Annotated in this window: 54 protein-coding genes and 6 pseudogenes (1 of these 60 running past the window's edge); 33 read left to right on the plus strand and 27 right to left on the minus strand. The window is 57.2% G+C overall.

From position 1 onward, the window contains the following. Together FB593_RS23565 and FB593_RS23570 are read left to right on the plus strand one after the other, a co-directional pair. Nucleotides 1-94: pseudogene (locus tag FB593_RS23565) on the plus strand (transposase); the annotation flags it as partial. Between the two features lie 455 nt (nucleotides 95-549). Continuing rightward, nucleotides 550-2448, plus strand: a complete 1899-nt coding sequence (locus FB593_RS23570; RefSeq protein WP_414896266.1) for a potassium transporter Kup — start codon at nucleotides 550-552, stop codon at nucleotides 2446-2448. 22 nt (nucleotides 2449-2470) lie between these two features. On the opposite strand, the gene FB593_RS23575 is transcribed toward FB593_RS23570, so the two are convergent. The 6 genes from FB593_RS23575 to FB593_RS23600 all read right to left on the minus strand — a co-directional run bounded on the left by FB593_RS23575 (nucleotide 2471) and on the right by FB593_RS23600 (nucleotide 9042). After that, nucleotides 2471-3445: a YihY/virulence factor BrkB family protein gene (locus FB593_RS23575; protein ID WP_321186306.1), complete on the minus strand. Its 975-nt coding sequence runs from the start codon at nucleotides 3443-3445 to the stop codon at nucleotides 2471-2473. A 45-nt stretch (nucleotides 3446-3490) separates the two neighbouring features. Next, entirely contained in the window at nucleotides 3491-5551 is a 2061-nt protein-coding gene (locus FB593_RS23580) for a mechanosensitive ion channel domain-containing protein (RefSeq protein ID WP_186447959.1), read from the minus strand. Nucleotides 5552-5972: 421 nt separating this feature from the next. Continuing rightward, on the minus strand, nucleotides 5973-6164 hold the full coding sequence (locus FB593_RS23585) for a hypothetical protein (RefSeq protein WP_145167041.1): 192 nt from the start codon (nucleotides 6162-6164) through the stop codon (nucleotides 5973-5975). A gap of 167 nt (nucleotides 6165-6331) precedes the next feature. Then, entirely contained in the window at nucleotides 6332-6568 is a 237-nt protein-coding gene (locus FB593_RS23590; protein ID WP_145167042.1) for a hypothetical protein, read from the minus strand. Between the two features lie 139 nt (nucleotides 6569-6707). Next, the gene (locus tag FB593_RS23595; RefSeq protein WP_186447960.1) at nucleotides 6708-7451 is read right to left on the minus strand and encodes a PRC-barrel domain-containing protein; all 744 of its coding nucleotides are present in this window, start codon (nucleotides 7449-7451) and stop codon (nucleotides 6708-6710) included. Between the two features lie 304 nt (nucleotides 7452-7755). After that, the gene (locus FB593_RS23600; RefSeq protein WP_321186307.1) at nucleotides 7756-9042 is read right to left on the minus strand and encodes a DUF2254 domain-containing protein; all 1287 of its coding nucleotides are present in this window, start codon (nucleotides 9040-9042) and stop codon (nucleotides 7756-7758) included. 572 nt (nucleotides 9043-9614) lie between these two features. Between FB593_RS23600 and FB593_RS23605 the strand changes: the two genes are divergently transcribed. Beyond that, complete coding sequence (locus FB593_RS23605; RefSeq protein WP_145167045.1) at nucleotides 9615-10025, plus strand: hypothetical protein; 411 nt, start codon at nucleotides 9615-9617, stop codon at nucleotides 10023-10025. Between the two features lie 330 nt (nucleotides 10026-10355). On the opposite strand, the gene FB593_RS23610 is transcribed toward FB593_RS23605, so the two are convergent. Beyond that, nucleotides 10356-11615: a cation:proton antiporter gene (locus tag FB593_RS23610; RefSeq protein ID WP_145167090.1), complete on the minus strand. Its 1260-nt coding sequence runs from the start codon at nucleotides 11613-11615 to the stop codon at nucleotides 10356-10358. A 155-nt stretch (nucleotides 11616-11770) separates the two neighbouring features. Here FB593_RS23610 and FB593_RS23615 point away from each other — a divergent pair, with 155 nt between their 5' ends. After that, nucleotides 11771-12250 (plus strand): DUF421 domain-containing protein, encoded by a 480-nt coding sequence (locus tag FB593_RS23615; RefSeq protein WP_145167046.1) that lies wholly within the window; start codon nucleotides 11771-11773, stop codon nucleotides 12248-12250. Between the two features lie 464 nt (nucleotides 12251-12714). On the opposite strand, the pseudogene FB593_RS23620 reads toward FB593_RS23615, so the two are convergent. Together FB593_RS23620 and FB593_RS23625 are read right to left on the minus strand one after the other, a co-directional pair. Beyond that, a pseudogene (locus FB593_RS23620) lies at nucleotides 12715-13751 on the minus strand (IS110 family transposase). Between the two features lie 212 nt (nucleotides 13752-13963). Beyond that, nucleotides 13964-14299, minus strand: a complete 336-nt coding sequence (locus FB593_RS23625) for a hypothetical protein (RefSeq protein WP_210246041.1) — start codon at nucleotides 14297-14299, stop codon at nucleotides 13964-13966. A gap of 41 nt (nucleotides 14300-14340) precedes the next feature. Here FB593_RS23625 and FB593_RS23630 point away from each other — a divergent pair, with 41 nt between their 5' ends. Next, on the plus strand, nucleotides 14341-15084 hold the full coding sequence (locus FB593_RS23630) for a Crp/Fnr family transcriptional regulator (RefSeq protein WP_145167047.1): 744 nt from the start codon (nucleotides 14341-14343) through the stop codon (nucleotides 15082-15084). Here FB593_RS23630 and FB593_RS23635 read toward each other — a convergent pair. From FB593_RS23635 to atpD, 4 genes and pseudogenes are all read right to left on the minus strand, one after another. Then, nucleotides 15060-16007: pseudogene (locus tag FB593_RS23635) on the minus strand (carbamate kinase). The gene FB593_RS23630 and the pseudogene FB593_RS23635 overlap by 25 nt on opposite strands. A 1-nt stretch (nucleotide 16008) precedes the next feature. Further along, nucleotides 16009-16923, minus strand: a complete 915-nt coding sequence (argF, locus tag FB593_RS23640; protein WP_321186315.1) for an ornithine carbamoyltransferase — start codon at nucleotides 16921-16923, stop codon at nucleotides 16009-16011. Then, a complete protein-coding gene (locus FB593_RS23645) occupies nucleotides 16842-17033 on the minus strand; it encodes a hypothetical protein (protein WP_210246042.1) in 192 nt (63 codons plus the stop codon). The genes argF and FB593_RS23645 overlap by 82 nt, the downstream gene beginning before the upstream one ends. Next, a pseudogene (atpD, locus tag FB593_RS23650) lies at nucleotides 17030-18486 on the minus strand (F0F1 ATP synthase subunit beta). Before atpD ends, FB593_RS23645 begins: the two are co-directional and overlap by 4 nt. A 235-nt stretch (nucleotides 18487-18721) precedes the next feature. On the opposite strand from atpD, the gene FB593_RS23655 reads away from it, so the two are divergent. The 6 genes from FB593_RS23655 to FB593_RS23680 all read left to right on the plus strand — a co-directional run bounded on the left by FB593_RS23655 (nucleotide 18722) and on the right by FB593_RS23680 (nucleotide 24812). Next, entirely contained in the window at nucleotides 18722-19141 is a 420-nt protein-coding gene (locus tag FB593_RS23655) for a cupin domain-containing protein (protein ID WP_145167049.1), read from the plus strand. 73 nt (nucleotides 19142-19214) lie between these two features. Then, on the plus strand, nucleotides 19215-19562 hold the full coding sequence (locus FB593_RS23660; RefSeq protein WP_145167050.1) for an HPF/RaiA family ribosome-associated protein: 348 nt from the start codon (nucleotides 19215-19217) through the stop codon (nucleotides 19560-19562). Between the two features lie 373 nt (nucleotides 19563-19935). After that, nucleotides 19936-20856 (plus strand): DnaJ C-terminal domain-containing protein, encoded by a 921-nt coding sequence (locus FB593_RS23665; protein ID WP_145167051.1) that lies wholly within the window; start codon nucleotides 19936-19938, stop codon nucleotides 20854-20856. Next, entirely contained in the window at nucleotides 20853-21194 is a 342-nt protein-coding gene (locus FB593_RS23670; RefSeq protein ID WP_145167052.1) for a chaperone modulator CbpM, read from the plus strand. The genes FB593_RS23665 and FB593_RS23670 overlap by 4 nt, the downstream gene beginning before the upstream one ends. Nucleotides 21195-21603: 409 nt before the next feature. Next, nucleotides 21604-22383, plus strand: coding sequence for an acetoin reductase (locus FB593_RS23675; protein WP_145167053.1), 780 nt, complete (start codon nucleotides 21604-21606; stop codon nucleotides 22381-22383). Between the two features lie 92 nt (nucleotides 22384-22475). Beyond that, complete coding sequence (locus FB593_RS23680) at nucleotides 22476-24812, plus strand: heavy metal translocating P-type ATPase (protein ID WP_145167054.1); 2337 nt, start codon at nucleotides 22476-22478, stop codon at nucleotides 24810-24812. 354 nt (nucleotides 24813-25166) lie between these two features. Here the strand turns inward: FB593_RS23680 and FB593_RS23685 are convergent, their stop codons facing one another. The 5 genes from FB593_RS23685 to FB593_RS23705 all read right to left on the minus strand — a co-directional run bounded on the left by FB593_RS23685 (nucleotide 25167) and on the right by FB593_RS23705 (nucleotide 29595). Then, nucleotides 25167-26084 carry a nucleotidyl transferase AbiEii/AbiGii toxin family protein gene (locus FB593_RS23685; protein WP_145167055.1) on the minus strand — a complete coding sequence of 306 codons (918 nt, stop codon included), beginning with the start codon at nucleotides 26082-26084 and terminating at the stop codon, nucleotides 25167-25169. Further along, nucleotides 26074-26919 carry a type IV toxin-antitoxin system AbiEi family antitoxin domain-containing protein gene (locus tag FB593_RS23690; protein WP_145167056.1) on the minus strand — a complete coding sequence of 282 codons (846 nt, stop codon included), beginning with the start codon at nucleotides 26917-26919 and terminating at the stop codon, nucleotides 26074-26076. Before FB593_RS23690 ends, FB593_RS23685 begins: the two co-directional genes overlap by 11 nt. 232 nt (nucleotides 26920-27151) lie before the next feature. Next, nucleotides 27152-28015 (minus strand): TniQ family protein, encoded by an 864-nt coding sequence (locus tag FB593_RS23695; RefSeq protein WP_145167057.1) that lies wholly within the window; start codon nucleotides 28013-28015, stop codon nucleotides 27152-27154. Next, nucleotides 28012-28893, minus strand: coding sequence for a TniB family NTP-binding protein (locus tag FB593_RS23700; protein ID WP_145167058.1), 882 nt, complete (start codon nucleotides 28891-28893; stop codon nucleotides 28012-28014). Before FB593_RS23700 ends, FB593_RS23695 begins: the two co-directional genes overlap by 4 nt. 6 nt (nucleotides 28894-28899) lie before the next feature. Beyond that, the gene (locus tag FB593_RS23705) at nucleotides 28900-29595 is read right to left on the minus strand and encodes a Mu transposase C-terminal domain-containing protein (RefSeq protein ID WP_321186308.1); all 696 of its coding nucleotides are present in this window, start codon (nucleotides 29593-29595) and stop codon (nucleotides 28900-28902) included. Between the two features lie 272 nt (nucleotides 29596-29867). On the opposite strand from FB593_RS23705, the gene FB593_RS23710 reads away from it, so the two are divergent. Further along, nucleotides 29868-31127, plus strand: a complete 1260-nt coding sequence (locus FB593_RS23710) for an IS110 family transposase (protein WP_145167060.1) — start codon at nucleotides 29868-29870, stop codon at nucleotides 31125-31127. Nucleotides 31128-31287: 160 nt separating this feature from the next. Here the strand turns inward: FB593_RS23710 and FB593_RS23715 are convergent, their stop codons facing one another. Next, complete coding sequence (locus FB593_RS23715) at nucleotides 31288-32151, minus strand: hypothetical protein (protein WP_321186309.1); 864 nt, start codon at nucleotides 32149-32151, stop codon at nucleotides 31288-31290. A gap of 160 nt (nucleotides 32152-32311) precedes the next feature. Here FB593_RS23715 and FB593_RS23720 point away from each other — a divergent pair. From FB593_RS23720 to FB593_RS23740, 4 genes and pseudogenes are all read left to right on the plus strand, one after another. Beyond that, nucleotides 32312-32635, plus strand: a pseudogene (locus tag FB593_RS23720) (helix-turn-helix domain-containing protein); the annotation flags it as partial. A gap of 405 nt (nucleotides 32636-33040) precedes the next feature. After that, nucleotides 33041-33661 (plus strand): type IV toxin-antitoxin system AbiEi family antitoxin domain-containing protein, encoded by a 621-nt coding sequence (locus FB593_RS23730; RefSeq protein ID WP_145167062.1) that lies wholly within the window; start codon nucleotides 33041-33043, stop codon nucleotides 33659-33661. Then, nucleotides 33654-34436: a nucleotidyl transferase AbiEii/AbiGii toxin family protein gene (locus FB593_RS23735; protein ID WP_321186310.1), complete on the plus strand. Its 783-nt coding sequence runs from the start codon at nucleotides 33654-33656 to the stop codon at nucleotides 34434-34436. The genes FB593_RS23730 and FB593_RS23735 overlap by 8 nt, the downstream gene beginning before the upstream one ends. Before the next feature lie 91 nt (nucleotides 34437-34527). After that, nucleotides 34528-35349, plus strand: coding sequence for a hypothetical protein (locus FB593_RS23740; protein ID WP_145167063.1), 822 nt, complete (start codon nucleotides 34528-34530; stop codon nucleotides 35347-35349). Between the two features lie 244 nt (nucleotides 35350-35593). On the opposite strand, the gene FB593_RS23745 is transcribed toward FB593_RS23740, so the two are convergent. Both FB593_RS23745 and FB593_RS23750 read right to left on the minus strand, forming a co-directional pair. Beyond that, nucleotides 35594-36163 (minus strand): hypothetical protein, encoded by a 570-nt coding sequence (locus FB593_RS23745; RefSeq protein ID WP_145167064.1) that lies wholly within the window; start codon nucleotides 36161-36163, stop codon nucleotides 35594-35596. A gap of 706 nt (nucleotides 36164-36869) precedes the next feature. Continuing rightward, entirely contained in the window at nucleotides 36870-37901 is a 1032-nt protein-coding gene (locus tag FB593_RS23750; protein ID WP_145167065.1) for an IS110 family transposase, read from the minus strand. Nucleotides 37902-37976: 75 nt separating this feature from the next. Between FB593_RS23750 and FB593_RS27900 the strand changes: the two genes are divergently transcribed. The 4 genes and pseudogenes from FB593_RS27900 to FB593_RS23760 form a co-directional block, all read left to right on the plus strand. After that, nucleotides 37977-38915, plus strand: a complete 939-nt coding sequence (locus FB593_RS27900) for a GGDEF domain-containing protein (RefSeq protein ID WP_321186311.1) — start codon at nucleotides 37977-37979, stop codon at nucleotides 38913-38915. Between the two features lie 8 nt (nucleotides 38916-38923). Next, nucleotides 38924-39307, plus strand: a complete 384-nt coding sequence (locus FB593_RS27905; protein WP_321186316.1) for an EAL domain-containing protein — start codon at nucleotides 38924-38926, stop codon at nucleotides 39305-39307. Beyond that, nucleotides 39244-39408: an EAL domain-containing protein gene (locus FB593_RS27910; RefSeq protein ID WP_321186317.1), complete on the plus strand. Its 165-nt coding sequence runs from the start codon at nucleotides 39244-39246 to the stop codon at nucleotides 39406-39408. The genes FB593_RS27905 and FB593_RS27910 overlap by 64 nt, the downstream gene beginning before the upstream one ends. Beyond that, nucleotides 39369-39735: pseudogene (locus FB593_RS23760) on the plus strand (EAL domain-containing protein); the annotation flags it as partial. The gene FB593_RS27910 and the pseudogene FB593_RS23760, both read left to right, overlap by 40 nt. Nucleotides 39736-39929: 194 nt before the next feature. Here FB593_RS23760 and FB593_RS23765 read toward each other — a convergent pair. Further along, the gene (locus FB593_RS23765) at nucleotides 39930-40172 is read right to left on the minus strand and encodes a hypothetical protein (RefSeq protein WP_145167066.1); all 243 of its coding nucleotides are present in this window, start codon (nucleotides 40170-40172) and stop codon (nucleotides 39930-39932) included. Between the two features lie 284 nt (nucleotides 40173-40456). Between FB593_RS23765 and FB593_RS23770 the strand changes: the two genes are divergently transcribed. The 5 genes from FB593_RS23770 (at nucleotide 40457) to FB593_RS23790 (ending at nucleotide 45784) form a co-directional block, all read left to right on the plus strand. Next, a complete protein-coding gene (locus FB593_RS23770; RefSeq protein ID WP_321186312.1) occupies nucleotides 40457-41647 on the plus strand; it encodes a PAS domain S-box protein in 1191 nt (396 codons plus the stop codon). A gap of 147 nt (nucleotides 41648-41794) precedes the next feature. Then, the gene (locus FB593_RS23775; protein WP_145167067.1) at nucleotides 41795-42106 is read left to right on the plus strand and encodes a hypothetical protein; all 312 of its coding nucleotides are present in this window, start codon (nucleotides 41795-41797) and stop codon (nucleotides 42104-42106) included. A 145-nt stretch (nucleotides 42107-42251) separates the two neighbouring features. Then, a complete protein-coding gene (locus tag FB593_RS23780; RefSeq protein WP_145167068.1) occupies nucleotides 42252-43652 on the plus strand; it encodes a sensor histidine kinase in 1401 nt (466 codons plus the stop codon). Nucleotides 43653-43724: 72 nt separating this feature from the next. After that, nucleotides 43725-44105 carry a response regulator gene (locus FB593_RS23785; RefSeq protein ID WP_145167069.1) on the plus strand — a complete coding sequence of 127 codons (381 nt, stop codon included), beginning with the start codon at nucleotides 43725-43727 and terminating at the stop codon, nucleotides 44103-44105. Between the two features lie 713 nt (nucleotides 44106-44818). Then, nucleotides 44819-45784, plus strand: a complete 966-nt coding sequence (locus FB593_RS23790; protein ID WP_145167070.1) for an HD-GYP domain-containing protein — start codon at nucleotides 44819-44821, stop codon at nucleotides 45782-45784. Between the two features lie 98 nt (nucleotides 45785-45882). Here the strand turns inward: FB593_RS23790 and FB593_RS23795 are convergent, their stop codons facing one another. From FB593_RS23795 to FB593_RS23805, 3 genes are all read right to left on the minus strand, one after another. Further along, nucleotides 45883-46131, minus strand: a complete 249-nt coding sequence (locus tag FB593_RS23795; protein ID WP_145167071.1) for a hypothetical protein — start codon at nucleotides 46129-46131, stop codon at nucleotides 45883-45885. A gap of 82 nt (nucleotides 46132-46213) precedes the next feature. After that, on the minus strand, nucleotides 46214-46990 hold the full coding sequence (xth, locus tag FB593_RS23800; RefSeq protein WP_145167072.1) for an exodeoxyribonuclease III: 777 nt from the start codon (nucleotides 46988-46990) through the stop codon (nucleotides 46214-46216). An 11-nt stretch (nucleotides 46991-47001) separates the two neighbouring features. Further along, nucleotides 47002-47178, minus strand: a complete 177-nt coding sequence (locus tag FB593_RS23805; RefSeq protein ID WP_145167073.1) for a hypothetical protein — start codon at nucleotides 47176-47178, stop codon at nucleotides 47002-47004. 198 nt (nucleotides 47179-47376) lie between these two features. Between FB593_RS23805 and FB593_RS23810 the strand changes: the two genes are divergently transcribed. The 6 genes from FB593_RS23810 to FB593_RS23835 all read left to right on the plus strand — a co-directional run bounded on the left by FB593_RS23810 (nucleotide 47377) and on the right by FB593_RS23835 (nucleotide 51437). Then, nucleotides 47377-48276: a Ku protein gene (locus tag FB593_RS23810; protein WP_145167093.1), complete on the plus strand. Its 900-nt coding sequence runs from the start codon at nucleotides 47377-47379 to the stop codon at nucleotides 48274-48276. Nucleotides 48277-48288: 12 nt separating this feature from the next. Further along, nucleotides 48289-49101 (plus strand): Ku protein, encoded by an 813-nt coding sequence (locus FB593_RS23815; protein ID WP_145167074.1) that lies wholly within the window; start codon nucleotides 48289-48291, stop codon nucleotides 49099-49101. Next, nucleotides 49098-50129 (plus strand): non-homologous end-joining DNA ligase, encoded by a 1032-nt coding sequence (gene ligD, locus FB593_RS23820; protein WP_145167075.1) that lies wholly within the window; start codon nucleotides 49098-49100, stop codon nucleotides 50127-50129. Before FB593_RS23815 ends, ligD (FB593_RS23820) begins: the two co-directional genes overlap by 4 nt. 173 nt (nucleotides 50130-50302) lie before the next feature. Further along, nucleotides 50303-50779 carry an Hsp20 family protein gene (locus tag FB593_RS23825; protein ID WP_145167076.1) on the plus strand — a complete coding sequence of 159 codons (477 nt, stop codon included), beginning with the start codon at nucleotides 50303-50305 and terminating at the stop codon, nucleotides 50777-50779. Between the two features lie 72 nt (nucleotides 50780-50851). Further along, entirely contained in the window at nucleotides 50852-51151 is a 300-nt protein-coding gene (locus FB593_RS23830; protein WP_145167077.1) for a DUF982 domain-containing protein, read from the plus strand. 10 nt (nucleotides 51152-51161) lie between these two features. Beyond that, on the plus strand, nucleotides 51162-51437 hold the full coding sequence (locus tag FB593_RS23835) for a hypothetical protein (protein ID WP_145167078.1): 276 nt from the start codon (nucleotides 51162-51164) through the stop codon (nucleotides 51435-51437). Nucleotides 51438-51463: 26 nt separating this feature from the next. Here FB593_RS23835 and FB593_RS23840 read toward each other — a convergent pair whose 3' ends face one another. After that, complete coding sequence (locus FB593_RS23840; protein WP_112497034.1) at nucleotides 51464-51883, minus strand: DUF4112 domain-containing protein; 420 nt, start codon at nucleotides 51881-51883, stop codon at nucleotides 51464-51466. Further along, nucleotides 51880-54534 carry a DNA ligase D gene (gene ligD / locus FB593_RS23845; protein WP_145167079.1) on the minus strand — a complete coding sequence of 885 codons (2655 nt, stop codon included), beginning with the start codon at nucleotides 54532-54534 and terminating at the stop codon, nucleotides 51880-51882. Before ligD (FB593_RS23845) ends, FB593_RS23840 begins: the two co-directional genes overlap by 4 nt. A 731-nt stretch (nucleotides 54535-55265) precedes the next feature. Here ligD (FB593_RS23845) and FB593_RS23850 point away from each other — a divergent pair. Continuing rightward, nucleotides 55266-56024 carry an ImuA family protein gene (locus FB593_RS23850; protein ID WP_145167080.1) on the plus strand — a complete coding sequence of 253 codons (759 nt, stop codon included), beginning with the start codon at nucleotides 55266-55268 and terminating at the stop codon, nucleotides 56022-56024. Then, a protein-coding gene (locus FB593_RS23855; protein ID WP_186447961.1) for a DNA polymerase Y family protein crosses the window boundary here: on the plus strand, nucleotides 55942-57068 show its 5' portion. The gene runs 388 nt beyond the window's last position; 1127 of the gene's 1515 nt are visible here — the first part of the coding sequence; its start codon is at nucleotides 55942-55944; its stop codon lies off the right edge, out of view. The genes FB593_RS23850 and FB593_RS23855 overlap by 83 nt, the downstream gene beginning before the upstream one ends.

A 57068-nucleotide genomic window follows, 5' to 3' on the forward strand; every position in this document is an offset into this window, starting at 1 on the left:
CGACATCAACCGCTTCGACAATCCACGGCAGCTCATGGCCTGGTTGGGGCTGGTGCCAAGTGAGCATTCCAGCGGCAGCACAGTCAGACGGGGTCTGGGTATGACTTATGACCCGGGTACCAAACCTGGGCTTGGATCGGGCATCGTAGAGGGACTGGCAAAGCAGCTTCATGCCCAGGTGACTATCGAGGAAGCCAAGCCCGGAACGCGCGTTAAGGTAGCATCCAGGCAAAAAGCTGTCTCTTGACAGGCGGCCACGGTTCGGAACTGTCTGCATCTTTTCTGCACGGGCCAGGAGTATTGGCCTGCGGGACGATCGATCGTGATGCGCTGCCCGAGGCGCAATTTCGTTGCAAGAATGATGTTCTCAGGCGAATTCGTTCGCACAGGGGTTTTCAACCGGTGATTCCCACACGCCAGCCTCTTCTTGCGCAGTTCGATATCGACCGCTTATATTTTCGACGTTGGAATAGCTTTTATGCTACAAACGCGGTCTTGGCACATAGCCGACACCTCTGATTTCGGGAATTATTTTTGACCTCCACGCAGATGCGAGTTGACGATCCTGAGATCCAGGGATCTCACGCCGAGACCGGCTCTTTTCCACTTCTGGTGCTGGGTGCATTGGGTGTCGTCTATGGCGATATAGGAACAAGCCCTCTTTACGCCTTTCGCGAAGCGTTACATGCGTCGGGGCAGGTTCCAGATGCCGTTGTCGGCAGTGAAGTGATGGGACTGCTATCTCTGATCGTCTGGGCGCTGACCATCGTGGTCACGATTAAATATGTCGGGTTTGTTCTTCGAGCCGATAATAAAGGCGAAGGCGGAACTCTTTCCCTCATGACGTTGGCCAGGGAAAGCCTGAAAGGTCGGCCAATCTGGGTACTGGTTCTCGGCATCGCCGGCGCCTCATTGTTCCTGGGAGATGCGATCATCACGCCTGCGATTTCAGTATTATCTGCGGTCGAAGGATTGAAGGTTGTAGCGCCGGCTCTTTCGCAATGGGTCGTGCCGATCACGCTCGCAATTATCGTGGCGCTGTTTCTCGTGCAAAGGTTCGGGACTGGAAGTGTCGCAATCGTCTTCGGCCCGATCACGGCCTTCTGGTTTCTGGTGTTGGGGGTTTCGGGGCTCGCCCACATTATCGAAGCTCCGGGAATTCTCGCCGCGCTCAACCCCTACTACGGCGCTGCCTTTCTCGTATCTCACATTGATATTGCGATTGTTATCCTGGGTAGCGTGTTTCTGGCAGTCACAGGCGCCGAGGCTCTGTATGTCGATCTTGGCCATTTTGGCCGTCGCCCGATCGTTGTCGCCTGGTTCTTACTCGTCTTTCCCTGCCTTCTCCTGAACTATTTCGGCCAGGGCGCCTTCATCTTCACGCACCCGGAAAGTGTGGAGCATCCGTTTTTCGAGATGCAGCCAGAATGGGCGAGACTGCCCATGGTGATCCTGGCGACGGCGGCTACGGTCATCGCCAGTCAGGCCGTGATTTCCGGAGCTTATTCGCTCATTCGGCAAGCGATGCACCTCAATCTTTTGCCCCGGTTTCATGTGCGCCACACATCGGAAACGCAAGCCGGACAGATCTACCTTCCGCAGATCAACATGATGCTGATGATCGCAGTGATCATTCTCGTCATCAATTTCAGGAGCTCGAGCGCCCTTTCCGCAGCCTACGGAATTGCGGTCACCGGAGAGATGCTGATCACGGCAATCCTCCTCTTCGTCGTGATGAGACGCATCTGGGGTTGGAAGCTGTGGACCACGTTGTTCATCCTGACGCCGCTCATCATCATCGACGTCGGGTTTTTCGTATCTAATGTCGCAAAATTCGGGCAAGGCGGATGGGTGCCGGTGGTCGTGGCTATCCTGATTGCGTTTCTCATGCAAACCTGGATGTCAGGGCGACGCCTGTTGGCAAAGCGCACCAAAGCCGATGAAATTTCGTTGGATACTCTCATGGCAAGCCTCGCAAAGAAAGATCTCCCGACCGTTCCTGGCACCGCGATCTTCATGACCAGCGAGGTTGAAGGCGCTCCGACTGCGTTGCTCCATAGCCTCAAACATTACAAGGTTCTGCACGAAAACAACGTCATCCTCAGTGTCGTCACGTCCTCGTCGCCATTTGTGCCGGATGATGAAAAGATTTTCTTTGAAAGCTTCAACCCGCAATTCAGCCGGGCCATCATCACCTTTGGCTACATGGAAACGCCCAATATTCCGAAGGCTCTCGTTCTCGCTCGCAAGCTTGGCTGGAAATTCGACATCATGTCGACATCCTTTTTCCTTTCCCGCCGGTCGCTTATTCCCTCCGCTACGGGTGGCATGCCCTTCTGGCAGGACCGGGTCTTTATCGCGTTGGCTGACAACGCCAGCAACGCTACTGAGTATTTCAAGCTGCCGACCGGTCGTGTAGTTGAGCTCGGGATACAGAATACGATTTAAGCAGACGAACCGTGCGGTCAGGTTATTTCACAGCATCGCCCATGTTATCAGCCACATACGCACCGCGTTTTCCCATGGGTCGGGGCGCGCCGATCGTCGAATCGATCGTGGTCTGATGCTCGAGTTCCGAATTGATCTCGGCGCCAAGGATCAGGATGATCACTGAGATCCAGGTCCAGACCATAAAGCCGATCAGTGCGCCAAGTGTGCCATAGGTCGCGTTGTAATTGGCAAAATTTTCAATGTAGAACGAAAATCCGATCGACGCGACCAGCCAGAGAATTGTACTGAAGGCGGTACCCCAGGTTAACCACCTCAACTTCGCAAGGTGACGGTTTGGCCCGTATCGGTAGATCATTGTTGTGCCGGTGCCAACAAGAAGAAGTAAGACAGGCCAGCGTACAAGCTTCGCTAAAAGCTCGGCCCATTGGTCCAGCCAGATAAAACTCAGAACCACTGGCACGATTGCGACGGCAGTGATCAGCGCGATGGCGATGACGAGTGCACCGAGGGTGAACCCTAGCGAGACCAGGTTGAGCCAGATGAAGCTACGTTTTTCCTTTTCGCCATAGGCAATATTCATGGCGTCGAAGAGCGCCTTGATGCCGTTGTTCGCGCTCCACAGAGCAATGAGGAAACCGGCAATGACGCCGAAGCTCAGCGTCGAGTTCTTCTGTTGCGAGAGTGAATCGAGTTGTCCAAGAATGAGGTCGAAAGCGCCAGGCGGAAACACCGTCGATAGGAAAGCAATGTGCTTCGAAATCGTGGCGGGATCGGAAATCACACCATAAAGCGAGACAAGGGCGCCTAGTGCCGGGAACATCGCCAACAGCAGATAATAGGTCACGCCCGCGGCGATCAATGTGACTCGGTCGTCGGAAAATTCGGACACCACGCGCCAGAAGACGTCGCGCAAACCTCGTGCTGAAATTTGGCCAGGTGTTTCCGCAAGCCGGCCCCGGGCGATATCGTCTTCATCAAGGCTTTTCGGGTCCACAATAATTCCTTCGCAAAAGGTCTCTGTTGGGTGAGGCCGTGCTCGTCAATTCTCGAGATCCTCAGCATCTGATGGCATCGATGAGATGCTCGACGAGGAGGTGGCACCTCTGTCTTCGGCACTGGATGTCTCATTCCGCACTGAGATGAACGCGGGCGGAGCCTCGCCGTTTTTGTCCACCCCAAAATAAACCGTTTGGTGCGGAAAGGGGATCTCGATGCCATGCGCATCGAACACGCGCTTGACGGCCCCATTGAAAGCACGTCCAACTCCCCATTGTTTGCCCGGCTGTGTCTTGATGCGGACACGGACGATCACGGCGCTATCTGCGAGCTCCTGGACACCAAACCACTCCATGTCGCCGATCATCAGACCATTTGTGGCCGGATCGCTACGCATTTGCTCGAAGGCCTCAAAGAGCGCCATGCGGGCATCTTCGACATCTTCTCGGTAGGCGATGCCGATATCACCGACATGATAAGAATAGTCGCGCATGAGGTTTGTGACCATCTCTACGGATGAGAACGAGATGATGTGGTAGGCGCCGCGGACGTCGCGAAGACTGACAGAGCGGATGGTCAGGCGCTCCACTGTCCCAGTCGTGCTTCCCACCGTGATGACGTCGCCGACGTTTATGGCGTTCTCAAGCTGAATGAACACGCCGTTGATGACATCCTGTACCAGTTTCTGCGCACCAAAGCCTATCGCGAGACCAAGGACACCTGCAGAAGCCAGGAGGGGCGCAATATCGAGCCCCATCTGCGATAGCGAGAACATCAGAGCAATCACGACGATGGCGATCGTGGCGGCGTTACGCAGAAGGGATAGCAGGGTGGTTTCACGCGATGTGGCGATTGCGCCGAACGCCGGATTAAGCCGGTAATCGACCCATGACGTTAAAGCGAGCCAGAGAACGTATGCCGCCGCCAGGATGAAGAAGACGGATGCGACAGCGCCGGTAAACGCAAGGCCAAGACGTGACTGAAAAACGGCAGCAAGATCAAATACGCCGATTATTGTGAGCACGGCCCCGACGACCAGCGCAAGAATGGCCAGGCGCAGGCTCGTCAAAAAGCGGGGAACGAGCCCGTTAACGCGCCGTTCAAGAAGAGGAAGCCGTTGGTTGACGTTTTCGGGAAGCGTGACGCCTCTGGTCACGGCCCGCGAAAGCCAGTCAGCGATGACGAAGCCGATGATGATGGCTCCGAAAGCCTGAGCACTAGCAACAAGCACCGTGAAGAGGCGTTCTGCTGGCCCGATCAACACCACGAAAAACAGGAAGGCCAGATAGGCTAGGACCGGCCAGTACCACCGTCTCGCCAGGAAGCGGACGCGTGCGTGACGAGGCGTTTGGTCAGGGGTTTCAAGGAGCCACCCCGATACTGCCTGGCGATTGGAAAGGGTTGCGGCAATCGCGATAATCAGGGCGGCGAGCGCAATCAGTGCCGAGACGGCCTGTCCGGACGCAAGAGAGATTGCTTCCGCAAGAATTGGCTGCAGCACAAGCTGGCCATATCCGAGAATGCTGATGATGAGGGACAACAGACGGCTTGTCCTACGGGCCGCTTCATCTGAAACGCGCACGAGACGAAGCTCAGCAGTCGCAGGGGAGAGAACCGTCCGCATAGTGACCTTGGCCAGTTGGACGATGATAAAGGCGTTGAGGTACAGCGTTTGCTGAAGGTCCATTCGGCCCAGTTCACCGAAGACAGTCAGAGCTGCCACATAACCGGCGGCCCATGCCAGCATGACAATCGCAATGTCGATGGCTGCCGACGCGACTATCAAAAACACTTTTTCGAAGAAGCCAGCGGCGGCTGCGCGCCTGCCGAACGAACGGTCGACGCGACGGGTGACGAGCCGAGATCCTGCAAACGCGCCGTAGGTCACGACAATGACCAATGCCAGGTCTCGCAACGTTTTGAACAGAAGCTCGCCTTCCGCAACGTTCAGGTTTGCGAACGTAGACGGTGCCGCCGCAAGCTGCTGCGCGAATATGACGGCTGACGATACCGCCGTCTCGGCAAAGGACCGGGTAATGGTGGCGATCCGACTGCCGATCGAAACATCCGGCGCAATGGGAGAAGCTCCTGAATCTGCACTCACACCGCCCCGTCCAGACGCAGCTCTTTCGAGTTCATCCAGCAAAGTTTTGCGGGAAGCATCGTCTCGCAAGACCTCGATGAGCTTTATGAGTTTTTCGTCTTGAGCCGGCTGTTCGACAGAAGTGGCACTGTCTACAGGGGCCTGAGCATCCGCTGAGCCCCCTGTTGTCAGAAGCGTAAAGAAGATCAAAAAAAGGAAGCGGTTCGACTGAAATGCCATGGTTTCTCTCGGCATCCATCAATCACGAACGCGTTTGGGTTGAAGGAGTTTGCCCAGTTAATTAGATATAACTTGCATCTAGTCAACCCAGAGAGCCAAGTCAGAGGATGTGGACGCCTGTGGAGGTATCCAGACACGACCCTGCTCTGTGTTCGCGTCTGATATGGTGGCACAATACGCTTGCCATCGAGTGGTGACCGAATCAATCAAACGGAACCTGGTTGGGAAAAGGATTAGTGGTATCGGACAGGTCGAGCCTGATCCGCTGTCCCGCCGCCCAGGCCGCAGCTTGATTACGAAACTGGAAATCCCGCTCGATCATCTCCCCCCGCTCGACAACGCGAACCGTCCATCCTCCCTTGTCTTCAAACAACTCTACAAAAGTTTGCGGCATTGGCGACGTCCAGTCATCATGACGGTGGATTAAAGGGAATGGCGACATCAAAGCAAGCAGGTGACCAGGTACAAGTCGCAACACGTATTCAATTAAACGGGAGCAGTGCCGATCCACTGGTGGCGCCAGGTGATAAGCGCTTGCAACGCCAGGATCGAGTGTAGTTTTCAGTTGCCGGGCTGGTCAAGCAAGAACACCTCGCCACTTACTGGCTCCCGATATTCCCCGACCCCCACCAACTTCAGATGCCGCCCGTCAGACAATTCCATTGTCGCTGCTGCCGATGGGTGTACGTCAGTTGCCAACGCTTCATCCGCATCGGCAAAATGCTGCTTCCGATACGGTGTAACACGCTCGCCAAGAGGCGTTCTAGCCTCATGCATTGCAATGATTTTGTCCGTCATTTCACCTTTGATCTCCGCTTCCGAGATGGCTATATCGAAACCGTGCCGGCAATCGCTGGGACACGATCACGGCCGCCTGTAGATTGACGATGTAAACTAGGTAACAGGGCCTCAAGCCACGCCCGAGGCCCCTTCGATTTTAGTCGTTTTTATATTCAGGCTGCGCCTTGAGGGTTGCAGCTGTGGAGTCCACATAGACCCGCACATCGTCACCCTTCTCATTGCGCATAATGTTCACAGCTTTGAGATCGACGGCGATGTGGTGTTCTCCCATTCCCAGGAAGCCGCCGATATCCAGGACCAACTGCTTGACTGTACCATCATTGTCGAGCACCAGCTTGTCTACTTCGCCGATGTCCTCATCCTTGGCACCGTAGACATGTGCGCCGGTGAGAGTATCCGAGGTCAGCTCCTTCATTTCAAAAGCACGATAACCATCACGCTTCACATCTGGACGAACCATCGCTGTTTGATTTGCAGGTACGCCATTTGCCGTCTTGTCTGCCGCCGCCGTAGTCTTTGCGGCGGTGGTAGTCGGGGCCTTGTAGGCAGGCGCATCTGTCAGCATTTGTTTGTTCGAGTTGACGACCAGGAAGTAGTCGTCAGCTGCGTCGCCATCTTTGACAAACTTGATGTCCTTCATTGGGATTGCGACGTCCTTTTCGCCCATTCCAAGAAAGCCACCGACACCCAGAACGACGGCCTTGACTTCACCCTGACGGCTCAGGATGACCTCGTTGACCTCGCCGATGTCGTCCCATTCCTTTTCAGCGCCGGGCTTCACCATCATGTCTGCAGTCATCGGCGTCTCGGTTGCGTAGAGCCGCATGCCGATAAATTTCGACGCCATGATGTCGGTCGGCTGCTGCTCGTACATCGCCATTGGCGTCATGCTGCATAGACGTTACCGCCAAACAGAGCCATTGTGAGTGCTGTAGTCGCTAGGAACTTTTTCATCAGTATCTCCTTGGTTTTTTCCGGGATGCCCGATCGTGATAGGTGCAACGGAGATTTTTTGCACCGCGATATCCATTAAACAAACGTATCTGAAATGAATGAGCTCGATAAACTCCGCATAACCATAACTGATAGATGGTCTCTTTGTTCCGACTTTTGGTTGAGAAGCCTGACCGTGCCACATGTGGCATAGAAGCGCGCCAATCCCGGTATAGTGGCATTAGTCTTACCTAGATGAGGAGTAGAGCAAGCGGTCCACGATCTCTCATCGTCAGAAAATTCTGATGCCGCTTCTCAACTGTTGCCCGGTCGGATGGCGCTTCGATCATCCGCATCGCATCCGACAGGACCAGATCTGCGTGCCGGGTCAATGTCTGCAAGCGCGTGATGTCGTGTTCGCAGCTTATCACCGATGTTAGAACATCGAGCATTCTGACCATGACGGCTGTGCTTGCTGAACCGTTTTGCCGGATCATGTGGAACATCGCATCAACCAGGCCATCATAATCGACAGACGGTGTCACAAGCACAGAGCCCCCGCCTTTTGCCGTCAGTCCCGTGGATAGATGCCGCGACACCAGATCACAAAGGGCTGCACCAAGGCGATCGACGACACTCATGGCGGTATGCGGGTCATTGATACCCGGTGACAAAGCCCGCACAGCGACCTCGACCAATTGGCGGATCGGAAACTCGATGTCGGCTGGGCTCCCACGATGACCGGCGAGTGCGGTTGCCGCGCGGATGGCGTCTTCGCTACCGTCTATCTGCGGTTTGACCAATGCGATCGGTGCGCCGGGAAACACATAATCGCCGGGGCGAACCAGCAGACGTATCGAAACCTCGTGCTCAGTTGCCCAGTCTGCGAGGCCCGAACTGTCGAGTTGCTGAAGGTAGCCGCTGCGGTCGTCCGAGATCGCAACGGCGCCGACCCAATATGCAACAGGGGGCGGGGCTTGTTGTGCTTCCTCAAATGTCAAGCTTGCGATGGAGGCTCGAACATCTTCGCTCACCAGCCCGATGACCGTATCGACATTAATCCGTCCTGCCATGTGGCCGACGAAATAGATAAGCGTGCCGACACAAACGAAGGCAAGAAGGATGCCGAACGAAAGTGAAAGATGCGGTACGAAGACCCCCTCCTCCTGAGTTCGAACGGTTCTCAGGACCATCAAAGCGTAGGAAAACGTCCCAAGGAAAGCACCCAGTGTCGCCTGATTGCCGCGGTCTTTCACGAAGTTGCGCAGGAGGCGAGGGCCCATCTGACCGGCTGCAAGCGATAAGGCGGCGATCGTGATCGAAAATACCGTGCCAGCAACACCGATGGTTGACGATGCGACTGCCCCGAGAAGTGTGCGTGCTCCCGTTCCGCCTCCATTATAGAGAAATGAGCTGTTCAACAGCCAGCGGGGCAACAGACCCGAGGCGTCGATTTGAACCATTACGATCGCCAGCAAAATACCGGCGAACGTCATCAGTGCCGGGACAAGCCAGAATGTTTCACCAAGACCGGTCACGAATTTTCTAAGCCGTGCTTTCAATGTAGGTGGACCTGTGTGAGTTAATGGGGGAAGTTGTAATTCCCAGCTCTTTATCAGCCTCTCGGCAGGGCATGCGCGATGATGGTCTCGCCAGTTTTGGTGCCAGTCGACCAGTGACCACCGGCTACAACAGCCTATTGGCGGTCCACACCGAGGCAGGTTGATAGCGTCGTCTGCACATAGCCGGGAAGTCGCTCGTGCCAGATTTTCGTGCCTGAGTCGAGATTGTTAACTCCACATAAAAATCCGTCAATCAGGAATGCAACATTAGCTTACGTGATAACAGGCAATCAGTTTGAACCATCCGGATAATATGGGATATTCTCCAGAAATATTGGCATGGGTTATTTCAAAATCTTTATTCGCAAAAAGGGAAAATGATAATGCTATCACGGCTTGTTTACTGGAATAATATTTCACATGCCCCAGTTTAAACATATTCCCCCAAGCCGAGCATCATGATCAATCCTGGCGCGGCGGGTGGAGAGGGCAGCGTTCATCGCGAGCGGCGCTTTTTTTGCAGGATGGGGAAGTGAAAGGACATTCTTATGTCTGATACCGAAACATTCTCGACGCGTCTGAACAATTATAAGCCAACAAAAACCCTATGGATCTGGTCGATGATCGGCATTTCCGTAGTAACCATGGTTGTTGGATTTACCGTAGGTGGCTGGACCACCGGAGGAAACGCCACTTTGATGGCGAACACCGCAGCCAAGGATGCGAAGTCCGAAATTGTATCCTCAATCTGCGTCCAGAAGTTTGCCTCATCCGCAGATGCGGCCAAGAACCTAGTGACACTAAAAGAAACATCGTCGTGGCAGCGGGATGATTTCATCGAAAAGGGCGGCTGGGTAAACATTGCCGGTGTCGATAAGGTCGATGGAGCTGCGGATCTTTGTGCAAAGACACTTGCAGATATGAAAGATCTCCCGGTAGTGGCGCCTGACGCGGTCTAGTGCCTCAGTAACTCTGTGCAGAAAAAACGCCCCGGCATTCAATCCCTTGCCGGGGTTCGCTCACTGAAATTTCAATTCATTTATTTCCTACTTTCCTCTCGGTCGCGGTTTGCGAAATGATCTTTCTTAACCCGCACTTGCAGCAAGAACTGAGGAATTGCTGCCTGTTCACTTGCCAGGCAGGATACCTTGTATGAGGTGCTCCCCTTGGTAGCCTCATTGAGGAGAACGGAGTTGTCTCCGTGGCACGAACCGATGGGATACCGCGTTGTTCCATCCTTGGTCGTGTATTGGAGGTCGTGGCCAACTAGCGGTCCATTACCTGGCCCTTCAGGTTTGTCGCTTCAGTATGGTCTTCCTCGCCAAAAAGCCAAGGGTCGATCCTTGAACGATGATGCTGAACAGCACAACGGCGTAGGTCCCGGCAAGGATGACGGATTTTGACGGGCTGTCCGGCACAGACAGGGCAAGGGCTACAGAAATTCCACCACGGATCCCGGCCCATGTCAGGAATGGCACGTTTCGGGTGGACATTAGCTCGCTCGACCACGAGACCAGAGCCGGGATGCCAACGGCCGCCAGTCTGGCAATTAGAACAACCGGAATCGTTATGGCGGCAATCACCATCGCCGTCACGTCGAACTTCAGGACAAGAACTTCGAGGCCGATCAGCAGAAACAGAACCGAGTTGAGGATTTCATCGATCAGGGTCCAGAGGCCGAACACGTAGGTCTGGGTTCGATCGCTCATCGCCTTGCGAGGTGCGTGATATCCAATCAGAAGACCAGCCGCCACAACAGCCAGCGGACCACTGACGTGAAGTCTCTGGGCGATCGCGTACGTAGCTGTCACTAAGGCGAGGGATATCAGGACTTCGACAGCATAATCGTCGATCAATCGCATTGCCCAATAGGCGATGACACCGGTCAACACCCCGAGCAAGATGCCGCCGCCTGCTTCCACGATGAGCAGTTCGGAAATTGCCGACACGGTCGTTCGTTCACCCGTATCGCCTGTGGCGAACAGAAGCATGACTGTAAACACCACGATGCCGACGCCGTCATTGAATAGCGACTCGCCCTGCATCTCGACTTCGAGACTTTGCGGCACCTTGACGTTCTTGAGGGTGGCGAGAACGGCGACTGGGTCCGTCGGACTGATTAGCGCGCCGAAAACCAGCGCCCAGGCGATCGGTATTGGCTGGCCGAGGAGCTTTGCCGTCAGCCAAAAGCCGGCTCCGACAATGAAGGTCGAGACGACTGTCCCGAAGGTCGCCAGAATTGCAACGGGCGCTGCTCGTTCGCGCAGTTTACCGAGGTCCACGTGAAGCGAACCCGCGAAAAGCAGAAACGCCAGCATTCCATCCATCACCACAGCGCTAAAGTCGATCTGCAGCATGGCATTGGTGAGTGCATCGAACAAATGCCGATCAGGAACTGCGGCGTCGATGATAACAAGGATCAAAGATGCGGCCACGCTCATCACCAGTAGGCCGATCGTATGTGGCATCGGGAGGTATTTGTGATTGATCCAGCCGAGCACGGCGGAAAGGGTCAGCAGCACGGCGGAGAGTTCAAGGATCGACAGCAACGGAACACTCCATGTGATAAACCGGTAGTCTAGCAGGTTTTTAGTGCCACGGTGGGAGGTATTCTTCTTCGCGAACTGATTGCCTGCAGAAGGCAACGAGCTCTTAACGCCGTCCGGTTTCGGACCGATCGCCGGCACGCAATGGAGACGAAAAAATGTTATTTGACAGCTGGACGGGTATTGTCCGGATCCTGATCGTCGGACCGATTGCCTATGGTGCGCTTGTCATCATGCTGCGTATCTCGGGCAAGCGGACGCTGACGAAACTGAATGCATTTGATCTGGTGGTCACGGTCGCTTTGGGGTCGGTCCTCGCGACCGTCATTTTAAGCAAATCGGTGCCTTTAGCTGAGGGAGTTCTGGCGCTCTCCCTCCTCATCGGGTTGCAATTTGCAATCACGTGGCTGGCGGTGCGTGTCGCTTGGGTCGGTAAGCTCGTGAAGAGCGAACCGACCCTGGTATTCAGCAATGGTTCGTTCCTCGATGTGGCGTTGCGACGCCAAAGACTGACCGAAACTGAGATCATGTCGGCAATGAGGGCATCGGGACATGCCGACGCCCAAGAGGTGGCCGCGGTCATTCTGGAAACGGACGGATCGCTGAGCGTGCTGGCAAAATTGCCACATCGCCGTTGAAGACTTGCCTGGCACCTGACGGCGTCGAGACAGTCGATGCCTTGCCGAAACGCAGGGCAAATGGACCGCATTCTCTCGGGGGGTGGCCTTTTACCCATTCGTCCGCCTTTTTGGCCCGCAACTCGCGGGGCTGTACCATCCGTGAATTCGTACTTACTCCTACGGTCGTTGTGTTGGTTTCCAAGCGGAACTTGCCATCTGCTTAACGGCTCAGTTCCGCGTGGAAACGTATGGCCCGCCCTGCTTGCAAGTGTTTTTTTGATCCCTGTACAGTCTGCTTCAACGTATTCGGTCTTACGGTCGGACCGTAGCCAAGATGGATATCCGCACGTCCAGAGCCACGATAACCAACACGGTTTCAATGAACCATTTCCACGCCTGGGCTATCTGAACGCCGATCAACTGTCAGGCCATCTCCATGCCACTCGCAAACATCGTAGGCTGCGCTCCAGGCAGCCTATAACTCAGATCACCGCTACGCCGTAGGTCCGTTCATAGGACTGCCCCTTGCGCAACACTGCCCAGGCGATACGCGCAAGCTTGTTTGCCAGCGCCACGATCACGACATTGCGCTGGACACCTCGGGACAGCATCGTCCGGAGCCATCCCGATTGGCGTGTCACTTTGACTGAGCGTGTGCATTGCCGCTCGAGCGCCGTGAACCAGCAAAGTCCGCAAATAGGTGTTGCCGCGCTTTGTTATCCCAAGCAGGCGCGCCTTGCCGCCGGTTGTAAACTGTCGGGGCACAAGTCCGAGCCATGCCCCCAGGTCTCGGGCATGTTGGAAGCTGCTGGCATCTCCGACTGCAGCAACGAGCGCGGTAGCATTCAGAACGCCGATACCTGGAATCGATGTCAGGCGGCGCATCGCGCTGTTCTGCCTGGCGAGTGATACGAACTCTGCGTTCAATACCCCGATTTTCTTGTCAAGCATTCGCCATTCGTCCCGCAATTCGATCACCAAGCTGCGGATGCGCGGAGACAGGATCTCATCAGCTTCCGCAAGGAGGTCGTCCAGAGCACTTTCGAATTTAACGCGGCCGACGGCGAAGATGACACCTCTCTCCAGGAGAACCGCTCGGAGTTGGTTGATCAAGGTCGTCCGTTCCGCAACCAGCCGTGAGCGAACCCGATGCAATGTCTGGATATCCAACTGTTCCTGGCTCTTCAGTTCGACAAACCGCATCGTCGGGCGAGATGCCTGCCGCCTCGGCAATGCCCTCGGCATCTCTGTCATCATTCTTCTGCGCCTTCACATAGGGACGGACGTATTCCGGCGACATCAGCCGCACCTCATGACCTCTCGCGGTAAAGAGCCGGCCAAGATGATGAGCACCACAACAGGCTTCCATCGCGATAACACAGGTTGGCAGCTTCTCAACAAACTCGATCAATGTCTGTCGGCGCATAGTTCGACGGATAGCCACAGCGCCGCGGTCATCTACCCCAACAACGCTACAGTTGTTCTTTCCAATATCGATACCCAAGATGGAAATCTGCATGGCTCGGCTCCTTACCTTTTGAGAGAGCGACATCATACTCGATGTCCTCGGAAGGGCGGGCCATTCCCTAACCAACAGCGGGGAGCATGCTGTGCTCCCGAAGAGCTTGGGAGAGGGCGAGGAGCCGATCCTGTCGGAGGCACCGCTGACCAGCGCCGTACCTCTGGACATGATCGCTTGCAGGCACTGAGGCACGCACAGCGGTTGCTGGCTCACGGTCGCCGAACCGAATTTCCTCCGGCGATAATGCGATTGATCAGAGTTGCGACGGCGGTGTGCATTTCGACGTCCTCCGTTGTGCCCTTTGCATTTTCATGGGAGGCCGCCGCATCTTGCAGAATGCCCATTATCTCGCGTTCAGGGAGGACCTTGGCATCGTTGAGCGCGAGGAGTAGAGCCTCGCAAATCGATAGCGCTGCTATTCCGGAATGGGTGGCTTCATCAGACATTTTGAACTGGCCCTTCTTGATCCATGCGCCTGCGACTTGCATCTGGGCAGCGCAGCAGTCAACTTTCCAGACTATCAGGCGTAGTGTGCTGATCGACATCAGTTGCCGCTCAAATATTCATGCTAGGAGTAAGGCTTGCTATGACGATTGGCCTGCGTTTGGAAAATACACCACTTGTTCGAAAACTAGGAGCTTTCGTGGCCTTGTCAGGCACCGAACTCTCCGTCCTGGAAGCGCTGCACAAGCGTCGGCGCACTTTTGTTGCGGGGCGCGATCTCGTGCATCAGGGACAATTGGATCAGGCGGCCTACATTCTCATTTCTGGCTGGGCCTGTTCATACAAGATCCTTGAGGACGGGCAGCGACAGATCGTCGATTTCCAAATTCCAGGTGACTTTCTGGGGCTGCGCAGTGTTTTGTTGCACATGTCGGACCACAGCATCGAGCCGATCACCGATATTGAGGTGACGGAGGTGACAGTGGCCGACTTGCTGGATGCGTTTTCACAAACACCCAGGCTGGCAACAGCAGTTTTCTGGGCCGCATCGCGTGATGAGGCGATGGTGGTTGAACATTTGATCGACATTGGACGGCGCGCCGCAGCGGAGCGCTTGGCGCATTTCCTGCTCGAACTGGGCGCCCGACTTTCGCTCGTGGGTTTGGGCAGCAAGGATGGCTTTGCCTGCCCTCTATCTCAATACCATCTGGCTGACGCACTCGGGCTGAGCGCCGTCCACGTAAACAGGGTGCTCAGAACCCTGCGCGAGAAAGGAATGGTCACGTTCCGCGATGGGTACGTTACATTTGACTCCTACAGCAAGCTGACGGAGTTCGCCGAATTCGACCCAGTATATCTGGATCACACCGGGCCGCTTCTCAGATAGGCGGAACTGGTTTCATCCTGCATGACGCGCGTCCCGGCACGGCCCTCAAGGATGGCGCGGGCGTCAGCCAACTGGCCGATACCGGCAAGCTTGCCGCTCTTCCTGGCGAAGTCAGACGCGGCGGCAACCTTCGGACCCATGGAGCCCGGCGCCAGATCAAGAGCGTCAAGCGCGTCCGCCGTCGTTGCGCCGAGCGCGCATTGGTCGGGATCGCCATAATCCTGAAACACGGCTGCCACATCTGTCAACAACAGCAGTGCTTCCGCCTTGAGCTCGAGGGCCAGCAGAGCTGCTGTCCTATCTTTGTCGATCACCGCTTCGACGCCCTGCATATCACCATCGGAATTTCGAACGACTGGAATTCCGCCGCCGCCGGCGCAGATCACCGTTTGGCCTGCCTCAAGCAGTATCCTGATAGCCTCGAGCCCAATTATTCTCTGCGGCAAGGGTGAGGGGACCACCCGGCGAAGTCCGCTGGACACTTCGGTGACGAGTGTCCAGCCGTGTTCTTTCTGCGCTTACGCTGCCTCTTCTGGCGAATAGACAGGACCGATGGGCTTGCTCGGTGCCTTGAAGGCAGGATCAGCCGGGTCCACTTCGACCCGGCTCAGCAGGGTGGCGCAGTGTGAGCCCTCCGGCAGCGCGTTCATCAGTTCCTGTTCGATCAGATAGCCGATCATGCCTTCGGTTTCCGCGCCCAGCACGTCCAGTGGCCAGGGTTTGGCCGGGTCGTAGACCGCGCCCTGAAGGGCCAGCAATCCAACCTGTGGGCCATTGCCATGTGCGATCACGATCTGATGCTCTCGCGCCAGATCGGCCAGTGCAATCGCCGCAATTTTCACATTGGCGATCTGTGCGGCAGCCGTCGTGGGTTCGTGACGACGGAGGAGGGCGTTCCCGCCCAAGGCGACGACGACGAGCATCTCAAGACCCCATCGTTGCCACGAGGACGGCCTTGATCGTATGCATCCGATTCTCGGCCTGATCAAAGACCACCGAAGCGCGGGATTCGAAGACGTCTTCGGTCACCTCCATGCAGTCGATGCCGAATTTCTGGAAAGTAGCTTCGCCGACTTCGGTGTCGCGATTGTGGAAGGCCGGTAGGCAGTGCATGAATTTGGCGTAGGGGTTGCCGGTTTTCTCCATCACGGCTTTGTTGACCTGATAGGGAGACAAAAGCGCAATCCGCTCTTCCCAGACCTCGTCTGGCTCGCCCATGGACACCCAGACGTCAGTATAGACGAAGTCGGCGCCCTCAAGCCCTTCCGCGTGTTTCTCCGTCAGGGTGATACGAGCACCTGTGGTTTCAGCGATCGTCCTGCATTCCGTGACAAGAACTGGATCGGGCCAGCAGCTTTGTGGGGCGCAAAGACGAATGTCCATGCCCATCAGTGCACCACCAACCATCAGGGATGAGCCCATATTATTGCCCGCATCTCCCATGAAACAAAGCGCTATGTCTGACAGATGCTTCTGAGTGAATTCCCGCATGGTCATCAGATCGGCGAGGATCTGGGTTGGATGGAATTCGTCGGTCAGGCCGTTGAAGACCGGCACTCCGGAATGTTGCGCCAGCACTTCGGCGTTCGCCTGGCCAAATCCGCGATACTCGATGCCATCATAGAACCGGCCGAGCACACGGGCGGTATCCTTCATCGATTCCTTGTGACCGATATGACTTCCCGACGGGCCGAGATAGGTCACGTGCGCACCCTGATCGTACGCCGCCACCTCAAAGCCGCCGTGCTTGGCCATTTTCAGGCTTGCTGCCAGTTGCAGCAGATGACGGATTCGTCCTTGCGCCAGCTGACAATGGAGACCACGAGCGCTGTCAGGAATGGAGCGTGGCCAGCCAGGATGCCGAAACTGCCGCTTGCATCCTCGGCGCGCAGGCTGTCGATGTCTTCATCCACCACGACGGACAGCGGTGTCACGATCCTCAATCTCATGCAGCAGCCCCCGTTTCCGAAGCATCTGAGGCATTGGCGTCGACCTCTTTCCTGCGGGCGTCCTCCAGCGTGCCGACCATATAGAGCGAGCTTTCCGACCAATCGTCGGCCTCGCCCTCCAGAATGGCGCGGCAACCCGCGAGCGTATCGGTAAGCTTGACGCTTGCGCCCGGTGTGCCGGTGAACGCCTCGGTCACGATGAAGGGTTGGGTCAGGAAACGCTGCAGTCGCCGCGCACGCTTCACGATCAGTCTGTCGGCGGTACCCAATTCCCCGACCCCGAGCAAAGAGATGATGTCGGCCAGTTCGTGAAATCGGGCCAGCGCTTGGCCTCTGCCGTCTGGTAATGCGCATCACCGACCACCCGGGGATCTAGCAGCATCGAAGACGAAGCCAATGGGTCTATCGCTGGATAAAACCCTTCCGCGGCTTGCGCGCGCGACAGCACGATCACGCAGTCCATATGGCTGGATATCGTCGTGACGGCCGGATCCGTGAAATCATCTGCGGGCACGTAAACGGCCTGAATGGCGGTCACCGCGGAACCGGCGACAGAAGCGATGCGCTCCTGCAGCGCAGCAACCTCGGTTGCCAGCGTCGGCTGATAGCCCACGCGCGATGGGAGGCGGCCCAGCAAACTGGATACCTCAGCGCCCGCCTGAACAAATCGGAATACATTATCCATCAGCAGAAGGACATTCTGATGCCTCTGGTCACGGAAATATTCAGCAACGGTCAATCCCGTCAGTCCAACGCGCCAGCGGGCGCCCGGCGGCTCGTTCATCTGGCCGTAGACGAGGACGGTGCGGTCCAGCACGCCGGACCCTTGCATTTCGGTCAGAAGCTCGTGTCCCTCGCGCGATCGCTCGCCAATCCCTGCAAACACCGAGATGCCTTCATATTTCTCAACCATGGCGCCGATCAGCTCCATCACCAGAACCGTCTTGCCGACGCCTGCACCCTCGAACATGGCGGCTTTCCCGCCCTGGGCCATCGGTGTCAGGAGATCGATGACCTTGATGCCGGTTTCGAACACGTCGGTCGTACCGGTCTGGTTCTTCAGAAGGGGCGGAAGCGCATGGATCGAGCGGCGGGGAGTTTTCTCTGAAAGCGCAGGTCCATTGTCTTGGGGATTGCCGACGAGATCCAGAATCCGACCAAGGACCTCGGTCCCAACGGGCACGGAAACAGGCTCGCCGGTCGCGCGAACCGTCACCCCGCGGGCAAGCCCTGCCGTGGACTGGAACGCAACCGCGCGCAGGGTCTGCAGATCGAGATGGCGATGAACTTCGAGAACCAGGGGTGTCGGCCGATCCCATTCCACGATCAATGCAGAATTGATCTGCGGCAGGTCGGCCGCGTCAAAGACGACATCGACCACAGCTCCTCGGACGGCATCTACAGTGCCGCGGGCCGGGTTGGGATCATCTTTGGTGGCATCGCGATTTCGCATTGGTTCTGGATCTTTCGGTCGTCCGTCGCTGGTTTGTCCCTCAAGTGTATGGCCCAGCATCAGGTGCGCGCACTGATCAGTGTTAGGAGAGCGAAGTGAGATGGCAGGTCGATGACCAGGGCCGCCGATGGATGAAAAGCCTGAGGAAACTAACCCCGATCAGTGCGCGTTAGATCAAACAGGTGCAGGCTCCGCGTTGTCGCCGGTCAGGTGACGGATTTTTGGGAGCGCCGCTGTGATTGGATATGTCGCGAACATCGAAGAGCTTACCGACGGAAACACCGACTTTCGCCGTGTTCTCTATTCGGGGTTGAAGCTGCAACTGGTTTTGATGTCGGTTGCGCCGGGCGAAGAGCTCGGCGGAGAGATTCATGCCGATACGGATCAGTTCTTCCGCATTGAACAAGGGGAGGGACGGATCGTCATCGACGGCGTGACCCACAAGGTCAAGCCCGGTGACGGCATGATTGTCCCGGCAGGCGTGCATCACAATCTGATTTGCACCGGCCATGATGCACTCAAAATCTATACGATCTACGGCCCGCCGCATCACCGCGATCAACTGGTTCAGAAGACGAAGGCCGAGGCGGATAAATCCGACGAAACGTTAGAAGGGCAGGCGACCGAACAAGGGCCAGCCGTCCTGTTGGTCTAGCTTTCTTCACGCTTGGAAGCCTCCTGTTGTGCCCCCGGCGCTAGCAGAGCCGGTCCTTGAAAGGAATTTAGTGATGAAAATCCAGGTCAATACCGACGAAAATATCGAGGGTGGCGAAGATCTGTCCGCCCGCGTTTCGGCCGAGATCCATACCCATCTTGACCGTTTCCGTGACCATATCACCCGTGTCGAAGTCCATCTCAGCGATGAGGACGGCGACAAATCCGGCGGCTCCGACAAGCGTTGTTTGATGGAAGCACGCATCGAGGGGCGGCAGCCAGAGGTGGCAAGCGACCGAGCGACCACCTTTGAAGGCGCTTATTCAGGCGCAGCCAAGAAGCTGCAGCGGGTTCTTGAAACCACCCTCGGCAGGCTCAATCATGCCAAAGGCGCGGACACGATCAGAACCGGAAGTCTGTAGGCGCTCGCTGGCGCCAGGTGCGAAGACCAACAACTCAGGAGGACAGTACTATGGCAGATAGAGAGCCCAAGACACCAGTCGTAAAGAACACAGCCGAAGACAAGCGCGACGAAGCAAGCCTCGTGGACAAAGACGCAGACAACTCATCTCAGCCCGCGCCTGTTGATAGACCTGGCTTTGATCTTGGCGGATCGACTGGCAAGACCAGCGCGGGGACAGGGGTTGGTTTGGGTCCGGACGCGGCTGAAAATCGCCAGGATCGCAGCCTGCCAGGGCGCCGCGGGAAACGTGAATAGGGAAGAAGCCGTTCCGACGCGGCAGGCAGAGGCAATCAGATTGTTCGGTCAGGACGAAATTGCGGTGGGATCAGTGCATGAACGACCCTTATGAAACTCTGGGCGTCGCCCGTTCCGCGACCGACAAGGAAATCAAGGAAGCGTTCAAGAAACTGGCACGCAAATCCCATCCTGATCTGCATCCGGGCGACAAGACCGCCGAAGAGACATTCAAGGCCGTCTCCAACGCAAACGATTTCCTAAAGGACAAGGAGAAGCGGAGGCGGTTCGATGCAGGCGAAATTGATGCTAGCGGCGTGGAAAAAAAACAGGAGCGGTTCTATCGCGATTTTGCCGATGGGCCGTCCTACTCATCTCATGCGGCGCAGGATGGGTTTACCAGCAACGAGGACCTCGAGGAGTTTCTCGCGCGCGCTTTCAAAAGCGGAACGCAACGGCAGCATCAGAGTGCATTCCGGGCGCCTGGACAAGATGTAACCTATGTATTGCCGGTCGATTTTCTGGACGCAGCCACTGGTGCGACGCGTACCATTACGCTGCCTGAGGGCAAGACGCTCCAGGTGAGGATCCCGGAAGGTGCGGACGACAGGCAGATGCTGCGACTGAAGGGGCAGGGAATGCCCGGTTTTGGCGGTGGGCCTGCAGGGGACGCTTTTGTCGAGCTGCATATCGAGCCGCACCCGTTCTTCCATCGCAAGGACGACAATATCCACATTGAGTTGCCCGTCACTTTGAGGGAGGCCGCATTGGGTGGGCGGATCGAGGTCCCAACCATTGGTGGCCCCGTAACAATGACAATCCCGAGAGGTGCCAATACCGGTCAGACGCTGCGACTTCGCGACAAAGGCCTTCTCAATCGAAAAACGGGCCAGCGCGGGCACGAACTCGTCACTTTGAAAGTCGTTCTTCCAGATGGCGAGGAACCGGAACTGGCAGCGTTCCTGGAAACTTGGAAGCCAAGAACTCCGGACCTGCCTCGCAAGGAGATGCTGAAATGATGCGCGTCGAGGATATGGTGGCGCAGATAGAAACGCTTCAGCGGAGCGATCTCGAAGCGTGGATCAGCGAGGCGCTGATCTCGCCTCAGGAAGATGCCGGTGTGATCGTCTTTTCGGAAATGGAGTACGCACGCGTCCGACTGATCTGTACGCTGCATTACGACCTGGAAATCGACGCGGACACGCTGCCGACCGTACTCTCTCTGGTCGATCAGTTGTATGAAACCCGCCGGCACCTGTCGCTACTAACGGCGGCTGTGGCCGCACAAGACAAGTCTGTCCAGGCAGCAATTCTTGATGCAATGGACTTGGAGGGCAAGTTGGATGACGGAACTTAATATGGCCTGCTGCAAGTCAACTCGACATCACCATCATTCGCTTCCACTCATGAGGCCATCGCTGGTCTCTTTCACATTCAGCACCACGAAAATACCTCCGACCATCACCGCGACCTGAGAACCGGACCCGCGCCTGAGTTGACGCGAAATCGGATACCTGTGGACCGTCTAAGCGCAAGTCAGAGCGGGATTTTGGCCGGTACAGTTCGCAATTCGGCAAACTGGCTGCCTTTTAAGCCGAAGGATGAAAACTTCAGGCAGCTAACCCCGATCAGTGCGCATCAAACCGGTTCATTGCAAACTTCTTGCGGGTGCCGGTCAGGTGCCGAAGTTTTGGGAGCGCCACGGCGAAACTCCATGCCGGTCGTCCATCGGAATAGTTTCCCCAAATAAAAACAAGGAATCCAAAATGTCTCATCAAGCAAGAGTTGCCCTCGTCACCGGATCCGCACAAGGGATTGGCCGGGGCATCGCCCTGCGGCTGGCCAGTGACGGCTTTGATATCGCACTGGTTGACCTCAAGGCGGACAAGTTGAATGCTGTTGCTGCGGAAATACAGGCACTCGGCCGCAAGACATCAGTCTTTGCCGCCGATGTGAGCCACCGTGACCAGGTCTATGCCGCCGTTGATCACGCCGTGGCTGAACTTGGCGGTTTCGATGTCATCGTCAACAACGCAGGTATTGCCCAGGTCAAGCCGATAGACGATGTGCTGCCCGAAGATTTGGAGAAGATCTTCAAGATAAATATCGATGGTGTTCTTTGGGGAATTCAGGCCGCTGCCAAGAAATTCAAGGCCCGCGCGCAAAAGGGCAAGATCATCAATGCCTCGTCGATTGCCGGCCACGAGGGCAACGCGATGCTTGGGATCTATTCTGCGACGAAGTTTGCTGTGCGGGCGCTCACCCAGGCATCCGCCAAAGAATATGCAAGCGCCGGCATTACCGTCAACGCCTATTGCCCCGGCGTGGTTGGAACGGACATGTGGGTCGAGATCGACGAAAAGTTTGCCGAGCTGACCGGCGCGCCCAAGGGCGAAACCTACAAGAAGTTCGTCGACGGCATAGCCCTTGGTCGTGCGCAGACGCCTGAAGACGTTGCGGCACTTGTGTCCTTTCTGGCCAGTCCCAACGCCGATTATATCACCGGACAGGCAATCCTCTCGGACGGTGGCATGGTGTATCGCTGACCGGCTCCTGGTGATGTGGGCAGCCCGCTTTAGGCACAACCCGCGTTAAGGATGGCCGAGCGCTATTGAAGATTAGAAAAGGCTGGCAGAACGTGGAACACGATCATCATCATCACTCGACTTCCGACCTCCCCGAAGGGACCAACACCGCGAAGGATCCCGTTTGCGGAATGACGGTCGCAGTCGAAGCCAATTCGCGTCATGCGGAGTTCCAGGGAAACAGTTTCCACTTCTGCTCCGATAAATGCCAGACCAAGTTTAAGGCGGACCCATGGTTTTATGCCTCTGGCAAGGGCACCGGGCACAAGAAAGCCGCCCCAGCTGACGTCCAATACACCTGCCCAATGCACCCGGAGATCATCCGCGATGCTCCCGGCGCCTGTCCGATTTGCGGCATGGCGCTTGAGCCTATGCTGCCATCGGACGAGCCGAGTGAGGAACTGGCAGACTTCACACGCAGGATGTGGGTTTCGGCGACAGCGGCTGTGCCCCTTATCATACTGGTGATGGGTGGAATGATTGGTTTGCCGGTGCGCTCCTGGATCGGACATCAGAGTGCGAGCTATCTGGAGTTTGCGCTGGCAACACCGATCGTGCTCTGGGCGGCCCTGCCATTTTTCCGGCGTGGCTGGGACTCGCTGGTAAACCGCTCGCCCAACATGTGGACTTTGGTAAGCCTCGGCGTGGCAGCCGCATATCTCTATTCAATCGTAGCGACTTTCCTGCCGGGCCTGTTTCCTGAAGTTTATCGGATGGAGCACGGGGTTGGCACCTACTTCGAGGCCGCGGTGGTGATCGTGACTCTCGTCTTTGTCGGTCAGGTGCTGGAATTGCGCGCGCGCGAACGCACCGGAGATGCGATCCGCGCGCTGCTTGACCTTGCGCCCAAGACGGCGCGACGCATCCTGCCCGATGGATCTGAATATGATGCGCCGCTGGACAACATCATGGAGGGTGACCTGTTGCGCGTGCGACCGGGCGATGCGGTGCCTGTGGACGGGACGGTGATCGAAGGACGATCCTCCCTGGATGAGAGCATGCTGACCGGCGAGTCGATGCCGGTCGAAAGGGCGCCGGGCGACGCGGTGACCGGCGCCACGATCAATAAGAACGGCAGCCTGGTGATCGAGGCGGGCAAGGTTGGGTCCGATACCGTGCTGGCGCAAATCGTGGCGATGGTGTCGAACGCTGGACGATCGCGAGCGGCAATTCAGGGACTGGCGGATCGGGTCTCGGCTGTGTTCGTACCAACCGTGGTTGCGGTGGCACTATTCGCCTTCATCGCCTGGATGATCTTCGGACCTGAACCTCCACTGGTCTTCGCGATCGCTGCGGCGGTCTCCGTGCTGATCATAGCCTGCCCCTGCGCACTCGGTTTGGCCACGCCGATCTCGATCACCACGGCGGCGGGACGCGGGGCGCGGGCAGGGGTGCTGATAAAGGACGCCGAGGCGCTTGAACGCATGGCGGCTGTCGACACGCTGATCGTCGACAAGACCGGCACCCTGACCATGGGCAAGCCTAAGCTGACCGATACCGAGGCGCTGGGGGATGTGAACGGATCGGATCTGCTGTCGCTGGCGGCTGGACTTGAACGTGGCTCGGAGCACCCGCTCGCAGAGGCGATTGTCGAGGCAGCCGAAGCACAGCGTGTACCGCGACTGCAGGCCGAGGGTTTTGAGGCGATTACCGGCAAGGGCGTGCGCGGCAAAGTCGGCGGGCGAGCCGTGGCGCTTGGAAACGCAGCCATGATGCGGGAGATGGGGCTGGATACGGCGCTGGCCGAAGCAAAGGCCGACACGTTGCGTGCAGAGGGCAAGACTGCGATGTTCATAGCGGTGGACGGCGCGCTTGCCGGTATCATCGCTGTGGCAGACCCGATCAAGGAATCAACTGCGCAAGCGATTAGGGGGCTTCACGGTCTGGGGCTGCGCGTGATCATGGCCACCGGCGACAACGAGCGAACGGCGAAGGCTGTCGCGGCCAACCTCGGGATTGATGAGGTGCGCGCTGGCGTGTTGCCGGAGGCCAAAAAGGAACTGATCGACAGCTTGCGCCGCGATGGGCACAAAATTGCGATGGCGGGTGATGGGGTCAACGACGCCCCGGCACTGGCCGCCGCCGATGTCGGTATCGCCATGGGCACCGGAGCGGACGTGGCCATGGAAAGTGCCGGGATCACCCTTTTGGGGGGCGATCTGATGGGTATCGTGCGAGCGCGAAAGCTGGCGCGTGCTACACTTCGAAATATCAAGCAAAACCTGTTTTTCGCTTTTGCCTACAACGCGGTCGGCATACCGATTGCGGCGGGGCTACTCTATCCAGTGACGGGACTGCTTCTGTCGCCAATGATCGCAGCGGCGGCGATGAGCCTCTCATCCGTGTCGGTCATCAGCAATTCGTTGCGGTTACGGCGGGTTGATTTGTAAATTGTAATATGATCGCGGACGAGCGCTGATGTCACTGCTGGGCCCACCGAGCTTGTATGTTTTTCCAACAACACAACTTAAGAAATCAAAAAAAATAGCCTAAGACACTTCAAGGTGAGATCTGTCGACCCCGTTGGAATTGGGAACGTAACGCTGAGTGCTGCAAGTTGATTGCTGGCCTCTCTTAGGCCAATAGTTCCATAAATATGCTTATCGCTCAGAATTCCCCTGAAACATGGTTTTCCAAAGAACCGGTTGTTCCCTCGGGCGTTCTTGGAGCCTGCAAATGACTGTTCGCCCCCAAGAACTGAGTAAAGAAAATTTGCGGCGTGCCTGGTTGAGAAAATAGTCCGCTCAAGCAAACATAGCCTCGATCTCTGCACGTTGCATGGCGTGTTTCTCTGGGTTTTGCTGTTTCAGCTTTGCAAGATTGATCAATTTCCACCGAACTGCCGGTAGTGCCGCCGCCAGCGGCAGCCCGATGGCATCAAAATCCGGCTGCGTGTCATGGAGAGAGAGCAGGAACCGCATCGCTTTTTCATCAAGCCTGGCTCGAAGGTCATCTGTGAGCCGGGCTCGCGCGTCTTTCAGTTCGATCAGGCTAACGGGCTCGATGGTCATGCCTTCGAATTCTTTCACGAAGGCATCTTCGATTTCGGACAATGACGGTTTGATGAGCTCGTGCGGCGGGCGGCCGGAGCTTGCGACGTAGATGAGGAAGGTCCGAAACAACGCATCGGTGGGCCCTTCATTGTCGTAGAGAAGCTTCACGTCGAAGAGATCGCGCGGGTGCTGACGGTCCACGGCGGCATGAAGCTTGCCACCAAATAGATCCTCGAATGACACGACCTGCATTTCGGCAAAGCCAAACGCCTCAGCCACTCCATCCGTTACCGCCCGCAGTTCTGGAGGATGCACCGTTCCACGCGCGACCGGCGAGGTCTCGATCTTGATTTCGGTTGTGCCCTTCCGTACGAGCACTCGCGTGTCATTGTTGCCGCCGCCGGCGATACGCTGGACATCGACGCCGCGTAGATTTTTCAGCAGGTCGTCGCGAATGCGGTCGAGCGCGGCGTCGATACCGCTGAGCGTCGTTTCCCGATCCTCGATGGGAAGGTAGGTGAGGTCGATATCGACCGACAAGCGAGGCATATCCCTGTAGAACAGGTTGATGGCCGTTCCCCCTTTGAGAGCGAAGACATCCTGCCGAGCAATGTAGGGCAACGTCCGGACCAGCAGTTCGACCTGCCGCATATAGCGATCACGCGCCATCGATAATCTCCTTTGGCAACAGGTCTGCAGGGACCGTTACGCGATAAATGGGGTGAAGCCGGCCGCCCGGGACAAGTGCCCGATCGCCGCGTCCCATATCGATTTGCGATCTGTCGATATGCTTGAACCACGCATGCGCGTGCTTGTCGGCATAGACGAAGAAAAGGCGTTTCACCTTCACGCTGCGACACTGGGTCAACAGCGTGGTCAACAATTTTGGACGCAGATTGACCATTCCCTCAAACACCATGTCGATGTTGTGAAAGCTCTCGTTCTTCGGAAGTTCATCGAGAAGCTCCAATATTGCCCGCTCCGCCGACGACATTTTGATAGGCCATCGCCACGGGCTCATGGCCAGTTCCTCATCTGGATTATCGGAGAGGCCGAATTCGCTGTTCTCCACGCCGTTGTTCTCGTCGGGGAACAGTCCATGACCTCGTCGGACGAACCTGGCATGGGTTGTCAATGTCATAAGCCAGTCAGGGATATCGGAGCCGTAGAGGTAGACGCGCGTATCGCCGCCGAGCCGGAGGTAGTGGGTATGGCCACGCAATCCGAGCGCGGTCAGACCTCCAACGTGGAAAACATGTCCCATGATCCATTGCGCAGATAACAGAGGAATTTTCCAGCCCGTGACGGCTTGAGTCGTTTCTCTTGCCGAAAATGGGCGTCGGTAGACGCCTGTAGCGATCCGCTCAAGCCAACCCTGTTTGATATACGCCGACACGGATTGCCGTGAGATCGCGTGGCGTGCCGTCCAAGCCGAATCGACAAGAAAGCCCGGCGGAACCGATTGGATAAGGTACTTTAGCTTGGACGTCGTCTGTTCATTCATAATGAACATTATCACACGAATTCAAAGTGAATATCAAGATGACTTTAAAATATGTCATTCTTGTCATTCAATAATTGACAAGAGTCGAGTGGCTCGAAGCCCCGTGCCGGGCCAATGGGCAGCGCCTTGTTCGTTGCGCTTAGCCTCCCCTGTCGTTTGGCAGTTAAACGTGAGAATGCGGCCGTTATTTTCCAATTTGGCACTAAATTTGAGATTCTATCGTCCGAGAATCTCAAATTAAGTGCAATTGTGACGACCCATGCGACTGGCGCGCACAGTCTAATAACTCTTCTATAGCACTGTCGAAGCGGGCTTTGTTCTCACCCATCATATGGCCACAAAGCATGCGAAGCATTTCGGGCCCGGCATGCTGGACAATGGCCACACCTGCCAAGAGGGCAGGGCGCAAATACAGGGGCAAGATCGGGCTTGCCGGACTCGGAAGTTTGCCGATTTCCATCTGCATAACTTCGTCGAGATCAGGAATGATGACACCGAGGACCCTATAGCCCGACGGTTCGTAACCAGGCAGCAACTTTGGAACGCGCCGCATTAGCAGGAGACGGGCAATCTCACTCAGCGATACCCAGTTTTGGATACCATGCTGAGCCTCGTTGTCGAGCATTTCTTCTCCTATCAGCGCTGCGTGGTGATAGCCGCGGAAGGGAGCGGGGCCGTCATGCCCGCCACTTGTCTGTAGTGTGCCTCCGCAAAGCGGGCAGGTGATCCGCCAAGCTGACAATTGGCTTCGAAGGATGACAGGCAATCCGTCGGCCGTTCGGCGGCAGGTGGAGCATAATTGTTGAGGCTCGCTCGCGATCAATCGCCGTAATGATTGCGGAATATTCGAGAACGTCATGCGGCGGACAGTAGTGGGCTCGATTGAGAATATGTGTGCGATGCGGACGACTTGTTCTTCGGTGAGATTCAAATCGGCGGCGCGTAATGATGGCAATTCGGGGAGGCAATGCTGAAGCATGCCCGAGGGAGAAATCGCGTAGAATGCAGCATGCCGGGTGATCCACGACGATAAAAGCTCATCGGCGCACAGAGCCAGTCTTACCGGCAATCGCTGTTCGCATAAGCTCTTTCTCATGCGAACGCTGCGTCGGCGTCGAATTCTGGCTCCCATTTCTCAATGGCTTCATCGGTAATTCGCTCTCTTCCGCTTTGAATTGCCTCGATAGCCAGAGAGTTGATTATGTGGAAGATGTTGGCAGTAATGCCTTCGGTGATCTGCAGTAGCCGCCGCAATGATTTTGCGGTTAGCACTGATGGGTTACGCAGTGGGGTATAGCGCAGGATCAAGGCGACCAAGAGTTCCAACTGCTCATTTGCAGCCCAGCGGCTCAGTGTGAACTGTTCGAAGCGCCGCGCCAATTGTACATCGCCTCCAATGGCCTCACGGGCGTCATTGACCCCGAAGCAGACGAGCGAGATCTGGAGGCGGTTGCTTAGGAAGCGCAATGTATTAAGGACGATGCGTTGCTCGCGATATGTTCCGGCGAGAATGTTGTGCACCTCGTCAATCACCAGCACTTGCACGCCGATTGCTTGCATGATGCGCAACGCCGCTTGCTCCATTTGTGCGATGTCCGAACGCGGCCGCTGCGGTGCGCCGAGAAGGGTCAGAAGTTCCGCATAAAACCGTCTCTTGCCAGGCCGGCTGGTCATCTCCATGGCGAGGACCGGTGTCTTCGATCTGCCCGTGAGCGAATTGAAGCTTGGTGGGTGTTGGTCACGGAAACGCTTCATGATCATTGTTTTCCCCATTCCGCTATCACCGTATATCGCGATCGAAGGCATTCGCGTTCCGCGTGGTTGATCGACCAAGAGGTTAAGGCGATCGAGCACCTGTTTGGCACGAGGATAAACCAGCCAGCGACGTGATCTTGTGGCGCGGATGCGCTGGTTGTCCGCTTCACCGAGCAGTCCCGCTGCGGTTACAGTCAGGTGGGAGATTTCTGTGTTCATGCCAGCTCACTCCATGTCCTCGTCGAAAGCCACAGGTTTGCTGGAGTCGATCCCTCGAAGCGAGCCCCAACCGCTGTCATCCACTTTCGTTTTTGAGCTAGGAGAGCGGCCCCGTCGTACTGTCGCTGTCGCCTTCACCGCTGCATCCACCAGTTTGCGTTGCTCAATCGCTGTACCAACGATAGTGCGGGTGTTGACCTCTCGTCGCCCTTTCGCCAGGAGAGTACGCCTCGCAGCCAATGCTTCGTGAAGAGTTACCGAGGCCAAGGTAAGATCGGCGTAACGGGCTTCCGCGAAGTTGCCCGATGGTCGCCGCACGAAGACACGAGACATATCCCTTGGGTCGTATTTGACGAGCAGTCGGCTATTCGTCCTTCCTACGTCGGCACTTAGCGCTGCCGACCAGTAGCGCAGTCCAAAGAGATGGATCCCGGTTGGCTGCAGTGTGCGCTCCTGCTCTGGCAGGAATGTCAGCCAAAAATGCATTCGGTCTTGCGGCAAACGCAGTGGAATTTCACCCTCGTGCTCGCGCCACACCGCGATGGGCGGGCGGCCCAAAGTGCGGTGGATTGAGTGATGGTAGTTACCGACAATGTCGAGGGCGATGTATCGCTCGAGTTCGCGCAAAGTCAGAGCCGAATGCCGCTTCGAATCGTATTCGCCAAGCTCCTGTGCATTGCTGAAACTAGTGCCGGGTAGCAAGTGGAGCCTTCCCATTTGGGTGCCAATCAGCCGCTCGATATGCCCGCCGAAGCGCGGTTCGCCCGGTGGTCGCCAGTCGATCGCTACGCCAGCATCATCGCATCCCCTCTTAAAAGCGCGGCTCCGGAAGTCGCTGCCGTAACACCTTCGGAAGTTTGCGTTGCAAGAGGCTTTGACCAGTTGCGTAGCCCAATCAGGCGAAGCAGGTGGTCATAGCCGGGCATCAGGTCTCACAGTGGTTTTGCGAAGCCACACTGTAAAGGAGACCGGCTATGACCGATTGTGACATTACAGCATCTGCTCCCGTTCCGGCAGCTATCGATATTTCCAAAGAACGCCACGAGGTGCTGATCGAAGCACCGGACAAAAAGCGCCGACGTCGGGTGAGCGTGCTCAACAATCTTGATGAGTTCGATCGCCTCATCAGCTTGCTGCGCAGCTATCAGCGTCCTGTCCGCGTAGCCTTCGAAGCAACGGGAAACTATCATCGCGCATTGGCATACCAGCTCGGCTCAGCCGGCTTCGAGATCAAACTGATCTCATCGATCGCGCTGGCTCGGACCAGGGAGGCATTGCATAATTCCTGGGATAAAAACGACCCGAAGGATGCCCAGGTTATCCTCCATATGATGACCATTGGTGCCGAGCAGTTCTACCATGACGCGTTGATGCGCGGCACCAACGACATTCAAGAGCTGTCGAAGACCCACGACATGATCTCACGGTCGAAGACCGAACTGTGGCATCGGATCCTGACACATTACCTGCCATTGTATTTTCCTGAAGCGGATCGCTTTCACCGCAGTTCACGCAGCGACTGGTTCTTCGCCTTCCTCGAACTGTTTCCGTCTCCGCACTTCATCGCGGCCATGAGCAAGGAGGCTTTCATCGAAGCTGCCTGGGATGTCGTGGGACGTAAGGTTGGCAAAGAGCGTTTGCTGGCAGATATTTACGCCACGTCCGCCCGTTCAATCGGCCTTCCGGTTGCACCTGACTCCGACGCAATCTGCATGTTCCGTATGGTTTTGGCCCAGGGCAGAAGCCTGATCGCCCACCGTAATCAAATCGAGGCGCGTGCGGTCGCCATGCTGAAGGACAATCCTGATTACCAACTCTTATGCACAATCCCCGGTATCGGCCCGATCAATGCTTTGACGATTTTGGCAGAGGCGGGAGACCTGCGCCGTTTTCAACACCATCGCCAGTTCCTGAAGTTTTGCGGCATGGATCTTTCGACAATCCAGTCAGGAATGTTTCGAGGCCAGACGAAGTTGTCCAAGTACGGCAATGCTCGCCTGAGGCGGACCTTATGGATGGCAGCTCAAGTCGCGATTTTGCAGCGCGCCAACAGCTTCCGCGACAAATTCGAGCGATACATCACCAAGGACCGTCACAATCCCCATTTGCGTCGCAAGGCGTCAACAGCAATCGCCGCCAAGATGGCTCGCACCGTTCATGCGGTTGTCAAAAGTGGTGAACCCTATCGCCCCTTCTTTGAAGGGACGATCCACAGCGGAAGGACCCTTCTCTGACAGGGCCGTAGAGGCGCTGAGTGTTTCAGCGACCTCGTAGATAATGTTCAGGCCTTCCGCTCGACGGCAAAAGGATCTCGTCTTAAGGACGGTGAGAGCCGCGATTATGCGTACTCTGTGTTTGTTATGGGAGAGACCGTTCGTTGACGATCGGCCGGGCCTACATCATAATCCAGTCGTATCGGGAGACCGATGCGATAACGACCTGCTGCCAAAACGGCGATGCATTCCGAATATAGGACGTTGTCGACATGTAGTGTCTCGGGGAGGCCGGCGACCGGCCACGGCTCAATGATCTCGCGCTCTCGTAACCAAGGCGATTTGTCAAAGACGGAGTGTAGTAAGCAAAACTGGTCGAAAGTCGGGAGGGGGCGTCCATCGTGAGGTAGAACCCTGTCACCATCCGACTGCAGACATCCATTGCCAGAGATAGCCAAGGCCTCCCGATGGGTAGACGCGTCTCCTCATCGACGACAAAGATATCTGCTTTCGTATGGTCGACTTGGACGATCTGGAGTGGACGCGAGGCTGTGAGCCCTCCCGGCACGGCCGTTGTTCGCTTGACGATTTCGGCTTCGCCCCGCCGTTTGGCGCGTTTGTGAAGGTCGATGTCCTGGAGACGAGTTTCGATCGTCCGGCGATGTGGCGGCTTTAGCCCAGCCGAGACGCAGTTCGTTTGGATATCCCGAACCAGTTGAGAGATGCCTGGGCGGTTTTTTGTCAGATAATACCGATTTATCGTGGCGCGGATGATTTCCTCTCGGTTGTCGTCGAGCATCCTGCGGCCGTCAGGCCGGCCGGGTTTGCGCTCCACGAGCGACATTACCGTTCCTCCAACTCGAAATAGCTTGGTAAGACGGAATGCAGTTGCCCGACTGACTTCTAGTTCCGTAGCCAGAAGCGTCATATCCCCGGCTGCAACCTTGCCTGATCGACGTATCAGAAATCCTCGGATGGCCTCGGCTCGTCGACACGCCTCATCCCAAAGCGCTTCGTCAACCTCATCAGGGAATGGATCAGTCATGCAGAAACACCGTCGATTGCGTCGACGAAAGAATCTCACATTAAGTGCCAAAATCCAACATCGAATCTCAAGTTAAGTGCCAAGTCTCAAATTAAGTGCCAGGCTATCTTGTTGAAACTGTTAGGGGCGGAATCTTACGGTTAAATGCAAAACGACATGCGCTTCGATCCTGCGCCAGTCCGGCGTCACGATCGGCCCCCATCTCGCCGCCATCAATCTCGGCCTGAAAACCATTCCCGTCGATCGGCGCCGGCATCGCGATCGCGAAACCCGGCTGCTGGCCATCGCCCACGGATTTTTGGCGGCAGCCGATATCGGCATGAAAGAGCATGACCGGCTGACGCTGGCGAAACCGCTGGTGTCGGCTGGGATGGTGGCGAAGACGCTGGAAGTGACTCCACAGGCAGCGCGGCGGATCGTTTTGGAACTGGGCTTGCGCGAGATGACGGGGAGGGGGAGGTTTCGGGCGTGGGGAATTTTATAGGCAGCTAAGGAGGGGCGGAGCTTGATACAAAGCTCGCCGTCTTCTGCTGGAACTACTCTGGCGCGAATGGATGGGCGCATCGAGGCAGTTGACTCGTTCCGGCGTACTGGTTCGCTTCATAACTGAGGGAGGTTGGTCGTGGACCCTAACAGGCTTCGCTCTGACGGCCGTTTTCGTCGTCAGCGTCACACTTCGCGAAAGCCGAACATTGGTGGGCCAGTTGCGTTTCCCCCATGCCCGGCCGCGGCAACTCTCGACTTTCGCTGCTGGCGCCGAATGGATCGAAAAGACACTCCGGCAGATAATCTGAGCTCGCTGGAGGCTGGCCGTCTATTATTCGCTAATGCAGGGATGACGCGTGACAAAACCTCTGATAAGATCGCAAACAATTAGAGGATTTGTAACATGCCATCGGCGCAAGACTCGCAAAAAGTGAAGCTCAGAAGCCTGCTCAATGCGCGCAGCATGATGCATGCACATGAACTGCGCGAGGCTGGCATCAGCGCGCAAACGATCGCGCGCGCCGTCGAGGGTGGTGAAATCGAGCGTATCTCGCGCGGAGTTTATCAGAAGCGCGACGCGGAAATCGAGGAGAACCAGATCCTTGCTGAAGCCGTCATGCGTGCACCCAAAGGCGTGATCGCTCTGGTGTCAGCGCTCGCATTCCACGGACTGACCGACCAAATGCCACGGCGCGTTTGGATAGCGATCGGAACGAGCGATTGGGCGCCCGTGCAGTCCTATCCCCCGCTGCGTATGGTGCGTTTCACGGATCCATATCTGCGACAGGGCATCGAACATCATGTGATCGCCGGCATTGACGTTCCGGTCTATTCGATCCCGAAGACCCTTGCCGACCTGTTCCGAAACCCCAAACTGGTCGACCGATCGGTAGCTGTCGAAGGCCTGCGCGCTGCTCTCCAGCAACGCAAGGCAACTCCAAGCGCAATCGCCCAGGCCGCGAAGGCCGGCGGCGCCTGGAAGGTCATGCAACCCTATCTTGAGGCGCTCACCTCCAATGGCTAAAGCACCAGCGAACATGGCGAAGTCGGTCAAGGATCGGCTGCTCAATATCGCCCGCAAAGAAGGTCGCGCATTCGACGTCCTGCTGGTGCGGTTCGCGCTCGAACGGTTGCTGTATCGCCTGTCAATCTCAGCGCATCGGGACCGCTTCGTCCTGAAAGGCGGTATGTTGGTCACGGTCTGGGTGGCCGACGACAATCGGGTGACGCGGGATGCGGACTTTCTCGGACATGGGGACGCAGATCCTGCCCGCCTGATCGCCGACTTCGGGGAGATCATGGCGATTGAGAGCGACGACGGGCTCGTCTTCGACATCAATGCGCTCGCTGCAACAGTCATTCGAGAAGAAATGGAATATGGCGGCGTTCGTCTCAAGACTGCAGCCTATCTCGAAAGGACCCGCATCCCCGTTACAATCGACATCGGCTTCGGAGACGTTATGGCCGATGCGACGCAGCGGCTCGACTATCCAGCCCTGCTAGATTTTCCCGCTCCGCAGGTTCGTTCCTATCCGCCCGCAACGGTGATCGCCGAGAAATTCCAGGCGATGGTGGCGCTTGGTGTTCTCAACGGGCGCATGAAAGACTATTACGACCTGTGGGCGATACCGCGCGCGATCGACATTCCCGCTGACGATCTGGATGCGGCTATCCGCGCGACGTTTGCACGCCGCCGGACGCCGATCCCAAAAGAACGCCACCGGGCCACTCGGTCGAGATGTTTGGCGACGAAGGGAAGCAGCGGCAATGGCGTGCCTACGCCGCATCGCTCGAACTAGACGCTGTTTCGCTGGAATCGATCATTGAACGGGTTTGGGAGTTGGTCAGCCCGTCATGCGCGCGGATCGTAGCAGGAAACGAGAATGAGGCATGACAAAGGGTATCGCCATCATTGACGTCTGGGACATCGAAACCTTCGACAGCGAGCTGCGCGGCGACCTCGACGCCCACGCCGATGTCATCCGCGATTACATGCTTACCTCGCGCCACCAACGGCTGGAGCGTGAGGCCTCCGATCGCACCATGCCCTATCCCGAGAATCGTTATGCAGGCGAGTTCATGTGGGTGAAGGAGCATATCATGCGGCTGATGGAAGTCCGCACGATGCGCGCTTGGCATTATACCCGCCTGACCGACGCGGAAGTCGGTGTTCTTCGACAGGGCGGCATCTATCCATCTAGCCTTGACACCATCCGATCACGCTTCGCCGCGCAAGTTGCTGCTGGCGCATTCAACCAAGAGGTCGCGGATCGCTTGTTCGCCGACAGCCCGTACCAAAGCGATCAGCTTAACTCCCGCTCCGACAAGTTCTGGATGGTCTCGCATCCTGTTGACGTCGAAGACGGCGGCGTTGAATTGCTCCTCGAGAGCTGGGGCGGCGAGTCGGCCTATTTCTGGCAGCGAGATGCGGCGCTTCAAGACATGCTGAAGCGGATAGGTCGGCCGCGTGTCCTGGAAATTGCCATGCCGCTCGTCCATTCCCGCCATGGTTACTCGGCGGCTGAGGCCGTGGTTGCCACTTATGGCCGGTTGCTCGGCTGCCGGCCGGACAAACATGCGTTCGATCTCTACACACATCAGCCGCTCGGTCCTGAGCATGTTCTCGCCGTTCATAGCGAAGGCGAGCCCAATTTCAGCGCTATGGCTCGGGACTACCCTATGTCTGGCCTTTGGAAAAGGGATGCAGTTTGAGCAGAGAGAAGATTCCCGATCTCAATGCATATCATAGCGCCATCGTCCGGGTGGCAACCGTTGGACCGGTCTCAATCATCCTGCGGGCGATTTGGATAAGGGTCGTAGTCTTCCCCGTGCCCGGCGCTGACAGCAGGACGATATGCTGGACAATAGCGAGAACCTGAGGGAAATTGGCTTGGTTCAGATTGCGGACATCCTTGACGCCTTCGGCCGTCAGTTCGAGCTCAACGGAATGCTTGGGCTAGCTCCGCCGACGCTCGTAGGTTTCGATATCCGCCAGCGACGCCGCGCGCACCTCTGTTTTGATAGTCGCAAGATCGGCATTCGCCGGCAGACCGAGCCGTGAAATATAAGGCGCCAATTGCTGGATAAGTTCGTCCGAGAGCTGGGCGATGGTCGCTGGGCCCTTGCCGCTGGCAAGTTGCTGAAACGCGCGCTCTTCGGCCTGCTGCTTCCACTTCTCCAGCTTCTCGACCGTGAACTCCTCGTGGTTGTGGTCGATGAGGTGAGCGTGGTCGGAGCACAGCCAGATTCCGTTATCTGCACTCGCCCGTTCCATCGGCGTCTGACTGGAATCGTATCGGGGACCGCCGGGTGACGCGGCTTTGATATGGGCGGCTACGCCGATGGTGTTCGAGCCTTGTTCGCCTTTGCGTGGTCCGATGGTCAGCCGCTGGCATTGCGGGTTGGAACACAGGTAGCCGACGCGCTGGGCGAGTTGGATTTTGACAGTGGGCTTGAAGTCGTCACGACGGCGTGCCGTGACAGCAGGCTTGGTGCCGTCAATCGGCAGGGGGCTTTCGGGCGTCATAGGCGTGTCGAGCATGTGACGACGATAATGGAAAAGCCGGATCCTTCAAGGACTTTCAATGGCATACCGGAAAATCAAATTTTGTCCTACAAGGACATGCCGTCCCTGGGAGCTGCCACGGCTACAACAATGGTAGGGGCCCCACTGGCTATCCCAAGGGGCTGGTGCGCTTAGGCTTGCTGGCAAATCATAAAGAACCGTCGACCAGTCATTAGGTGAGCTTCTCGTATTGAACCACGAGCGTGGGCGGAGCCAAACGGCAGAGATTCAGCGAGCGATGGCGAAGAGTTGGCAATCAGGCTCCCTCCGGACACTTCGATCGAGGCAGGTGCTTGATCTGCCGCGTTCATCTGCCTGCTTGGTACCAGAAGTAGTGGCAGGTCGGCGGTTCGATTCCGTTGTCTAATCGCCTGCATCCGGTCAAGCGGATTTTAAACAAGGCACTTCGTTGCCGTGTTGCTAACGCGACATCTTTTTATATTTCCTTTCGACATCTTTCAGTCCTGCAAATTCGTCCGGTGCTGGGAGCACGGTTGTCTCCGCGGTCGACATGCAGTCGCCGCATGATGGGTTTTCGCAGGTGAGGTCTTCCTATGTTCAAGACGCAGTCTCAATGAGCTGCGACGGAATCTACGGAATGACCTAACCCACGTCCACAGCAGGGACGCCCAGCATCTCAGTCGTATTGAGGTGCTGAGGCAGGTAGTTAAGCCGCTGCGCCGGCCAATGGATTGAACGCTTCCCCGGCCTTGAGCATGCTATGCATTATGACGGCAAGTTTTCGCGCAACAGCAACCGCGGCACGTTTGAAGCCCAGCCGCTCACGCAGCTTCAGCCCCCAGGTCTTTAGACTGCATTCGGTCCTGGCAGTGGTTCTCGTTAAAAGAACGGTTGCTGCCTCGTAGAGTAATCCCCGCAGCCGACTATCACCGCGTCGCGAGATATGGCCATCATAATCTATTTCGCCAGACTGATAGCGCCGCGTCGTCAGCCCTAGCCAAGCGCCGACAGAGCGCGAGGTGGGGAAGTTTTCAGGATCTTCGATCGCGGCAACGTACGAGACGGCCGTGACGGCGCCAACGCCTGGAATCGTCATTAGGAGCTTCGTAGCCCGGCTCTTTCTGGAAGATACGAGCAATTGGTGATCAAGATTGGATGCGCGCTTACGTATGTCGCGCCATGCCTCGAGCAGGGGCAATATCACAGCTGCCAGGCCGCTATTTCCATCCAGTAGCGCTCTCACATTAGCATCAAATGCCCCGCCTTTCCCTTTGGGCACGATGAGACCAAACGTTTTCAGGAGACCACGTATTTGGTTGCTGAGCTGCTTGGAAATGCTTACGAGCTGGCTACGCGCTGCCACCAGCGTGCGCGTCACCATGTTGTCGAAAGTCTTTACTCGCACGACTTTGTAAAATCCGGCTTCTGCCAACTGCGCTAGGCCATCCGCATCATTGGCATCAGTCTTGTTGAGGGTTTCATTCAGAACCTTTTGCGCATGACGTGCTTCAATGCAGATCGCGGGAATTCTTTCGGCGTTCAGCGCATGATAGAACCATGTCGACAGTGGACCTGTCTCGAAGACGACTAGCTTTGCATGCGGAGCATGCTTGCGGATGATTTGCGATAGAACTTTCGGATCAGAAGGGCATTTCCCTCGCCAGATACGCTTCCTATTCTGTCGGATCGAAACCGCAGTATCTTTCAGCGAAACATCAAGCCCGATATATTGGTCCATGGTTGCCTCCCATTTGATGCTGGGCCCGGTTCCAAACGTGAGCCCGTATTTCCATCTTACCGGGGGCAACCACCCATGTCAGATATTGCTGAGGGAAACCGTCCCGCGATTACCCCATGTTCAAGATCCGGACCGGTTGTCGGCTACTTCGAGTGGCAACCCTTCACGCCCGGCCACAAGGTCCTCGAGGCCACCGTTCCTGCCATAGCAATTGCGTTCCTTGCTATATTCAGCGCAGCGAGCGTTGGTGGTAATGCACTCTGGAGACGCTCGAGCCGGTTACGGTCGAGCCGGGAGCAACTGCAATATCAGGCGACACATGATGGTCTCACTGGGCTCGCCAATCGTTCGGATTTCAACGTGGAGGTTGCGGCGGCCGCGCAAAATGCGAAAGAAGACGAGGTACATGCTGTCCTGTTTACCGACCTCGACAGGTTCAAGGAGGTGAACGACTCGCTTGGCCATCCCGCAGGTGATAAATTGATATCGCTTGTTGCAGCGCGGCTCATGAGCCTTTTTCCCGACGGCCTTGTTGCGCGGATCGGCGGTGATGAATTTACCGTTCTTCTCACGCTGAATGAATTCGTGCAGGCAGAGCATGCCGCAAAAGCCATCGTTGACGACCTTCGAGCGCCTTTCGAAATCTATGGGGCACATGTCGCAATTGGCGCGAGTGTCGGAGTGGCCCTCAAGCAGGGCTCCTTTGACGCAAACGAGGCAATCCGTCAGGCTGACATTGCACGTTATCACGCCAAAGCCGTCGACAGGAATACTTACGCGATATTCGGTAACCACATGGACGAGTTGCTTCGCCAGAGGAGGGCCCTGGAGGCTGACTTGCGTAAAGCGGTCAATGGCCGTGCGCAGATAGAAACATTTTATCAGCCTGTCTTTTCTGCGGGAGAGGGGACGCTCTGTTCTCTCGAGGCCCTGGCGCGCTGGAAACACCCCGAACTCGGATACAATACATCAGCCCCGAACGGTTTATTCCGCTCGCGGAAGCGTGCGGCCTGATCCACGAAATCGGTGCCATTGTGCTGGAAGACGCCTGTTCCATGCTGGCAGAGTTTCCCGACATCGACATCGCGCTCAACGCCTCCTTAGTGGAACTGTGTTCGCCCTCCTATCCGCTGAACATAATTGCTGCGCTCGAAAAATGGCAGATACCGGCTAATCGCCTGGAGATCGAGATAACGGAAAGTGCTGCCACCGGCGAGGATGGCCGATCGGAGCGGAATATTGCAGCCCTGCGCGCAGCCCGCGTCAGGTTTGCCATCGACGATTTTGGAACTGGTACTCGTCATTCTCGCGGGTTCAGAAGTTCGATGTTGATCGCATCAAGATTGACAGATCCTTTATCGAGGAAATCCACAGAAGCGACAACAGGGCTCTTGTCGTTGCGATGATCAATATCGCGCGGGCCAAGGGATTGAAGATTACCGCCGAGGGTGTTGAGACAAGGGAGCAACGGGATCGGTCATGTTGGATGAGAACGATTCAAACCTAAGAACACTGCAAGAACTGCGGGCGCTGGGTGTGAAATGGCTACTCTTCGCTCGGCTATCTTCGGAGCTTTCCCTTCGATAAGATCAAAGTCGATCGCGGTTTTATCAGTGACTTACCAAACGGAAAAGAATCTCTTGCCATTGTCCGTGCTGTTGCCGGTATTGGTCGAAGCCTCGGCATTACAACGACAGTTGAGGGCGTCGAGACACAGGAGCAGCTCGACGCGGTCAATGCGGAGGGGTTTGATGAGGCTCAAGGATATCTTTTCTCCAAACCGGTTCCCGCACACGAGATCGCTGCGGCCCTTCAGTCGCTTGGCGTCGAATGATGCTTTCTGTGAAGGTGCTCACAGCAACACGATTCAATCGTCGCCGTATTTGTCATCTCACCGACGCATTTCTCGAGACTTGGTAAAAAGATGAGCTGTAGGCTCCAGGGAAATGTTCCCGGTTCCGCCAGCTTGGACCCCATCCCTTGACGGCTCGAGGCGCATACGGTGAGCCTTTGGTCTGCGCGAGAGGATTACCCGGCTGCTAAGTCGTTTTTACGCATCAACGCGATGAACGCTTCTTTCAGGTTCAGACAACGATAAAGCAGATCGGACTTTTCATCTTTTAGCCGTCGCAAGAGGATCAACTCTCTTTCGTTGATGTTGTTCGCCATTGCCCGAAGACGAAGATCGATTTCGATCTCTCTAACTGCCATTTCACAAGCCGCAATTTCCTCAAGCAGCCGTTCCCAATGTTTTTCCAGCACAAAGCTCACTTTGTGGCCCCACCCAATCGCCCTGTTTACAAACAATTAACATAACCAGTGCGGATTTGGACCAGCGTTTCCAGATATGGTTAACGCCCGGCTGAGTTACGATCCGTTGACGTTTGGTCTCGCACGCCAGTGCGTTCGACACCTTTTCGATGCGGCACCATCCAGTTGCGATGTCCAGGATTTTTGATAATCTCGATCGCTCTGAGGCGTTTGCCGCGCCTTTTCGACAGGATTGGTGACCCCCGAAGGATATTGCATTGCGACGATTGGGGAAAGCGGGCGCGATGCGCCATCACCACAGCTATTGCGCAGTGGCTAAAATAGAATATCTTCAAGAAAATTGGGGCTTCTGTGAGCCTACCAGCAGACATTTCAGCATTCGACGAGTACCCGAGATGGAAGATTATCCACACGCCGGTTATGGCGCAACGAACGAAGATCGTCTGCAGCGGCTGCTGGCGCAATTGAAGGTAGCGCAGCCGGGATATGAAGCTGCGGCTTTCCTTGCGGCGATCGTCGAATCGTCCGATGACGCTATCATCAGCAAATCGTTGCAAGGGATCATTACCACTTGGAACCTGAGCGCGCAGCGGCTGTTCGGCTATTCAGCTGACGAAGCAGTGGGACGACCAATTACCATTCTGATCCCGGAGGATCGTCTGGACGAAGAGCCTGCGATCCTGGCAAGGATCAATGCGGGAGAGCGCGTCGATCATTTCGAGACAGTCCGCCGTCGCAAGGACGGCACCCTCATTGACATTTCCCTCACGATCTCACCCATCCGGGCCGGTGACGGCACGATCATCGGCGCGTCCAAGATCGCCCGTGACATCTCTGAGCGGAAACGTGCAGCAGAACATCAAGATATGCTGCTCCGGGAGATGCATCATCGGGTGAAAAACCTTTTTGCAATCACTGGCAGCATTATAACTTTGGCCGCACGAACAGCGCAGACGCCTGCTGAACTCGCCGACGGCATGAAGAACCGTTTGATTGCTTTATCACATGCCCACCAGTTGACCTTGCCAAGCTTCGGCGGCGGCGAATCCCCGTCGGAACGATCCACGACCTTCTTTAATCTCCTCTCGAACCTGCTTTCTCCGTTTGAAGACAAAGACGCCGGGCGATGGCATCTGCATGGCGAGGACCCACACATCAGTGCGGAGCGCGTGACAAGTCTTGCGCTGCTGTTTCACGAGTATGCTACCAACGCAGTGAAATACGGTGCTCTTTCTGTGGCGGACGGGCGGCTCGATGTTACCCTGACGCCTGGGCCGGACTGTTTCGAGATCGCCTGGCTCGAATCCAATGCGAGAACCACGACCGCAGGAAAGACCAGGGAAGCAGGCTTCGGAACCACTCTTGAAAACATGCTGGTCAGGACCCTGAACGCACAGGTATCGAGAGACTGGCAACCGCAAGGGCTTCTGATCCGGCTCACCCTTCCACGCCACGCTTTTTCGCTTCCGTCATAAGCGTTTGGAAATCGCTACCCTCTATAATGTGCGTGGATTGGAACTGATTTAGTGCTCGCTAATTCTTACTGTCACCCAACAGACTTCGGTGGGGGTTGGCAGCTGAGAGCTGTGTTGCTCTTGCCTGCCGAAGGGAGTGCGCGCGTCATGGCTTGTTTTGACAGTACAGATGCCTCTTATCGACTGATGCGGAGCGCTGTCAAAGTGCTGGCTGATCGTTTTACACATTCTGAAACTGCTAGCGCAGCAATTGTTGAGCATTCTTTGCAGATCATTATTGCTGATCCGGAACTGCTTTCAGACGGTAGCCGGGGAGCATTTTTTCCGGTTGTGCGACGCGTTGCCCTTGAACACTTCAGCATTTTCAACAACCTGCCGGCTGCGCCAGCAGCCGATCATCCGGGTGGCCTGGATAAGGCTGCTGCTGCAGATTCGTCACAGGAGAAGGACGGGAAATAATGCACCGCGGTAAAGGGAGTAATATAGAGACCGGCGTGTCGGTATCCCGTCACACCTACTGCATTTTCAGATGGAACCCAGTAGCCCTCTTGAGCGTTCTGACTGGTTAAACTGTAGGCTTCGGCCGAGGAGGCCGAGGGGCCAGATGAATGACAATATTATTTTAAGCGGCGGTCGCACCGCCGTTCCGACGAAACAGCATATGGAAGATTACGAGGACTTTTTTGAGAACGGTGCGGTCGCCCTTCATCTTGTAGGTGAGGATGGTACGATCCTGCGCGCAAATCGAGCGGAGCTCGACCTTCTCGGCTTCACCGCCGAAGAATACGTCGGTCGGCCGATCTCCCAATTCCATGCAGATTCCGATACAATCCGCGAGATACTGGCCCGCTTGTCAGGTGGAGAAAAGCTGAACCGTTTTCCCGCCCGGTTGCGCGCAAAAGACGGCTCCATCAGACACGTAGAAATCACCTCGAGTGTCCAGTTTCGCGATGGCAAATTTCTCAATACCAGGTGTTTCACAATTGATGTCACTGACACGGTACAACTGAGACGACAACTCGCTCGAAAAGAACAGGAAATGCGCCAGATCCTGGAGGCGCTTCCTGCGGCCGTCTACACCACGGATGCGCAGGGGAAGATCACCTACTATAACAGGGCCGCCATCGAACTCTCCGGGAGGGAGCCGGTCGTGGGCCAGGACGAATGGTGCGTGACCTATCGCTTGTTCACACCTGATGGGCAGCCGCTTCCCCACGATCAGTGCCCGATGGCAATCGCGCTCCGTGAGAAACGGGCCGTGCGCGGAGTTGAAGCGATTGCGCAACGGCCGGACGGCACAATGGTACCTTTCCTGCCGTTTCCGACACCGATGTTTGACGAGGACGGTGAACTGATCGGGGCGATTAACATGCTTGTCGACATCAGTGACCGAAAGACTGCCGAGACGAACCAGAAGGTCTTCCTCGATGAACTCAATCACCGCGTTAAAAACAACATGGCGATGCTGTACGGGCTCGTCAATTCTGCCGCGAGGGAATCGAGGAGCGATGAGGCCCGGCGCGTATTGGGAGACGCCGCACAGCGCGTCGGAGCCATGGCGGCCGCCCAACAGACCCTCTACATGGAAAAAGACCGGACACGCGTGAATGCGAGGGAATTCCTTCAAGCTGTTTGCAGCAGTGCCAGGCAGGCCTTCTCAAAGGAGGTTGCGCTCCATATCGACGTGGATGAGGTACAAGTGCCGAACGACGTTACGATGCCGCTGGCGCTGGCCCTGAATGAACTGCTGACGAACGCCGCCAAGCATGGCTGCGACGACGCGGGGAAATGCGACGTCTGGATCACCCTTTCACATCATGACGGAGAATTCGTGCTGACAGTCCGCGACAGTGGTCCCGGGTACAGTTTTGAGGCCACGGGCAGGCGCTCCTCGGGTACGGGGCTGGTGTCTGGCCTGGTAAGGCAGTTGCGTGGTTCCTTCTCCGTGGCGCCAGGTCCAGGCGCGATGTGCACGATCCGATTCATTGACAACAAGCTGGGCTGAACATGTACCCGACGACGTCGTCCCCAACTTCTCATGGATCCAACCCGTCAACACTGGAAACGAGACGAGAATATGCGCGGAACTGAACCCGAGGATTTGCGCATTCTCATTGTCGAGGATGAATTTCTGATCGCGTTGGAACTGGAGAGTAGCCTTCTTGATGCAGGCTATAAGGTTGTCGGAATAGCCGTGACGGCCACAGAGGCCGTCGCGATGGCTCGTTCTGAGCAGCCGGATCTGGCGGTGATGGACATCCGGCTTGCTGATCGGACGGACGGTGTAGAGGCCGCAATCGAGTTGTTCGGTGCGTTCGGCATTAGGTCAATCTTTGCATCTGCTCATGTTGATGAAGAAACGCGGAAACGAGCCGCGCCAGCCAGACCCATTGGCTGGGTCCAAAAACCTTACTCCGCTGACGCGCTGGTACGTCTAATTAGGGACTTTTGTGGTTAAATCTTTGTGGGTCTTATCTGATATCCGCGAGGTGGCTCGCTCCTATTGAGTTGTTCCAGCCTCCTCCGATATCACAACACTCATCGAGTGGCTCTGCACAACAACCTGAGGAACAGCAGTTGAAAAAATCGAGGCGCGGTCGAAGTGGGACGCGTTTGAATGCCGAAGGCCGATCTGCCAATGGCCGTGTTTGATCAAAATCGCAAGGTTTGCGGGTTCGTCTCCGCTCTGCATATCCATTGAAGCAGCGGGTCGTAAGTTCGAATTGGTTCAAGGCGATCGGTCAGGAAAGCTGGGCTTCGATCGCCGCTTTGTCGAGCACTGACCAACTCTGAGAATCTTGCACGGGTCGGGCCGAAACCGTTGTGGAAGGATGGAGTGAACGGATGCGGTCAGGATGCCCGCCTAATAGCGGCCTCTTCAATGGTCCAGCCTACTTATTTGGACGGGAGCTAGTCACTGGTCAGGTATGGTCAATGGCGAAATGAACCAAGTCGCCGCGATCCGCGGCAGGCCATTCAATGCATGTCAGCCCATGCATTCGAAGAATGACAGAGTACGAAACAGAGTGCCCGCCGCCTTGAGCCCTCGTCTATGAAGGAAGCCCATAGCCTCCATCGTCCAGCAGACTCCTCGCGACCCTTTCAACCATTATTAAAGCCTGCGTACTAAAGGTTGAAGCGGAGGGCCGGAATTATTGAGGGCACAATGCGATGCGTAAGAGGATCAGGGTCCATCAGCTACGGGTAGGGATGTTTGTGGAAGATGTGGAGAGTGGCGGGCCGCATATCTCCCACAGGTTCAGCCCCTTCATGATTTCGTCACCCGACGAAGTCGCTCGAATGATGAACAGCAACCTTATGACTGTGGTCATCGATGTTCGAAAGGGCGTCGACGTCGAGGCCGGTGCATCATCGTATCAGCCAATCGACGCCAGCGCCTTTCACGCACAACTTTTGGTGGATTTTTCCGCGCGTGATATTCATCAAGCCAGGCAGAGCATTTCGGACACGAAACCTCACATTCGGAGCGTTTTGTCGGAAGCAAGGATCAACGGCGCCTTTGCCGCTAAAACCGCGGTGGTAGCGGTCCAAAAGATCATGACCGCAGCGATGGACAATGTGGGCGCTCTTGTTGCGGTGGCGAAGTTGAAAGAGAAAGACGAGGTCACGTTTCTTCACTCGCTTGCGGTTAGCGCCTTGATGATCGCTTTTGGGCGCAGCCTTGGGCATGATGAAGACGATGTTCGGCTGCTGGGAATTGGGGGCCTTGTACATGATCTGGGGAAAATGGTTCTCCCGAATACAATATTGACGAAGGCTGGCAAGCTCACTGCCGAGGAGATGGACCTCGTCCGGGAGCACCCCCAGCGGGGATACGAGCTTGTCTCTCGACTGGAGAATTCTCCGCAGCAGGTCCTTGATATCTGTCTGTATCACCACGAAAAGTTCGACGGTTCCGGCTATCCAAAGGGTCTGGCAGGATCGGAGATACCCTACGTCGCGCGTCTTGCAGCAATCTGCGATGTCTACGACGCGCTAACGACGATCAGGCCCTATAAGCGGGCATGGTCCCAGGGCGAAGCCATCAACGTGATGATGAATTCACCGGGGCATTTCGACACAGACCTTCTGTCTGCCTTTGTGTCGAAGATGGTCATCAACGGCACTCTACATTAAAGGCGACCCCGCCCGCCATTCTCAATGACTCCTGAACGCGTTCCAGACCCATCTCGACTGCGCCGTCCAAACCCATGGGCGAAAAACTTCCGTCAAGATCAAACGTACAGTGGCCGTGGACGGTGCCAATCCTGATAAGGCGCCGAGAGCTGGCCCGGCAACCGATCCTCAATGGCTGTCTCGACCAATGCGATTTTCGCAAACACATCGCTACAGTCGCGCTGATCGGGGCGGATGCCTTCGCTTTCCTCTTCTAGCCGCTGTATAGTTTGGAACATCTCGTCGTCACTCATCGCCGCCAGACGATCGGCGAAATCACCGGCGTCGAAATCTGCTTGATCAGGCATACCGCCACTCCTTCAATTCATATCTTCAGCACAATCACCCGGCAGAAGGGCTCAAAGCAAAGAGGTCTGATCACGAGAAAACTTATCCCTCATCGAGTTCAATCCAGATGGGTGCGTGATCACTGGTGCGCTCCCAGGCGCGCGCAAACTTGTCGACGCCGGCCGCCATCAAATGTTCGCGCAGGGACGGGCTGAGCAAGAAATGGTCGATGCGCAGCCCGGCATCGCGGGCGAAGGCGTTGCGGAAATACTTCCAGAACGTATAGATCCGCTCTTCCGGATGCAGCAGCCTGACGGCGTCCGTCCAGCCCATGGCAATGAGTTCGGCATAAGCTGCTCGAACCTCAGGCCGAAAAAGCGCATCGTCTCGCCAGCGCTCCGGCTTGTAAACATCAAGGTCGGTCGGCATGACGTTGAAGTCGCCAACCAGAGCGACGGGCACATCGAGTTCAAACAGTTCCGTCGCATAGGAATGCAGTCGCTCGAACCAGCGGAGTTTGTAGTCGAATTTCGGCCCTGGCGCTGGATTGCCGTTCGGAAGATAAAGGCAGCCGACGAGGATGCCATCGATGGCAGCCTCGATGTAACGGCTGTGACTGTCGTCAGGATCGCCAGGCAAGCCGCGTCGCGTCTCGCGCGGCTCCTGATCCCGTGCAAGGATCGCCACGCCGTTCCAGGATTTCTGACCGTGCCAGATGGCGCCGTAACCTGCACGCTCGATCTCACTGCGCGGAAACTTCTGGTCCGGCGCCTTTAGCTCCTGCAAGCACACGACATCAGGTTTCGCCTCGGCGAGCCAACGGAGCAGGACCTCAAGCCGGCCGTTGATACCGTTGACGTTATAGGTGGCGAGCTTCACCGGCGTTGCCGTCAGTGCTTGCGATCACCCTTGTCACCCTGACCCGGCTTCGCATCATGCTTGGCGTCGTGGCGGGCATCGGCGGACAGCGATCGCGAGATGTCGACGCTCTCCTTGAACTTGCCTTCCTTGTCCCGGCGCACATACCGTTTGTCGGTTCCCGTATCGATCAGTTCGCGCTTGCTCATGGCAGGACTCCTTTAGGGTTGCTGTTGGAGAAAGGCGCGCGACCGGGAAAAGATGCACGGGAATCAAGAGACTAGCGCAGACTCGCAAAACGAGTGGGCCCGATCGCGCTAAGTCCTTGAAAAATGATTCGTTTCGACTCGGAACAATTACATGCTGATTCGCTTGAATCGCATTGGTTGTGTCAGGAGTTCTGCGTCATGGTTGCCCCAAGAGCGAATTGGAAAGGCTTCATCAAATTTGGAGAGGTCGCTTGTCCGGTGGCGCTCTACACCGCGGCTTCATCCTCGGAACGGATCGCTTTCAACACGCTGAACCGCAAGACCGGCAATCGGGTGAAGCGCGAGTTTGTTGACAGCGAGACCGGCGATCCGGTCGAGCGGGAGGATCAGGTCAAAGGCTACGAGATCGAGAATGGTCAATACATCGTACTTGAGCCCGACGAAGTGGCGGCCGCCGTGCCCGACAGCGACAAGACGCTGAAGATCGACGCCTTCATTCCCTGCAACGAAATCGACGGGGTCTATTTCGACAAGCCGTATTACCTGGCACCCGACAAGATGGGGACGGATGCCTTCGTGCTACTGCGCGACGGCATGAAGAAAGCGAAGGTCGCGGCCATTGCTCGCACGGTCCTGTTCCGCCGTGTCCGCACCGTGCTCATCCGGCCGCACGGCAAAGGGCTGATCGCCACGACGTTGAACTTCGACTACGAGGTTCGCTCTTCCGAAGACGCGTTCGAGGAACTGCCCGATCTGAAGATCGAGGGCGAGATGTTGGAGCTCGCCGAGCATATCATCGGCACCAAGAAGGGAAGCTTCGATGCCCGCACATTCGATGATCGTTATGAAGCTGCCGTCGCGGAACTCGTGAAAGCGAAAATCGAGGGGAGGGCGCTCCCGAAGAAGAAGGCGCAGGCCGCGTCGAAACCCGGCGATCTTCTGCAGGCACTCAGAGAGAGCGCCGGCATAGGTGGGAAGAAGGCCGAGCCGAAACGAGCGGCTGCCAATGTCAACAAGGGCACGTCGCGCCAGAAGGCCGCCAAGCCCGCCGCTGCCAAAACCAAGTCTGCGGCATCGCAGACCCGCCGCGCAGGTTGATCGGAGGAAGACATGGCTGTCCGCCCCTACTGGAAAGGCTATCTCAAGCTATCGCTGGTCACCTGCCCCGTGCAGATGATGCCAGCGACCTCCGAGAACGAAAAGGTTCGTTTTCACACGCTGAACCGTGAAACCCAGAACCGCGTCGTCAGCCACTATGTCGATTCTGTCACCGGCAAGGAGGTCAAGGACGAAGACGAGGTGAAAGGCTACCAGCGCGGCGAGAACGAATACATCATGCTGGAAGACGAAGAACTGGAAAACGTCGCGCTCGACAGCACCAAGACAATCGACATCTCCACCTTTACGCCGCGCGACAGTGTAGAATGGATCTGGCTCGACACGCCCTATTATCTGTCTCCCAACGATCCGGTCGGACAGGAAGCCTTCTCCGTCATCCGCGACGCGATGGAAGCCCAGCACATGGTCGGTATCTCACGGCTGGTGATCTCGCGCCGGGAACGCGCCGTCATGCTGGAGCCACGCGGCAAGGGTATCGTCCTTTGGACGCTACGCTACGGGGATGAAGTCCGTGACGAGGATACCTATTTTGCAGGCATCGATGACGACGAGACGGCGGATTCTGATATGATGCCTTTGGTGCAGCAGCTGATCAAGAAGCAGACGAAGCATTGGGATGCGAAGATGGTGATCGACCCGGTGCAGGACCGCCTGCTCAATATCATCGCCGCCAAGAAGAAGGCGATGAAGAAGCCGGCGAAAGCCAAGTCGCCAGCGCCGGGGAAAGCCACGCCAAGCAATGTCATCAACATCATGGATGCCTTGAAAAAGTCGGTCGCCGCCGAAACCCGGTCCGGCAAATGAGCAAACGCGCCAAACCGCTCCTACTAGATGACAGCTTTACCGCGAAATCGCAGCCGCGCCGAAAGCGCGACCCGGCTCAACCGAATCTTCCGTTCGATCCAATGCCAGCCCGGGTCGAGCCGTGCCTGGCGCTCCTGAAGGCTACGCCGCCGACCGGCCCTGACTGGGCCTATGAAATCAAATGGGATGGCTACCGGCTCGCCATCCATATCGAGCCGAAGGGCGTCCGCATCATCACCCGCGGTGGCCACGATTGGACACATCGGTTTCCAACGATTGCGGCGGCGGCCAAAGAGCTCGGAGTCGGGACGGCCATCCTGGATGGCGAGGCGGTGGTTCTCAATGCGCAAGGCCGTTCGGACTTCGGAGCGCTTCAACGTTCGCTCAGCGGACGCGGCGGCAAACGAACCTCTTCCGAGTCCGTCCTCTTTGCTTTCGATCTCTTATATTTCGACGGACATGATCTGACGAAGACCGAGCTGTCGGTCCGCAGGCATCTGCTGGCAGACCTCCTCGATGGTGCGGTTGGCGCGATCCAGCTTTCCGAGGAGGTGCAGGGTGACGGCGCCGAGCTCCTCGAAAACGCCCGCTCGCTTGGACTGGAAGGCATCATCGCCAAACACCGGGACAGTCCATACCGATCCGGCCGGACCGGCGACTGGCTGAAGATCAAGTGCATTCAAAGCGAGAGTTTCATGATCGTCGGCTACGAGCAGTCGACTGTTGCCCGCGGTGGGATTGGCAGTCTGCTGCTCGCCGCCCGTCGCGGACACGACTGGGTCTATGTCGGCGCCGTCGGCACGGGCTTCAAGGAAAAAGATGCGGCGTATCTGAAGACGACGCTCGACAAACTGAAGACGAGGACGCCGGTCGTGCCGCTGAAGGGTAAGAACTATGTCTTCGCGCAGCCGACGTTGATCGCCGAGATCGAATTCCGCGGTTGGACCGACGACGGCAATCTGCGGCATGCTTCCTATAAAGGCTTACGCGAAATTCAGGATAATGCTGCAGTCTACGAGCTCGATTGACCTGATGTAGGCGGCCGTTGCGACTTCCGAATTTTTTTCTAGCGACGCTCTTGAATCGGAAATTTTCAAAAACCAAATCGATTGTCGCCAGCTGCTGAGGACAGGGCTGGCCTCGCTGGGAGCGCCGCCTTTCGGCGCTTCCGTACCCATGTTGCTTCAAGGAGGATATGGCTATGGCAACATCTTACGACTATGCACCCCTCTTCCGCTCGACCGTCGGCTTTGATCGGATTTTCAATCTTCTGGAAAATGCCCAGCGCGCTCGCTCGATCAGCGACTGGCCGCCTTATGACATCGCCAAGACCGGCGATGACAGCTACCGGATCTCGATTGCGGTGGCGGGCTTTGCCCAGGATGACCTCGACGTCACCTTCCAGTCCAACCTTCTAACCGTCACGGGCAAGAAGCAGGAGACCGCCAATGACAGCTACCTGCATCGCGGCATTGCCGGCCGGCCCTTCGAACACCGCTTCGAACTGGCCGACCACGTCCGCGTAAATGGCGCCGATTTGAAGAACGGTCTTCTGTCAATCGATCTCGTTCGTGAGATCCCCGAGGCCCTGAAGCCGCGGAAGATCGACATCCAGACCAACCCGGCCCTCGTGCAGCCGACCGCTCCGGTGCAGATCGAAGCGCAGAAGGCCGCCTGACCGAAACTTTGGTGAAGGGCGCCGCGCGCAGCGGCGCCCTATTAGACATTCCGGGTTGAGAGGAGAGAGACAATGAAACCCGATATGTTCGAACAACCTGTTACCATCCTTGTCGGCCTTGGCTTTCCGGCTGAGGTCCGAACCGTCATGGATGCCTACCGGCATCTTGCCGAATGGCCAGGATCGTTGCGCGACACTGCACACTCGATCGCGCTGAAAGCGTGTAGCGCGGCACTGCGCGGCGAGATCGAAGCCGAGACCGCGCGCGGCCTGTTTGCCGCCTTCGCTGAGAAGCACGATCTGCTGGCGCCGGAAACCAATGCGATCGCCGCCTCCAGTCGCCAGCGTGACAAAGATCCGCACGTTCGCTAAGGAGGCCGACATGCACGAGGTTTTGCAGCAGGCCGCAAGCAGCGCCGCTGCGATGGGTCCGACGGTCCTCCTTCAGGACATGCAGATTGAGCGGCCGCTTGACGTGGTGAAAGCGACCGCACTCTCCGCAGACGACAAACGGACCATCTTAGCCTCATGGGCCTCGGACTTCTACGCGGTCGACTCCAAGCCGGCGTTCCGCCATATCCCCGGAACACCGCAGCCGGTTTCCATAGATGAGGTTAAGGCTGCCCTCACAGAACTTGATCGGCGTTACGGATATTGATTGCGCCTACCGGCCGAACCGGCCGTTTATTCACGTGTCGGTCGGTTGCGATCGAGATCTGAATGGTCGAGACCGAAGTGCTCCAGAACGAGATCAAGGTTACGGCGGTTGGATTTGAAGTAGACGTCGAACAGGTCACCGACCAACGGAACGCTCCCGGCCGCCGCATCGAAACCGATATTGACCAGCATCTTTACGAGCTTGTCGTTCGGCACCCCCAGCCGTCGCGCTTCGTTGACGATGTAGAGGCTGATCGCCGCGCCGGCGAAATCGCCGAGGCCCGGGACCAATCCGATGATTGAATCCGCGCCGAACGAGAAGTGGGTCCCGGGAATGCGCAGTGCCGTATCCATGAGCCGCGCCAACCCGCGCATGCGACGAAGGCGGATCAGGTGGTCCGTGTCGCGGAATTCCACACGCTGGCTACGCGCTCGGTTGTGCGTCATGCCGCCGCCTTCGTCATCTTGCCGAGACGTTTGATCGCCTGCTCCAGCGAACGCTGTCCATCGCAATAGTCTTGCCAGGCCGTCGTCTTTGCCAGGAGTGCGGGCACGGTGCGGATCGTGAAGCGTTTCGGGTCGAGATCCGTCTTCACCTGGCTCCAGGTGAGTGGCATCGACACCGTGGCGCCGGGGCGGGCACGTGGCGACAATGGCGCGACCGCTGTCGCCATCCGGTCATTACGCAGGTAATCGAGGAAGACCCGGCCATTGCGCTGGTTCTTCGCCATCTTGATCAGATAAAGCTCGGGGTTCTCGCGCGCCATTTGCAGGCAGACATCGTGCGCGAACCCTTTTGCCTCCGGCCAGGCCAGCTTCTTACCCTTCGCCACGGCAAGCGGCGTCACGACATGCAGCCCCTTGCCGCCCGTGGTCTTGCAGAAACTGACGAGGCCGAGTTCTTCCAGCCGGTCGCGCATTTCCCGAGCGGCTTCGACGACGGTTGCGAACGGGACATCCGGACCGGGATCAAGGTCGAAGACAAGACGGCCTGGCACCTCCGGCTGGCCCGGTTCGCAATTCCACGGATGCAGCTCGACACCACCGATCTGGGCAATGGCGGCAAGGCCCTCGACCCGATCGATCTGCAGATAGGGTTTCTTGTCTCCAAACACCTTCACCAGTTCGAGCAGGTTCGAGGTTCCCGGCATCGCATGCCGCTGGAAGAATTGCTCGCCGCCGATGCCATCCGGCGTTCGGATGATCGAGCATGGCCGTCCCTTGATATGGTTGATCAGCCATGGACCAACGGCTTCGTGATAACGGGCCAAATCTTCCTTGGTTACCGGCTCTCCGTCATTGGCATCGGGCCAGAGCGGCTTGTCCGGGCTGGAGATCATCACGCCCATCACCTCGGCCTTGGCATTCTTGCCGCGTCCTGGTCTTGATGGCTTTGTCACGGCCGGCGTCGGCGTGTCGGTCTTTGCCGGCGATGCCGGTTTTTCCGCCTCGACTTCGGCCGCAGGCTTGTCTTCGCGCAAACCCTTGAACGCCGCCTGACGCACCAGTCCGTCCGCTGTCCAGCCGGCGAACTGGATTTCGGCGACCAGTTCGGGTTTGACCCAGACGATGTTGGGATCCTTCTTCGGCGCGCCAATTCCGGTAAACGGTGATTTAGCGGCTTCGATCTCGCGGAGTCTTGGCAAGATCGTATCGACCGTTTTGGCACCGAAGCCGGTTCCAACCCGGCCGACATAGACGAAGTGATCACCCCTGAAGACACCGACCAACAGGGAGCGGAACTTACCGTTGGTCTTGGCATAGGCGCCGATGACGACTTCATGGCCAGCGCGGCACTTGGACTTCGCCCAGCTCTCGGTACGGCCCGATTGATAGGGCGCGTCGGCCTGTTTCGAGACGATGCCTTCCAGCGACAGCTTGCACGCCGATCTGAGAACGGCGTCGCCACCGGTTTCGAAATGTTCGACGAAACGCAGGCGTGGGTCCTCGCCGGCATCATCAAGCAGTGTCTGCAGACGTTCCTTGCGTTCGGTCAACGGCAGTTGTCGCAGATCCTCATTGCCCTCGAACAGCAAATCGAAGACGAAGTAGACCAGTTCGTCGGTCTTGCCTTCCGACAGTGCGGCCTGAAGTGCTGCGAAATCCGGCGCGCCGTTTTCATCGAGCGCGCAGATCTCCCCGTCGATGATGGCATCAGGCAAGTTTGCCGCCGATGTCGCAATCGCCGGATACTTGGCCGTCCAGTCCAGGCCCTTGCGGGTCTTCAGCGTCACCTCGCCGTTTTCGATGCGCGTCTGAATGCGGTAGCCGTCGAACTTGATCTCGTGGATCCAACCATCACCTGAAGGCGGGCGTTCGAGCGTTTCGCAAAGCTGCGGCGCAATGAACTCCGGCATCGCGGACTTTGCCGGCTTTTTCGGTGCTGGCTTTCGCTTTGTCGTCGTATCCGCGGCACGTTCCTCCGCCGCCAGTCCATGATTGCTGTCCCAAACGGCATCCGCCTGAACGTCGCCGCTCTGCACCATGAACGGTTTTGGCTTCCTGCCCTTGCCGGCGGCGACCGCCTCCATGGTTCGGCCGGAGGCGACGGAGGTTGCGTTGTCTTCAAGGACAGCCGCGCCATTTTGCTCGACCGAGAAATCGTCGTGATGCTTGATCAGCAGCCAATTTGTGCGCTTGCCGCCGTCGCGATCGTGGCGCATCCGCACCAGCACGAAACTGCCATGCAGCCGCTCACCTTCGAGCGTAAACTTGAAATCACCCTTGGCCAGCGCCTGTTCGGGCGTCTTGTTGCCTTCCGACTCCCAGTAGCCGCGATCCCACAACATCACCGTGCCGCCGCCATATTGGCCCTTTGGGATCGTGCCTTCGAAGTCGCCGTAGTCCAACGGATGGTCCTCGACCTCGACAGCCAAACGCTTGTCGTGCGGATCGAGTGATGGCCCCTTCGTCACCGCCCACGACTTGAAGACGCCATCGAGTTCGAGCCGCAAGTCATAATGCAGCCGCGTGGCGTCGTGTTTCTGAATGACGAAGCGCCTGCGGTTCGACGCCTTCAGTTTCGCAGCGCCGCTCGGCTCCTGCGTCTTCTGAAAATCGCGCTTCTGTTTGTAGGTCGAGAGCTTATCGCTGGCCATGGCAGTCCCCGGTACAAATCCGCCTCCCGCCTCGGATGAAGACGGGATGAGGCACGGGCCGGACAGGTTGGACGCTCGACTGCCGTTTCGTTGGCCGCGACGAGAAACCGGAAAAACCATCGCGTTCGTCATCCCTGTCACGTCCGGTTGACACGACACGCGACCTCACCAAGCAAAAAGCAACAGAATGTCGTTTTGTTCCGAACGGTTATATGCCTTGCTGCTCTCTCCGCCCCGCCGCTGACCTGCATTCCTCGCATGACTGCGCTGCAGCGATGTCTATTTAATAGGCGCGGAAGACCGGTATGATCCCGTTATCGAACTGATGCACCTCCTCCCGCGTCGGTTAGATGTGCGGACGTCCTACTCCTCCTCCCAAGGGCGTTTGCTGGAACGGCAACACTCCTCCTCCCAGTGCTGTTCGGGTATTTTCGAAAAGCCTGCCGCACCTCCTCCCGCGGCAGGCTTTTTCGTTTTGGACCCTACTTGGGCAGCGGCATGTTTTAGGTCCTGCGCAAAACGCGAAAAAAAAAGAGCCCCAGCAGATACTTGGAGCTGGGCGGTTAGGTCACTGATTCGCTTGGTGATTCGCGTGTCGGTGTTTCAGCCAGCCCTAATTTATCCTCTGGACGCCCGCTTGACTCTTTTCCGGCAACGGAACAAAAAGAGAACCTCCATATTTTGAGGGGCATGGAGTCCCTTGCAACGCGAGCTGAGGAGGTCCGTGAACGATGTCGCGCGCCCATAATCCTCGGGTCATCGAGGAACTGAGAGACCGCATCGCCCACCTGGAGGGCAGTGCGGCAAAGAAAGCCATCGTGCTGCCCTTCGGCGTTCGCGAGATGGACGAGCATCTACCGGGAGGCGGGCTATCCTATGGCGCTCTTCACGAGATAGCAGGCGGCGGCGCCGGCACGGTCGATGGAGCCGCAGCGGCATTGTTTGCCGCCGGAATTGCCGCGCGCTCGAAGGGCAAGGTCCTATGGTGCCTCACGAGACCCGATCTGTTTTTCCCCGCTATCGCCCAGGCCGGCCTACATCCCGACCGGGTGATCTTTTGCGAGGGTGACAAGGAGGAGGATGTGCTGGCTTCGATGGAAGAGGGGCTTTCCTTCGGCGGATTGGCTGCAGTGGTCGGGGAACTCGTTCGATTGCCGATGGTGGCATCTCGGCGGCTGCAACTGGCTGCCGAGAAGACCGGAACCATGGGGCTTGTTGTCCGCAGGTGGCGTCGGCAGACGGAGGCGTCGGATTTCGGCAACCCGACGGCCTCCACCACCCGCTGGAGAGTGAGTGTGCTCCCGTCGGAGGCGTTGCCAGTCGCGGGCGTCGGGCGGGCGCGATGGCTGGCGGAATTGATGCGCGTGAAAGCAGGCGAGTGTGCTGAGTTTGAATTAGGAGCCTGTGATGCCAAGGGTCGTGTGTGTCTACTTCCCCACTCTGTCGACAGACCGGATACGACGGCATGGAGAGGGAACCGTGCCAGCTGAACAGCCTCTCGTCGTCATCTCGAAATCAGGCTCCAAACGCTGGGTCTCGGCTGCCGATACCGCCGCGCGCAAACTCGGCCTCAAGCTCGGCATGCCCGTGAGTAAAGCCCAAGCGATCGTTGCCAATCTAACGATGATCAATGCCGATCCGTCCGCCGACGCCGCTGCCCTTGAGCGCCTGGCGCTTTGGGCGCTGTGGCAATACAGCCCTGTCGTCGCCGTCGACGGCGTGGACGGTATCGTCATGGACACGGAGGGCGCCGACCACCTGCAGGGCGGCGAAGATCTGCTGATCTCCGGGTTGGTCAACGGATTAAGAGGACGGGGTCTGACCGCACGTGCCGCCGTCGCCGATACCTGGGGAGCAGCGCATGCGATCACCCGCCTGACGTCGGCGGAGACGACCGTTGTTTCGCTAGGCGGCGTGGCGAAAGCAGTCACGCGACTGCCCATCCACTGTCTCCGGCTCGCCCCGGACACGATCCACGGTTTGCGGGTGATGGGCGTCGAGACGGTCGGGGAACTCTCCGCGATGCCACGCGCGCCCTTGACGCTGCGATACGGCCCGGAGGTCGGTAGGCGGCTGGACCAACTGTTCGGGCGGATGGCAGAACCCATCGAACCTCTACGGACCCCAGAGCTGGTCGAAGCCGCGAAGAACTTTCAGGAGCCAATCGGCGCCGCGGAGACAATCGCCAAATATGTACGCCGACTGGTTGGCGAACTGACATCCAAACTGCAAGAGTGCGGCCTTGGCGTGAGGCGTTCTGATCTTGTCATCCACCGTGTCGACAACACCCGCCAGTGCATTCGAGCCGGATTGGCAAAACCGGTGCGCGATCCCGCTCGGCTGTCGAAGCTGTTGTGCGATCGCATCGAGAAAATCGACCCCGGCTTTGGAATCGAACGCCTGGTGCTGGTCGCCATCATGGCAGAGCCGCTGGAGGAGCGGCAGGTCGCGTCGTCACTCATCGAGGAGCAGGTTGTCGATGTCACGCCGCTTGTCGATATTCTCGGCAACCGTGGCCAGCGTCTCTACCGTGT

It is taken from the genome of Rhizobium sp. SJZ105 (assembly GCF_007828365.1).
GTDB classification, from domain to species: domain Bacteria; phylum Pseudomonadota; class Alphaproteobacteria; order Rhizobiales; family Rhizobiaceae; genus Agrobacterium; species Agrobacterium tumefaciens.

Bases quoted from the DNA above. Each gene is read 5' to 3' on its own strand.
- FB593_RS23570 (WP_414896266.1), top strand. From the start codon at position 550: ATGCGAGTTGACGATCCTGAGATCCAGGGATCTCACGCCGAGACCGGC.
- FB593_RS23585 (WP_145167041.1), bottom strand. From the start codon at position 6,164: ATGCCGCAAACTTTTGTAGAGTTGTTTGAAGACAAGGGAGGATGGACG.
- FB593_RS23590 (WP_145167042.1), bottom strand. From the start codon at position 6,568: ATGACGGACAAAATCATTGCAATGCATGAGGCTAGAACGCCTCTTGGC.
- FB593_RS23595 (WP_186447960.1), bottom strand. From the start codon at position 7,451: ATGGCGATGTACGAGCAGCAGCCGACCGACATCATGGCGTCGAAATTT.
- FB593_RS23605 (WP_145167045.1), top strand. From the start codon at position 9,615: ATGTCTGATACCGAAACATTCTCGACGCGTCTGAACAATTATAAGCCA.
- FB593_RS23615 (WP_145167046.1), top strand. From the start codon at position 11,771: ATGTTATTTGACAGCTGGACGGGTATTGTCCGGATCCTGATCGTCGGA.
- FB593_RS23625 (WP_210246041.1), bottom strand. From the start codon at position 14,299: ATGTCGATCAGCACACTACGCCTGATAGTCTGGAAAGTTGACTGCTGC.
- FB593_RS23630 (WP_145167047.1), top strand. From the start codon at position 14,341: ATGACGATTGGCCTGCGTTTGGAAAATACACCACTTGTTCGAAAACTA.
- FB593_RS23645 (WP_210246042.1), bottom strand. From the start codon at position 17,033: ATGAGATTGAGGATCGTGACACCGCTGTCCGTCGTGGTGGATGAAGAC.
- FB593_RS23660 (WP_145167050.1), top strand. From the start codon at position 19,215: ATGAAAATCCAGGTCAATACCGACGAAAATATCGAGGGTGGCGAAGAT.
- FB593_RS23665 (WP_145167051.1), top strand. From the start codon at position 19,936: ATGAACGACCCTTATGAAACTCTGGGCGTCGCCCGTTCCGCGACCGAC.
- FB593_RS23670 (WP_145167052.1), top strand. From the start codon at position 20,853: ATGATGCGCGTCGAGGATATGGTGGCGCAGATAGAAACGCTTCAGCGG.
- FB593_RS23675 (WP_145167053.1), top strand. From the start codon at position 21,604: ATGTCTCATCAAGCAAGAGTTGCCCTCGTCACCGGATCCGCACAAGGG.
- FB593_RS23685 (WP_145167055.1), bottom strand. From the start codon at position 26,084: ATGGCGCGTGATCGCTATATGCGGCAGGTCGAACTGCTGGTCCGGACG.
- FB593_RS23690 (WP_145167056.1), bottom strand. From the start codon at position 26,919: ATGAATGAACAGACGACGTCCAAGCTAAAGTACCTTATCCAATCGGTT.
- FB593_RS23695 (WP_145167057.1), bottom strand. From the start codon at position 28,015: ATGAGAAAGAGCTTATGCGAACAGCGATTGCCGGTAAGACTGGCTCTG.
- FB593_RS23700 (WP_145167058.1), bottom strand. From the start codon at position 28,893: ATGAACACAGAAATCTCCCACCTGACTGTAACCGCAGCGGGACTGCTC.
- FB593_RS23710 (WP_145167060.1), top strand. From the start codon at position 29,868: ATGACCGATTGTGACATTACAGCATCTGCTCCCGTTCCGGCAGCTATC.
- FB593_RS23715 (WP_321186309.1), bottom strand. From the start codon at position 32,151: ATGACTGATCCATTCCCTGATGAGGTTGACGAAGCGCTTTGGGATGAG.
- FB593_RS23730 (WP_145167062.1), top strand. From the start codon at position 33,041: ATGCCATCGGCGCAAGACTCGCAAAAAGTGAAGCTCAGAAGCCTGCTC.
- FB593_RS23735 (WP_321186310.1), top strand. From the start codon at position 33,654: ATGGCTAAAGCACCAGCGAACATGGCGAAGTCGGTCAAGGATCGGCTG.
- FB593_RS23740 (WP_145167063.1), top strand. From the start codon at position 34,528: ATGACAAAGGGTATCGCCATCATTGACGTCTGGGACATCGAAACCTTC.
- FB593_RS23745 (WP_145167064.1), bottom strand. From the start codon at position 36,163: ATGACGCCCGAAAGCCCCCTGCCGATTGACGGCACCAAGCCTGCTGTC.
- FB593_RS23750 (WP_145167065.1), bottom strand. From the start codon at position 37,901: ATGGACCAATATATCGGGCTTGATGTTTCGCTGAAAGATACTGCGGTT.
- FB593_RS27900 (WP_321186311.1), top strand. From the start codon at position 37,977: ATGTCAGATATTGCTGAGGGAAACCGTCCCGCGATTACCCCATGTTCA.
- FB593_RS23770 (WP_321186312.1), top strand. From the start codon at position 40,457: ATGCGCCATCACCACAGCTATTGCGCAGTGGCTAAAATAGAATATCTT.
- FB593_RS23775 (WP_145167067.1), top strand. From the start codon at position 41,795: ATGGCTTGTTTTGACAGTACAGATGCCTCTTATCGACTGATGCGGAGC.
- FB593_RS23780 (WP_145167068.1), top strand. From the start codon at position 42,252: ATGAATGACAATATTATTTTAAGCGGCGGTCGCACCGCCGTTCCGACG.
- FB593_RS23785 (WP_145167069.1), top strand. From the start codon at position 43,725: ATGCGCGGAACTGAACCCGAGGATTTGCGCATTCTCATTGTCGAGGAT.
- FB593_RS23790 (WP_145167070.1), top strand. From the start codon at position 44,819: ATGCGTAAGAGGATCAGGGTCCATCAGCTACGGGTAGGGATGTTTGTG.
- FB593_RS23795 (WP_145167071.1), bottom strand. From the start codon at position 46,131: ATGCCTGATCAAGCAGATTTCGACGCCGGTGATTTCGCCGATCGTCTG.
- FB593_RS23805 (WP_145167073.1), bottom strand. From the start codon at position 47,178: ATGAGCAAGCGCGAACTGATCGATACGGGAACCGACAAACGGTATGTG.
- FB593_RS23810 (WP_145167093.1), top strand. From the start codon at position 47,377: ATGGTTGCCCCAAGAGCGAATTGGAAAGGCTTCATCAAATTTGGAGAG.
- FB593_RS23815 (WP_145167074.1), top strand. From the start codon at position 48,289: ATGGCTGTCCGCCCCTACTGGAAAGGCTATCTCAAGCTATCGCTGGTC.
- ligD (WP_145167075.1), top strand. From the start codon at position 49,098: ATGAGCAAACGCGCCAAACCGCTCCTACTAGATGACAGCTTTACCGCG.
- FB593_RS23825 (WP_145167076.1), top strand. From the start codon at position 50,303: ATGGCAACATCTTACGACTATGCACCCCTCTTCCGCTCGACCGTCGGC.
- FB593_RS23830 (WP_145167077.1), top strand. From the start codon at position 50,852: ATGAAACCCGATATGTTCGAACAACCTGTTACCATCCTTGTCGGCCTT.
- FB593_RS23835 (WP_145167078.1), top strand. From the start codon at position 51,162: ATGCACGAGGTTTTGCAGCAGGCCGCAAGCAGCGCCGCTGCGATGGGT.
- FB593_RS23840 (WP_112497034.1), bottom strand. From the start codon at position 51,883: ATGACGCACAACCGAGCGCGTAGCCAGCGTGTGGAATTCCGCGACACG.
- ligD (WP_145167079.1), bottom strand. From the start codon at position 54,534: ATGGCCAGCGATAAGCTCTCGACCTACAAACAGAAGCGCGATTTTCAG.
- FB593_RS23850 (WP_145167080.1), top strand. From the start codon at position 55,266: ATGTCGCGCGCCCATAATCCTCGGGTCATCGAGGAACTGAGAGACCGC.